The following is a 57,671-nucleotide window of genomic DNA, read 5'->3' on the forward strand; positions in this document are numbered from 1 at the left end:
AGAGGGGGTTGCTAGCTTGTTCTAGTGACTGACTAACTAACGATTTGGATCCCCTGGCCATAGCCAGGGGATTTTTTCTGGGGAAATCCTCATCTCTCACCGTCCATGTCACCGCCCTCGAAAAACTGGATCCCCTCCTGCGCCTCTACGTTCGCGCCAGCAGCCCCTTAGGGCAAAGCTATGCCATCCGAACTCCGAACCATTGGCAGACCTGAAGGAGCCACTCTAGTCAAGTTCCACAGCCGCCAACCCAAACTGGCTTATCTCGTTGTCCCCACTCCTGTGGGGGTGAACCGTGGATCCTGCGCAGGCAGACGCTAGGATTAGGGTCATATCGATGCCAGGAACCAGACTTGAACTGGTGACACGAGGATTTTCAGTCCTCTGCTCTACCAACTGAGCTATCCCGGCTGAGAACTCTCTCCCGCCCACGCGATGGAACCTCGTTCCACCCATGTAATCGGGCTTTCTATCTTACGATCTCAAGAAGACCTTCTGCAACTGGTCGCAACCCTGCTTTAACCAATCAATTTCTCTAGCACATCCATCTGGGGGATACAGAGGATATCCCGATTGCGATCCCGTTGGATCAGATCCTCCTGTTCCAGCTTGGAGAGGACACGGGTTACAGTTTCCCGGGCCAACCCACTCATGCTGCTCAACTCGCGGTGGGGCAAATTGGGAATCTCAACTCCGGCACGGCTAACTCGACCCCGAGACTCGGCCAAAAACAGCAACACATCCGCCACACGAGCAGTACTACTGGCCTCTCGTAATTGTAGGCGACGATTGATCTGCCGTAGACGACGCGACATCAACTGAGCCAACCGAATACCCACCTGGGGATCCGAAGCCAAAAAAGCCAGAAAATGTTGGGCCGACAAACAACTGACCTTGGTGGCCGTCAAGGCCATGACATCGGTAGAACGAGGCACTTCATCCAAAGCAGCCATTTCGCCAAAGATTTCCCCCGGGCCGAGAATAGTCAGGGTAATCTCGCGGCCTTCCAAATCGTGGGTGCGAATTTTAACCCAACCTTCTAGGATGAAATAGACCGCATTACCCCAGTCGTTTTGCAGCAAGATAGCCTGGTTCACAGGATGAGAGCGCAATGACATCTGCCGGGCTATTGGCTCTAGCACCTCGGGTGAAAATCCTTCAAACAGAAGCATTAACCGCAGATCGTCAGAAGTTACATCACTCACCGTTGGTTCTCCTGCCTTAGGCAGACTCTGATCTCATCACACCGGAGCCAAATAGTTCACCCAAAAGCCCCACCTTGAACCGGGATCTCTGTAGAGGAAGCCCCACTGCCACCATCTAACACGGAAACAGCGAAATCCGCCTCGATCATTCACAATTCTCTTGACTTTGCACTGTTTGAGTGGCGACTTAAAGGATTGTGAGTTGAGCTTGCCAATCCTGGCTGGTATCCACAGCAGTGACAAAAGGTTGTTCCGATTCCGCAAAATCTTGCCAGTGAACTTGCTGTTTGGACAGCATATCGGCGGTGGCATCGGCAATATCGGCAGAATACCGCTGATCCCCGACGATCCAGCTGGTTTGGGTCTGCAAGCCGGAGTCCTGACGGGTTTGGCTGCTGGCCCGGCGTTGCAGGCGTTCTCGCAGGGTGGCCTCAGGTGCAAAGCAGTGGAGAATGCGCACCGGGATCCCTTTGTTTTGGGCCTGTTCTAGGGCGATGGCGCGCAGATCCTGGCGGTCAAACTTGGCATCGAGAATAACTGTGTAGCCCTCCTGAACCAGATCAACCCCCAGCTGCACCAAGCGCTGATAGGTTTTGGCGGTCATCTCTGGGGTATAGACCTCCGGCCCCCCCCGTTCCCGTAAGGGGATCCCGGCCAAATGCTTGCGCACAGCATCGGAGCGAATGTGGATTGCCCCCTGTTGACGAGCCAGGTGACGGGCTACCGTACTTTTGCCGGATCCCGACGTCCCCGACATCAGGAACAACTGTCCCCGCTTGGGGCGGGTATAGTCCCAGGCGAGGCGGTAATACTGAGCTGCCGTTTTGAAGGCTTCTGTTTTCACCTCTTCTGAAGCAGTGGGATCATCCAGCAAAAAAGAAGTAACCTTGGCTCGCACATAGGCCTGACGGTTCAGGTAAATCGGCAAAACCTTTAAGCCTGCCCAATCGCCCGTTTCTTCCAGGTAGGTATTCAGATACGCATTCCCCAAATCGGGGCGGTGGCGGGCATCCAAATCCATAACCGCATAGGAGACATCGTACATAACATCGACAAAGCGGAAGGGCTCATTAAACTCGATGCAATCGAACAAAAAGATCTTCCCTTCCCAAAGGCAAATGTTGCGCAAGTGCAGATCGCCGTGGCACTCTCGTATGCGGTCTTGATCCAGCCGTTGTTGAAACAGATCCCGTCGTTCGGCAAAAAATCGATCTGTATAAGTCTGGGTCTCTTGATATTGCTGAGCGGTTTGTGGCCCGCCGATGTAAGGTTGGGTTTGTTGGTAGTTCTCATCAAAAGCTTCCCGCACCCGTTCCGGTTGGCCAAAGCTGCGAATGTAGTCGTTGGTGTCGGTTTGGGCATGAAAGGCGGCGACGACTCGGCCCAATTCTTCCATAAGGGCAGCAGTCAGTTCTCCCCGTTCAAATAGGTTACTGAATAGGCTTTCCTGAGGAAATTGCCGCATTTTTAGAGCGTATTCCACACATTCTCCAGATCCGTTGAACTGGAACTGACCGTTGGTTTGGGTGATGGGCAACACCTGCAGGTAAAGGCCGGGGGCACCCCGTTGATTCATGCGCAGCTCTTCCTGACAAAAGTGGTGCCGCTGCTCCAGGCTGGTGAAATTTAAAAAACCGAAATCGAGGGGCTTCTTCACTTTGTAGGCATAGTCGCCCGTCAGCAGAATGTAGGAAATATGGGTTTGGATCAGCTGGATTGGCGCCTGCACTGGATGGGGGTAAAAGGCGGGATCCAGCATCGCTTGGATCAACTGGGGCAAACGGGCATCGGTCATGAAGACACACAGAAATAGGGGGACATCGGGGGCAGCAGCCTTTAGTCCCCAAACGGCAGCGCGGCATCTTGGGGGGAAAGGCGGATAATGCTGATCCCTTGCTTGATTAGAGTATCCTGAGCGGCACCCGAGAGGGCATAGGGCCAAACCAGATACTTGGTGTTGATGTAGTCGCGCCCCCGCTTGGCCAGGTTGACCTGCTCCGAGAGCATGCGCACATCCGGCCCCCGACTGATGGTGGCTTCGGCCCGCCGAATTCGCTGCATCAGTTGGCTAAATAGCTCCTGGGGCTGCTGCACAAACACCACGAGGGCCAGATCGCAGGGATTGTAATAGTTGCCAATGCCGCAGAGGAGCAAGGCCTCGCTGGATAAAACAAGAGTTTCGTGCTCCCCCATGACCACCACCGGATAGAGGAAGGTGCGCACATCCTCCGGCTGCCAGTGGTTAAAGGAGTGGCTATCTACCTCCCCCCGCACCCAAGAGGAAACCGAAGGAAAAACCGCCTCGCTCAACAGGCGGTAGGCTTCTTGGGGTCGCCCCAACCAGCAAAGAGCATTTTCGTAGAAGCTCTCGTTCTCCAGAAGGTGAGGGGTGAGGGGAGCAGCGGGCATAGGGCCAGGGATCCTCAGGATGGTCAGGGAGCGGGCCGGGTTAGCGCACCAGAGTTTGTCAAATCTGGCAGTCCCCCATCCGCCTGATTCAAGGGTAAGCCTTGATCCGGGCAGTGGTAAGGAGCATAGGCCACGATGGCAGCCCCCGTAAACTGGGCGATCCCCTGCATTTGCACCAAGGAAAGGTTGGGAGCCGCAGCAAGAGCACTCAGGGTTTGGGCGATCCAGTCTTGATGGGAGGTGCCTTCCCGGCGGGCAGTACAGTAGCGTTCACCAATTTGTGCCCCCTGAGCGTAGAGGGTTTCGTTGAGGGTGGCCCCCTGTTGGCGGCCCCAGAAGTGGAGGGCGAGGCGGTAGTGCTGGTAGGCTTGTTCCTGGTTCGGGGGCTGTGACAGGGATCCCGTACTGGCCCAGGTGGAGGGGGCAACACGCAGTAGAGCCAGCAGAATAGAAATAACTCCCATTTTTGGGAACAGGCTGCACATTAATCTCGTCATATTTAAATACTCCTCTCAACGGCCCCACCCTAAACACAGCTATTCGCTGCCCAGGGATTCGTTAAACTTAGGTTCAAAGTTGTATGAAGAAGCTGTAACTTATGCCTGAACAGGGTTCTGGCTCCGAACATGCCAAGGACAGGGTTCTGAGCAGGGATTCCAAGCAGAAGTCTTACCTGCGATCCGCCGGATCCCTACGTACCGGACGCCGTAGGCTCAGCGGCGACTTCTTCCAAAGGGGCCGAGCGTTGGTGAGCCTGGTTTCATCCTGGCTGGGAAGATGGGTGTTGCGGGGGAATACAGCTTACTGGGAGGCGGCGGGGCTAATGCTGCTGGGGATCCTCCTGGTGGTTTACCGTTGGCGGGGCACCCTGCTGATGCTGATCAGTCCTAGCTATGTGAATGTGGCCTTATTGGCGGGGCTGTGTCTTTTGGGTTTGGGGATTGGCCGTTGGTGGGGAGCCACCCACACCCATGAGACTCATTCTTCTTTGTTGGGGCCTCGGTTGGGGGCAGGTTTGTTGCTGTTGACAGCGATTTTAGGATTTTGGATCGAGCCGCAGCCTCTTTCTAGCCAAACGGCTTTGAATCGGGGGGTATCGCCTTATCTGGGGGTGTCCCGCAGTCAGCCCCAAGCCTTTCGCCCCAAGATCGATCCCCGTCAGCGAACCCTGTTGGATTGGGTGCGCACCTTGGATGTGTATCCGGATCCCTATAACTATGTGGATCAGCCAGTGCGGGTACAGGGGTTTGTCATCCCTGAAGAGCGGCCCGACCATTTTGTCCTCGCCCGGTTTTTGGTCAGTTGTTGTGCCGCCGATGCCTATCCGGTTGGTTTGCCGGTGCGCTGGGCGAATGCTGACGAACTGGCAGCAGATAGTTGGCTGCGCATAGAAGGACAGATGGCGGTAGAACCAATCAATGGCACTTCACAGCTGGTGATCGTCGCACAACAGGTGGAGCCGATACCGGTGCCGATGAATCCCTACGCCGATGAATGACGGCTGTATGACGAGATCCCTCGACTTAAAATTGAGGCCAAATGCCAAATGTCACTTATTTTTTGTGAGCCCCCATGTACCGGATCCCCGCTTCAAGTTCATCCTGGTTAGAACGCTGGCTACCTCAACCGTTGGATCGGTGGGTGGCCGGGATCAGCCTCTGCAGCTTGGTGATCGGGGTAATCCTGTTTTTGCTGGGTAACCATACGGCTCCTTACGTGCGGGATTTTAATTGGCAACAACAACGGGTGGGATCCCGTGATTTGCAAATGGTACTCACCTTCAACCGCCCTATGGATGCCGAGAGCATCGAGGCTAACCTGGAGGTGCAACCCCCTTTGCCGGGGCGGATGCGCAAATTGGGGCGCCGCTTCTTTTGGACCTTAACGGAGCCTGCCCCTTACGGTCAAACCTATCGGGTACAACTGCAGGCGGCCCAAGATGAACAGGGCCAGGCGATGGCGCGTCCTTTTCAGGGAGAGTTTCGCACCCCGGATCGGCAGTTGCTGGGGATTGGGACTGAGCCAGCCCAGGCGGGGCAGCTGTTTTTGTTCAACCTAGAAACCGGATCCACAACCCTGCTCACGCCAGCGGCGATGAAGGTGACGCAAATGCAGCCCAGTGCCGATGGTCAGTATGTCTACTACTTTGCGACAGCAACCGGTATTCAATACCAAGATCTGTATCGCCTCAACCTGGAGGATCAATCGGCGGAGTTGCTACTGGGCCATCAGGGTTACCAAAATTTGCGCTTCCAAGTTTCGCCAACGGAAGAACTGGTGGTGGCAGAGCGGATGCCCCTAGAACGGGATCCCAGCGGGTGGGTGCAGACCGAGCTATGGATCCAAAAAGAACGCCGGGATCCCTTTCAGCGCTTGGAGCTAGATACAGCGGTGGGGGGGGATTTTCTCATTAGCCCAGATGAGAGCAGCCTTTTAATTGCTCAGGGGCGTGGAGTGGGGATCGTCCCTTTACATCCGCGGGCATCGGCAGAGAGTTTCCTAGCGCAATTTGGCCAAACCTTGGCGATTCGCTCAGATGGGGCCTTTGGGGCACTACTGCGCTTCAACCCCGACTACACCCGCAGCCTCTGGATTGTCAGCAACACCGGCAACAGCCAAGAGATTTTGGTTGCAGAAGGCTCGATTGGGGTAGGGACGTTTTCTTCCGTTGCGCCTGTGTTTTACAGTTTGGTGAACCAAATCGATCCCGAAACCTACACCGAGTCGCCCCGACTATTGGCGATTAACTGGGAGGAGGGCAGCCAAACGGAGGTGGTGCGAGCCGAGTACCCAATTGGATTGGATTTCAGCCTGGCCCCAGATGGGCGTACCTTAGCCTATACCCTGCTGGAGCCTTTCCAGGGGTTGCCGGATCCCGCTGCTCCCCTCAGCCGCAGTGGACAGGCCATTGCCAGCTCCCAGGTGTGGTTGGTGGAGTTGGAGCAAGGCCAGCCAATTCTCAGCAGCCGTCGTCGCTTGCCTCTAGGCACCAGCGCCCTGGCTTGGATCCCTTAAGTTGTCAGGGGATCTGCGTTGAGATGGGGGCAAACCTGCCTAGAATCGAAGCAGTGTGTTTGAGGGGAAGTCAGGATGCAGATTATCGACGGCCAGGGTCGGCTCTTTGGCAAAGTAAGCCTCTTGGATCTGGGAGCGCTGGTAATCGTGGTGGTGGCCATTGCCGCTGTGCTGTTTTTCCCCGGTCGCCAGGCAGGCAGCGTGGTGCAGGTGGGCGGTGGATCCCCTGTGCCGGTGGAGGTGGACATGATCGTGCGCGGGATCAGCAGCCGCTCGCTAGATCCCTTTCAGGCTGGGCATAAGGCCGATTTGATCATCCGTAACCAGCCCTATGGTCAGGTGGAAGTGGTGCGGGTGGAGAATGTCAGCCGTACCGTGCCGATGGTGTTCCCGGATGGGCGGGTACAAAATTTTCCGGATCCAGAGGCCTATCGCCTTGATTTGGTGCTTACCTTGCAGGGGCGGGGGCAACGCACCGACAGTGGCATTGTCCTGGGCAACAACCGCGTCAAGATTGGCGTTCCGCTGGAGTTAGAAACCTTCGACTACAACCTGCGCGGCACCGTCATGGATGTGCGGCTGCTGCAATCTTAGGGATCCCTTTCGGTGTGAAACACGATGCAGCTACAGGAGATCGCCCAGAAGCTGGGATGCGCCTATGAAGGTGATCCCCACTTAGAAATCCATGGGGTGGCCAGCTTGGCCGAGGCCCAAGTGGGGGAGCTGAGCTTCGTGAGCGAAGCCCGTTATCTGTCCCTACTGGAGCAAACTCAGGCTAGCGCTGTCATCCTGGACGAATCTACCCCCTTACCGCGCCCGCTCCCCTGTCTGCGGGGCCGGGATCCACGGCTGCTCTTTGCCCAAGCCATTGAGCTGTTCTACCAACCCTACCGCGCTCCTACCGGGATCCATCCCACAGCCGTGATCGATGCCAGTGCCCAACTGGGGGAAGGGGTGGCGATTGGGGCAAATGTGGTGGTGATGGAGGGGGTGTGCATCGGTGACTATACCCAAATTCATGCCAACGTCACGATCTATCCGCAGGTGCGCATTGGATCCCGCTGTCAGTTGTTCGCCAACTGCGTGATTCACGAACGTACCCAAATCGGCAATGACTGTCTGATTCATAGCGGGGCGGTTATCGGTGACGATGGCTTCGGCCATATTCCCCTTGCGGATGGCTCTTGGCGGCGCATGTGGCAGGCGGGGCGGGTGGTATTGGAAGACGGCGTGGATGTGGGCAGCAACACCACTATTGATCGGGCGGCAGTGGGGGAAACCCGCATTGGCCGAGGCAGCAAAATCGACAACCTTGTGCAAATTGGCCACGGCGTAAAGACAGGCCCCGACTGCGTGATCATCGCCCAAGTGGGCATCGCCGGAGGTACTCAGCTGGGTCACCATGTCATCTTGGCAGGACAATCCGGCTTGGCAGGCCACCTAGAGATTGGGGATGGCGTGCGCGTCGCAGCTCAGACTGGCATAACCAGTGATATCCCGGCGGGGCAAACGGTGGCCGGATACCCCCATCAGCCAGTATCCGAATGGCGAAAAAGCGTGGCCGCTCTGCGGCACTTACCGGATCTACAACGCACCCTACGCAAATTGCAAGCCCGCGTAGCGGAACTGGAAGGTCAGTTGAACCTTGACCGGGATCCCTGAGAATCAACGGCTCTATCGTGTGCATTATGCACAACTAACAGCTACTCAACCCCCTCGATCTTGTCCTCGATCTCTTGATAGAGCTCCTGTAACCGCTCGATATTTGCCTGTGAGGTCTCCCAATAGCCACGACCATTCACCTCCAACAGGGATCCCACAATTCTTCTAAAAGAGTGGGGGTTAAGGTTCATCAGCCGTTGCCGCATCGCCTCATCTTTGATGAAGGTCTCGTTGGTTTCCTCATAGACCCAGTTATCGACGGCCCCGGCGGTGGCCGACCAGCCGGAGGTGTTCACCAATCGCTTGGAGATCTCCCGCACCCCTTCGTAGCCGTGCTTGAGCATTCCCTCGTACCACTTGGGATTGAGGAGCTTGGTGCGGGCATCGAGGCGAATGGTTTCGCTCAGGGTGCGGATCTGGGCGTTGGGGGTGGTGGTATCGGCCATGTAGGCAGAAGGCGTTTTGCCATCCTTGCGCAAGCCCTGTACCAGCTTGGTCGGATCCGAATCAAAATAGTGGCTCACATCCGTGAGGCTGATCTCGGACGAATCCAGGTTTTGGAAGGTGACATCCACCGTCTTGAGGCTGGACTCGAACAGTTGCCGCATTTGCTGGTTGGGTAGATTGGATCCAAACGCGAAAGACTTGCGGCTGAGATACATTTCCCGCAGCTCGCTTTCTTGTTCCCAAGAGCTATTTTCCACCGCCAAGTTGACGTTAGATGAGTAGGATCCCGAGGCGTTAGAGAAGACGCGGGTGGCCGCTTGGCTGACGGTTAAACCCATTTCTTCCGCCTGTTGCAGGACATGTTTGCGCACGAAGTTCTGCGCTAGGGGCTCAACAGCCTCAGCAGCCAATTTCACGGCTCGGTCGATCAGATCCATTTGATTCACAAACAGATCCCGGAATACACCAGAGCAATTGACCACCACATCGATGCGGGGGCGGCCCAATTCTTCCAGCGGGATCAGCTCCACTTTGTTCACCCGACCAAGGGCATCAGGCTTGGGCCGTACCCCTAGCAAACACAACACCTGCGCTAACGATTCGCCGTAGGTTTTGATGTTATCTGTGCCCCATAGAACCACTGAAATGGTTTCGGGATACTTGCCGCCATTGACGCTCATCTCCCGGGCCAGCAGCCGTTCCACCACAATCTCGGCAGATTTGATCGCCGCTGAGGTGGGAATGGACTGGGGATCCAAGGCATGAATGTTTTTCCCGGTGGGCAACACATTGGGATTACGGATTGGATCGCCGCCCGGCCCCGGCAAGATGTATTCCCCTTCTAGGGCTTTGAGCAGGGATCCCAGTTCAAAATCTGCGGTGACTTGCTTGAGACATTCCTCCAGAAACTCAAACAAAGGCTTGAGTAAATCGGGATCCACATTGGGGTAGCCTGCTTCCTTGAGGGCAGTAATCCAGGGAGCTTGGCGACCCATATTAAAGAAATTGAGCTTGGCAACTTTGGAAACTCGTCCTTCGGCATCGGTTTGCTCTTTTACCAAGGCGGCGACTGCTTTCTGGCAGGCTTTGTTGATCTGATCTAGCCGCTCCGTATCGGCCAAATTGCCCCGATCCCGACTGCGATACATCTCATCCAAATCTCGTCCTAAACTTTGGGCGATGATGCGCGGCAGGCCGAGAATCTCTTCTTCGGGGCGGTCGATGCTGGCGATACTGACCAGGGTGGCGATTGCCTCTTCAGCGGTGGGGGGAGCACCGATCACGTGCAGGCCACAGGGCAATAACCGCGACTCAATTTCCATCAATTTGCCGTAAAGCAAACCCACAACGGTATCTCGTTCTTCCAAACTCAACTCAGCAGCATCCGCTTCCGGCAGCTCCACATCTTTGTCCAGATTCACCATCCGGGCTTTGTCGCAAATGGTGTTGACAATTTGGATCCCGCGTCCCCCTTCCCGCAAGCTTTGGTAGGAGCCGATCAACTCCCGCAATTCCTGCAAGCCTTTGTACAGTCCCGCATTTTCTGCCGGGGGAGTCAGGTAGCTAATGGTGCAGGCGTAGCCCCGCCGTTTGGCAATCGTCGCCTCGCTGGGATTATTGGCGGCGTAGTAGTAGAGGTTGGGAATCGATCCTATCAAATTGTCGGGATAGCACTCCCCAGACATGCCAATTTGCTTGCCGGGCATGAACTCTAGGGATCCGTGGGTGCCAAAGTGCAGCACCGCATCCGCCCCCCAGATTTTTTCTAGATAAGTGTAGTAGGCGGCAAAGCCGTGGTGGGGGCTGGCGGACTTGGAGAACAGCAGCCGCATGGGATCCCCTTCGTAGCCAAAGGTGGGCTGCACACCGATGAACAGGTTGCCGAAGTGCTTGCCGTAGATCAGCAAGTTTTGCCCGTCGGTGTTCAGTTGCCCCGGTGCTGGCCCCCAGTACTCTTCAATCGCTTTCACATTGGGGGTAAGGGCTTCGTACTCCCGCACCGACAGCTTGGCGGCAATGTTCAATTCGGGGCTGGCATACTGCGCTTGAGCATCGTGCAGGATGGCTTCCATCAACTCTTGCGAGGTTTCCGGCAGATCGGATCCCAGGTCATAGCCGTTGCTGGCCAAGGCCTGCATGACCTTATGGATGGAAGAGAACACATCTAGATAAGCGGCAGTGCCCACATTGCCCTTATCCGGCGGGAAGCTAAAAACAGTGATGGCAATTTTTTTGTCCAGCTTCGGTTTGCGGCGCAAATTAGCCCATTTAATCGCCCGGGCCGCAATCAATTCAATCCGATCCTGCATAGCATGAGCTTTGCCCGTTGCTGCATCCCGTCCCGAGAGAATAATCGGGTCAATGGCTCCATCCAGCTCAGGAATGGCGATCTGCAAAGCCACCTGTACCGGATGCAAGCCCAGATCGCTATCCGCCCATTCCTCGGTGGATTGAAACACCAGTGGCAATGCCACCATGTAGGGACGATTCAGCCGTTTCAACGCTTCCACCGCTTTGGGATGATCTTGACGGGCCGGGCCACCCACCAGCGCAAAGCCTGTCAAGGAGACCACCACATCCACAATCGGAGCCTGGGTCGCCTGATTCCAGAAAAACTCATTCACCGGCTTAGAAAAATCTAAGCCCCCGGCAAAAATCGGCAGCACCCGCGCCCCCCGTGACTCCAACTCCTGCACCATGGCCACGTAGTGGGCATCATCGCCGGTGACTAGGTGGGTCCGCTGCAGCACCAGCCCCACGCAAGGAGCCAAGGGATCCTTCACCTCATCGGGCAGATCCGCGCGGGCATTTAACCAGGCCAGATACTCCGGCACGGTGGCAAACATCTGCGGGGCCAGCGGATGCCAGATGCCCATATCCAGATAGGTGACCGGCTCGGCGAACTTAACCTGGTCTTTCATCCCCGGCAGATAGCGATCCGCCAGCATCAGCAAGAAGTTCTCCAGGTTCTCGGTGGATCCCCCTAGCCAATACTGAAAGCTGAGCATGAAGTTGCGGGCATCCTGCGCCTTATCAAAAGGCAGATATTTCAACACCTTGGGCAAAGTCTGCAACAGCTTCAGCATCCCCTCTTGAAAGCTGGATCCCTGTTTTTCCTTGCGCTTGCGCATGAACTGGGCAATGGCGCTCTTGGACTGCCCCAACTGCGCCATCGAGAAGGATCCCATCTTGTTGAGGCGCATCACTTCCGGCATCGACGGGAACACCACAGCAGCATCCAGCCGCTCCCGCACCGGCTCCACGGCTTTGACCACCTTCTGGGCAATATCTTCGATGAAGATCAGGGATCCAATGAACACATTGGCCGTCTCCAGATCCCGCTGAAAGGCTTCGTAACCCGAGGGATCCCGCAGTTCTTCCACCAGATAACCATTCATCTCGACGGCGAGGCAGGGGTTCTCTTGATTAATGCGCTGCACTGCTGCGGTCAGGGCACTCTGATACTGGGGCTCCAACACCACATACACAACCTTCATGAGGGTGCGATCCCGAAGGTCGCTGGGGGCTATGTGGCGGGTTGTCGGCTTGACCAGAGTAAACATGCGGTCGCTCTCCGTTGTGCAATGCAAAGAATGGGACAGGCAAGAGGATGGGCATTCTCCCCTATCGCCTGTCTCTCGTTCTACCAGAGAAACGGATCCCGGTTCGTCAACAACCTTAACAGCTGCAACAATTCGCAACGGTTGACAGCAACTTGTCACACCCTTTGCTCAATCATCGACTGTCCCCATCTGTAATGACAGTGATGCGCTCGGCAGTAATCGCCGCCGGGATCCGACCTTCGGCATCCGCAACGATTGCAAATCGGACATTCCCCGCCATCTCCACCGTCTCTCCAGGCCGGAGTTCCGCCCAGCGAATAGGCTCACCTCCACGGGTTACTACCGCATCTTCCGCAGGAACCACTGAGACCAAGCTGTCTGCATACCGTTCCAGGCTGGGGCTAACCTCCTCTAGATCCACCCCAATCCACTCCTCATTCCGATTCAGAAGACGCACTGTCCCGGTTAGGGTAAAGGGCTGGCCTTCCTCAGCCAACTGAACCGGATCCTCAAGCACCGTTTGATTGAGTGGACGCAAACGGGCTAGCTCCACCCGCCAACCCTCTGCCTGGCGATACAAAGTGATATCCATGGCGGAGCGGACTCGGCCATCTTCTAGGGGGTCATAGAAGGCCAACTGAGACCGCAAAGGGCGAAAACGGGGATCCTCCCGATCCGGTTCCGTCAAAAAAGTTTGTAACTCTTCTGCTGTGAATTGGAAGCCAAAGGTTGGCACAACGGCTTCCGGGGTTAAAACCGAGTCCACCCGATACACCGCCGTGTTCCCAACTTCCTGAATCCGAGTCAGGGTAGAGTGCTCTGCTGAAGCCCAGGAGCGATCCAAAGCCCCCGGCGGGATCCCTCGCAGTAGCCGCGGGGTGAGCAGTGCCTCGGCAGTGGCAAAGTCCCGCGCGTTGGCAGCCTCCACAAACTTCTGCAAAGTTTGTTCAGCCGTTTTGACCTGCCAGCAGCCGCTTAGGGGCAGTAGCACCAGAACCAGAAAAAACCACGGTCTCACATCCACACCATCCCGGAAATGACTACAGCGCTTCAAATCCCAGCCATCCCTATGGGTTTTCTGTTGGGTTCTCTGGAGATCCCTCAGCTTCAGTCGAAGAGGGATCCAGGTCGCCTGAGTGCTGCGGTTCGGATCCCTGGGGAGCTAGCTGAAGTTGCGGAGTCGCGTCCTGGGAAGAAGTCTCCCCCTCTGGAGCATCCGGCTGCCACACCTCGATCCGCCAGCCCGCCTCTTGCCGGTAAAGAGTCACCTTGACTCGGGAAGTAATGGTGTCTCCCTCAAGGCGCATCCCTACTAGCTGTGAGGCCAACTGCTGGTAGTTGGGATCCGAAAAATCAGGCTCGGTCAGGTAGGTACGCAAAGTGAGGGGATCCAAACCCAAACGTGGCCCGATATCTTCCAGTGAACCCGTCCCTTCCACCCAGACGTAAGCAGTATTGCCTGTGATCTCCTGGTTGCGTATCTGAGGGTTCTCCCCGACCAAGCCCCAGATCGAGGGCAGAGAACCAGGCCGCAAAGCATTGCTGAAGCGCTCAGTCAAATAGCTATCCGCAGTCCCCCAGTCCCCTTTATCGGTGGCAGCGATGAAGGTACTCACAACTTGATCGGGCGCTTGTACAGGTGCCTGGGTACAGGCGATCCCTCCACACAGGGCGACGACAGCAATCCAGACAGGGAAACGACGCAACATGAACACCCCTTAAAGCTCAAACCACTGCCTCCTAACCTATCAAACTTTTCTAACCCCTCAAGGCAAGTTTGGAACTCGCTAGAAAAAGGCACAGGCAATCCCACAGGTAAAGGGAGGAGAGGGAGCAAAGGAAGTGCTATCATAATCCAGCGATTTCAGCGAGCAGGTGTAACCCTATGGGGATGTGTGCTACTCCCGATGAATACAACGAACTGGGGTTGTCACATCACCTGCGAGCCTTACAAGCCAAGACCTCTCGGGAGCGTCGTGCAGCTTGGGCATTGGCACTTGTTTCCTGGCGTCAAGGACTGGATCTTGATCCAGATCATCTTCCTTGCCAACTGAATCGTCTTCATGCACTGCTTGCTCTGGGAAGCTTTCATACCGTTATTCAAGAGGGGAAAGAGCTTCTCTCTAAGTTGCTCACAGAACGCTACCTTGAGGATCCGACCCTGGGTTTATCTGGTTCTGAGCCTAAGCTTGTTTGGTATCCTTCCAAGCTTTCCGAGCATTTGGCCGACAACGGCTCTGCCCGAAAAAAAAGTGGGCGATCCAAAAAAACAAGCCCAGCTCCTACCCCCACACTCGACATTCGAGAAAAATATCTCCATACTCTGGCGCGTTGGCTAGCACATCACAGCGGAGTTTCCTACCGACCAGAAGCACTACCCTATTGGCGTCTGGCCGCAACCATTGATCCGGACGATATTGAAGCCCAGATGGTTATCGCTATGAATGCGGTAGCACAGGTACAACCAGAAGGGCCTTTTTTGCTCCAAAGAATTGCCAGTCGTTACCCTGGTCACAAAGAAAGGGCGATCCAATGTCTCCGATTGGCACTAGATCGCTATGTTCCAAAAGAAAAACCAGCTCCAGAGACCTCAGAATTTCCATCTGAGAACGCAGATGAGACTGCAGAGCCAGAGATCCCAAGTCAAGAGGAAAAGTTAGAGATCTGGATCCATTACGAAGGGTTTAAGTTCAATCTAGAATCCAACCTAACGAGTATAGTTACTTTCGTCCTGCTCACGCAAGATCGCTGGTTTGAAAGCGAAATTGAGCTGTGCAAGCAAATTTTAAGGCCAGGCATGAATGTTATCGATGTGGGAGCCAATGTTGGTGTCTATACATTTTTGTTTGCCAGATGTGTGGCTCAATCCGGCAAGGTATATGCTATTGAGCCAACCCCAGGATGCTTGGAGTGCCTCAAATCGACAACGAAACAAAACAAGCTGAATAAAGTAGTGCAGGTGATCGAGGCCGCGGTAGGAGAAGAATCGGGCGAGGTTTACCTTGTAGATGAAGGTGTAAGTGTCTTCAACCGTATCGTTACAGATCCGATGTCAGTTGTCGAGGAAACAAAGCCCGTAGAACAAATCACTTTAGATAACCTATGGGTGTCAGAGGGAGAGCCTACCATTGATCTGCTCAAGGTCGATGCAGAAGGGGCAGAGGTTCCAGTTTTGAAAGGTGCCAGAAAGATGCTGGAAACCTGTACCCCCATCGTTATGTTTGAGAACCAGCATGCTGGTCAAACCACGGGACTAGAATCCGCGAGGATTCTTTCCGAGTTTGGTTACCTCATCTATGTGTACAACCCCTTTATTAAGGATCTCAGTCCGATTCAGGCATCTGTACAGCCTCCTAGCGCATTAAACCTAGTTGCTGTGCATCCAAATCGATTCACACATCTGAGTGAAGCGGGTTTACTCTAAACTAACTGCACTAACTGCTGAAACAAAAATTGAAACAAAATCGGAGCAAGATTATGCCTTTCCCCATTAGCGACATTCTTGGCAAGGATATGCCCTTCATCAAGGTTGTGGATGTAGGTGCGATGTACTTGGGGGGGGACAACTTCGACAAGCTGGTTCAACAAGGCCATGCCCAAGTCATCGGATTTGAGCCCCAGAAAGAGGAATGTGAGAAGCTGAATGCCAGGGCACTCACCGAAGCCCCAAGTGCAGATAAAGTCAAGAGGAATTACTTGCCCTACTACATTGGTGACGGCTCTCGTCGAAATTTTTATCTAACCAATGTAGGCTATACCTCTTCTCTCTATAGGCCCGACGAGGAAATTCTCAGGCATTTCGAGCATCTTTCAGATGTCTGTCAGGTTGTACAAACTGAAGAGGTACAAACCACTCGGCTTGATGACATTGCTGAATTAGGAGAAGTAGATTTCCTAAAAGTTGATGTTCAAGGTGCAGGATTAGATGTCATTCGTGGTGCTGGCAAAACCCTAAAGAATGTAACGGTCATTCAAACGGAAGTTGAATACATTCCGATATATAAAAATCAGGCCCTATTTAGTGATATCGATCTGGCCCTGAGAGAGAATGGCTTCTGGCTACATGGCATGACTGCGAACTCTGGAGCCTGCTTGAAACCTTTTTCCGCTAGAACCTATCGTCCCTATACCCAAGTGCTTTGGTGCGACTATGTGTATATCAAGAACTTTATGCAGCTAGAGCAACTCTCTTCTCGGCAGAGGCTTGTCATGGCTGTTATCTTACATGAGATTTTCTTGTCTTATGATTTGACTGCTTTCATCCTCGGTGTTCATGATCAAATCATGGAAACTCGACTAAAAGATTTTTATCTTGCCAAGATGTTTGCTGCTCTATAAAATTTCAATCGCTTTTATCCTTAATGGTGAACAACTATGATTGTGATTGATGGCGTTATTTGGCAGTCAGAAGGTTTCTTTCGTTCTTATACTGTCGATCAATCTCAGATTTGGTTAAGTTTAATCGCTGAATGGCTGACCAGCAAGAAGTCTACCGAGCTGGTGATCTTAACTCGCGGACAAACCTGGTTGCCTCCTGGCACTTTTTTTACCGAGATACCTCGCTTTAGTTTTGAGGAAGTCGAAGAGGATAGGGTCGGACTACAAAGTATCTGCGACCAATTAAAAGCCAAGCTTTTTATCTCGACTGGCTATACGACCCCGCTGTCAACTCCGTCGGTAGCATTTGTCTACGATCTGGAGGTGGAACGAGGCAGCCAGTTTCAGTCTGAGTACCTAGAGAAGAAAAATAGCCTGCTTAATGCTGTTCACTATGTTTGCTTTTCAGATGTTATAAAAGTTGGTTTGCAAGAGTATTACCCAGGGATCCCTTCAGACCACATTTCGGTGGTTTACCCGGCCATTGGAAGCTGGGCAAGGCCAGCCTCTGCCAACCTGACGGCAGAATTTCGTCGGAAATATAAGCTCACTCGCCCTTTCTTTCTGGCCGTTATACCTGAACAAATCGTTGACTATCGCGGCATTCAAGCCTTGAGCCAAGCATGGGAGCTGATGCAAGGACAAAAGCTTTCCCGTACAGAGCTGGTTTTTGCCTTCCCTAGCTCTGTAAACGTCGATCCAGCCAAAGCACAAATGCCACAAGCAAATGGCCTTCATTACCTCAGCCTAACCAATGCCGAGTTGGCTTGTGCTTATTCTGCATCTTTAGCTTTGATTGCTCATGATACTTTCCGCGCCGAAAGTGCTCTTGAGGCGATGGCCTGCGGTTGTCCGGTGGTCAGTTACCGAGATGATCGTTCCGGCACGAAACAATCCCATCTCCGTTCCAGTGAGACTCTAGCTTCGACTCTGCTCTGTCAGGGATCCCTGCAAGAGCTGGCTGAGGCCTTGGTGCAAATTCAGACCTATCAAGTCAGAACCCCATTGATTAGCAAGGGATTAGAGCGAGCCAAAGGATTTAGTTGGCCGGTTATGGCTGAACAGCTCTGGGAAATCTTTGAGCAAGTCACTGCCGAGCAGCACCTAGCAGTCTAGCGGCTAATGGCCGCTAACGACCAAGTTCCTCCACATTTGCCGGTAGGCTCGCTCTAAGGCCCGAGCATGGGCTTGAGGATCCCTCAGGGGAGAAGCCTCCATCATCGAGCGAAGGTTATGCCGCAACTCCCGTAAACGCGGCAGATCCCGAGCAAGATCGACAGCAATCTGCACATAGTCATCTGGAGTCTCTCCGATTAACTCCGGCAGGCCCACATTCGACAAAATCGAGACACCTACCCGGCACACATGGGCATTGCCTACCAGTACTACCACAGGCACGCCTCCCCACAAGGTTTCACAAGTCGTGGTAGTGCCATTGTAGGGGAAAGGATCCAGACCAATATCAATCTCGTTGTAGATTTGAAAGTGCTCAGAAAATCCTTGCCGATCACCCACCAGTACCACTTGATCCCGGCTAATACCATAGCTCTCGAAGTGGTTCCAAAAGATCTCCCGTACACTGCTATCAGTGTAACGCTGGTTTTTCAGCAGCAGCCGCGATTGAGGTAACTGCCTCAGAATATTAGACCAAACCTCGATGACATTGGGGGTAATTTTGGTAGGGTTGTTGCAGCATCCAAAGGTAACCACACCACTACTGAGGGCCGGCAGCTCAGAAACCTGAGGAAAAACATCTATGGGATTATAGCACAAGAAACTCTTCGGCAAACGAATCAACTTTTCGGTATGAAAGCCATCCGTCAAAGCAGGTGGATCAGCATAGCTATCGGTAATGCGGTAGTCCACCAAACTCAGTCCGGTGGTATCAGGATATCCCAGATAGGTAGCCTGAATGGGAGCTGGCTTTAATGCCAACACCTGCAAGCGACTGTAGCCCGTATGACCCGCCAGATCCACTAAAATATCAATTTTATCTTCATGGATTAGGGTCGCTACGTCCAAATCCGAGGAGATCTTAGAAATATCATGCCAAACATCTGCTTTTTCCCTCATTCTTTCGGTAACAACATCGGGCTGGGGCACATTGGAATAACAATGAATCTGGAACTGCTCATGATCATGATGATTATAGACATGCTCAAAAAATAGGCTGACAGAGTGAAGCTTAAAATCTCCAGAAATATAGCCAATTCTTAGTGGACGCTTTAGATCCCGGTCACGATGATAAGGGCGACGATACTGAACTACCGAAGCTTGATAGGCATCTCCCCATTTCTTGTGTTCCCGATAGGTCTCTTCAGGGTCAAAATCAGGGGCATAATGTAAACCCATCAAAATATTGCCATGGAAGGCGATCACCCCTGGGGCAAGCTTGGCAGATTTACGATAGGACTGAATCGCTTCCCGATGACGGCACTGCTGTAAATAGGTACCCGCAAGGCCTGCATAGGTGGCTGGGTCTTCCGGGCTGATTTCCAAGGCCCTTTCAAAAGAAGCGACAGCTTCAGCCAACCGATTTAATCCTTTGTAGGTGGATCCCAACGCCCGATGAACATCCAGAAAGTCTGGCTTCAGTTGGGCTGCCTCCAGCAGGATTGGCAAAGCCTCATCATAGCGGTGCTGGTTATGTAACATTAAACCCAAATTGCAATAGGCTTCCGCCAGTTCTGGATCCTGGGTTAATGCCTGCCGATACTGAAGCTCTTCTTGCTCTGGCTTGTTCAGAAGTCGGTAGGCAATACCCATATTATTGTAAGCAAGAGCATAATCGGGTTTATGAGCCAAAGCCTCCTCAAAAAGACGGATAGCATTCTCACTCTGAACCAGATCAAGCAGCAGACACCCTGCCTGAAAATATCCTTCGGCAAAATCAGGCTTTCTTCCTACAGCCATCGACAAATGTTTTATGCTATCTCCTACTCTACCCTGCCCAAAAGGATTTTTTTTGCTCCTTTCTGTCAGTAGAGTGGCTAGGCTCCGATAGGCCTCGCTGTAGTCAGGATTTAGCCCAATAGCCACATGATAATAATCAAAAGCACGAAAAGATTCGCCCAACTTACGATAGGCTGTTGCGATATTTAGATAAATTCGGGGGTTCTCCGGTTGCAAGCGCAGCGCCTCTTGGTAGAGCTCTAAAGCTTCCTGTGGATGGTCTTGTTCTAGTAGAACTGTACCCAAATTGATATAGACCGAAGGCAGAGATGGATTCAGTTCAATGGCTCGCCGAAAAGAAAGAATAGCCTGCTCATGTTCTCCGTTTTGTTCGGATAAAAGGCCATAGGCATTGTGCAGTAGAGCATTGGTTGGCTCCCGTTCGAGCAGGCGCTTGAGAATATCCAACCCCTCTGTCAATCGACCCAGTTCCCCATACAGCTCAGACAACTGCATCAGCCCATCTGGGTTCTCGGGTTGGTGTTTTAGGGCCAGTTCTAGATGATCCGCAGCCGTAGCGATCCATCCTCGCTGCCGATAGATTTGTGCCAGATTTAACAATACCTGTGCATCATCAGGTTGCAGGGCCAATACCCTTTGGTAGTACCCTTCTGCTTGTTGAGATTGGCCCAATTGAAAATAGCAAAACCCTAAATTGTAGAGAGCTTGTACATATCCCTCCTGGAGAGATTCAGCCCGTAAATAGTGGTCTATTGCTTGCTCATAATGGCCAACTGACTGCAGAACTACCCCCAAATTACAGCAGAAGGCAGCTTGTTCGGGTCGCTGCTGGATCGCTTGTGAAATCAACTCGATCGACTCTTGAGCACGTCCAGTCTGAAAAAGCAGAACCCCGAGCAAATGCAAAACATCCGGCTGCTGCGGTTGTAATACCAAAGCTTGACGATAGGCGGCTTCGGCTTCTGCCCACTGACTGGCCTGATGAAACTGTGTGGCCGCCTGAAATAGGCTCTCAAACTCTGTTGTCATTTGCCTGGTTTCGTGGGGAGGTAGGTGATCATTATACTGCATGGCCAACCGCTCAAAAGTTCACCTTTTGGCCTTGAGAAATCTCTATAAGGGTTGGATCCTATATTCAGCCTAGGCGATCCTCGCTACAGCCTTTTCCGACTTTATGTACGACACAAGGTCAAGAAGAAATGATTGTCGGACAAAGGGTTGGCCTGGATCAGCTGTAGTATGTATCGCTGGAAAAGGCTGTAGTCGTGAGTGCACTACTTTTTGAGAAAAATTTTTTAGAAAAAAATAAAAAAATTGGGCGACTCTATCCCTAGAAATCGCCCAACCAAAGACTCAGTTTAACGAACTCGTGGCAGTCCGATGGAAATCAGACTAGCGAGGTATCGTGAAGGTCACATCCAAGCGAGGAGCAGAGGAGGTGGTGAGTGGCTCAGGAGTACCCTTGTCAAACTCAGCACGACAAACACCATCAGCCCCCTGACTGACTTCTAAGCCAGAGTTCACCACGGTGCTGGTTACTGTAGCGGGCACAGAAGTGGTACCAATTGCCGTGACTGTTCCAATACCAGGAACAGTTACAGAGATAGAAGCAGTACCCGTGCTAGTGACAAGCTGAGAAACAGAGCCGGAAGCCGAAGCGGTCACAGTGGCGTTGAAGCCAATGGTTCCAGCCTCTGTCTGAGCCTCAATGGTAGCAGTTCCTGGTGGAACAGAGCCAGTACCACTAGCCGTCAGGCCATTGATGGTAAAGGTACCACTAATGGACACACCACCAAAAGTGACCGTTTGAGTCTCTGAAGAAGAGCTGAAGGTAACAGGAATATTTCCACTGATGGTGCCTGTACCCGAAAGGGTTTGGACACCCGTAGCGGTATTAACAATCTGCTGAGAAGCAGTAGCAACTGCGGTCTGTGTGATGGTAGCGGTAACCGAGATGGTTCCACCAGCGGTAGCCGCACCCACCCAAACTGGGAAGGCTTGATTGTTCCAAACTTCTTTGGCACACTGCAAGCGCACCTGATAGAAGCGGCTGCCAGACACGGCACGCTGCACACCAGGAGCCACATCAGCAGTACGCGGCCCAGCGGAAACATCCCCGCCCAACACGTTGCCGTTGATGCTCAAGGCGATGAAGCTCGGCGTAGAAGCCGGAGCGAAGAAGTCGCTAGAGACCACGTTGTTAGTGGCACCCAAGGTGACTTCCTGGAACACCACGTTGTTAGCAGGAACGTTGCTGGGCGTGGGATCCAAGAAGAAGAAGCCACGACCAAAATCACCAACACCAATCAAAACACTGTCGTTAGAGGGCAACTGAACAAGCGTCAGTTGAGCACGAGAGACAACAGCATTGGAGGGAATCGAAGCAGGAATGGGGAAGGACAACACCGAACGGTAGTCAGTATAAACACCCACCGGAACGTTCTGAGCCGGGCTTGCGCGACGGATACCGTAGCCCACCGGGATGGCCACCGGACTGGAAAAGATCTGACCATTCGGGGTTACAGCAGCCAGCTGGGTGGCCAAGAAGGCGATCGGGCCAGGGCCAACTGCAGTGTTGCCAGTGGTGAAGGTGAAGGTTTGTGGGGTTGGGAACAGCGGGCGACCATCCGCAAACAGATCCGGCTGAGCAGTAACTGTAAGAGTGTAGGTCTGATCGTTAACCAGTGGAGAGTTGGGAGTACAAGTTATCTCCGTAAAGTCAGGAGCTGTCTCAACACAGGTAAATGCAACACTGGCTCCACTGCTAGCCACCAAGCGAATCGCTTGCAGGAAAGGAGCCACGTTGACAGGGGTACCAAACCGGAAGCGAATGGAGGTGTCAATGGCAACCCCAGTTACCGTTCCACCAGGAAGCAGGCCAGTAGACTCACCTAGGCCGGAGCCACCACTGGAAGTGCGGGTGACCGTCACGCTCAGAAGAAGGTTGGCAGGAGTCGGAGTTGGTGGCGGAGCTGGAGGAGCCGGAGGTGCTGGCGGCGGAGCAGGGGGCGGGGGCGGGGGCAGGGGCACCGTGCTGGAAGAGCTGTCATCACTACAACCGGCCAGGATGATCGGCAGCATCACCACTGCAGATGCCAGCGACAGAGACCCAAGTGACTTCATCAGCCACTTATACGATTTTCCGTTCATTCTTTCTCCTCTTTACCAAAAAGTAGGGTTCGGCTGAACACTTCCCTTAACTTACCCGATCAACCTCTCTAAGGCAACTGAAAGCCGTAGGAGGTAGCCACTCGAGTGGGAGACGCATACACGCCTGTGTCAGCGGTTGCTCTGGTTACTCCGTAGATCATACAGGCAGATCTGCCTGGTTTGACAAGTATTGCTGTTTTTTTCTGGCTTGGCGGGACAGAAAACCTGGGAAGAAGGGATCCTGACCTATTCAGGTCGTCGATACAGATGCCTCTTCAGCCTCAATCGGTAGCGTCTTGTAGCAATGGCTCCACTTGAGCCAGTTGAGATCTCTATAAGGACATCGGGGGCGGGCTCCCGTTCGGCCAGTTAAACTCGCTGCGCCCAGCTTATTTACAGAAACTTTTGTACGCATCGGTGGGGTATTCCCGAGGATTTTCAGCCGGCCGGCAAAGGCTAGAACTCTTACTCAGCAGGGGGTGTGGGGATGTTTCTGTAAAAAACAGGAAGATTTGCCTATTTCCTCACAGAATCATGCTTAATCCGGGGCAGAAGGGTGGCAGGATGAGGAGTGGATGTTTTTCACTGGAGACATAACCAGGATGGCTACCTACAAGGTCACTCTGATCAATGAAGAGCAAGGCTTGAACACCACCATTGAAGTACCGGATGACGAGTACATTTTGGATGTGGCCGAGGAGCAAGGCTTGGAGCTGCCTTATTCCTGCCGCGCTGGAGCCTGTTCGACCTGTGCGGGCAAGCTGACCAGCGGCACGGTGGATCAAAGCGATCAATCCTTCCTGGATGATGATCAGATCGAGGCGGGCTACGTGTTGACCTGCGTGGCTTACCCTACCTCCGACTGCACCATCATCACCCACCAAGAAGAAGAGCTTTATTGAATCGGGTTCTTGACTGGGCTCCGTCCTTGCCCCCTGACTTACCATTCCCCCTCGGCATTGTATGTTGAGGGGGTTGTTTTGGTGGGTGGGGCCGGCTGTTTCGGCCCGGTGGGTGCCTATTGGGGGCTAGAGGGGTTGAGGTGATGGACAATGAGCGCCTCTAGCTTGGCCGGCCACTCTGGATCTTGCTGAGGGTTAACGGGAGTACGGCTGGGATCCGATTTCATCCTGTCCACTAGCTCTTGAGCGGCTAAGGGATCGCCAGTTTCATCCCAATAGGTGGCCAGTTCGGAGGTGCTCATCGCTTGATAAGTTGGCCTCATATAATACTCCCGTTATTCAAAACAGTGACTATCAGGGGCTCTATAGAAGCTGCGGCGGGCTCTCGGGAAATCCAGATTATGACCACCTCACCTCCCGAAACCTGTTGTATTCTTCTCATTTTTCATTTGCCAGCCTAGCTCGACCAACCGATGGCACTTCCCACTGGGCGGCATGGCCAAATTGTGGCTCCGTTGGAAGAGAAGGTGAACCTGCTGCTGTTGTATGAGGGGTGGTACGACCCGCTGGAACTGAAGGGACCGATGCCGTAAAGTCTGAGCTGTTCCCAGGGGTGGAATTGCGGGCGGAGCAGATACTGGCTGCGGATTCGAGTTATTCTGGTAGAGCTATGGGGAGTTAGCTCAGTTGGTAGAGCGCTGCGATCGCACCGCAGAGGTCAGGGATTCGAATTCCCTACTCTCCATTTTTTGTAAGATCCATCTTGACCCAGCAGAGGTCAGGGATGCGTATAGATTTTGCTGGACTTGTAGGTGAACAACAAGCCAGGGATCCATTCTCAGAATAGTCTTGAGCAGTTTTCTATCAATTCATGCTGCTCGCCAGAATCAGTCAAAGAATCGGTGCTTTGTCAAAAAGTATTCGATAGAGAAGGGGAAAAAATAAGGTTAGCAACGGGTCAAATCTTCCGATCCTAATCTGTTTGTCCGCTCTCTTCTGATTATCTAAGTCAAGACAGATGTATACCTTGCCAAAATCCTACAAATGTGGGTCTACATCATTTTTCACAGCAGCACAGGCTGGGATTTATAGATCGGTATGAGATCGGTATGCCATGTGGGCAATGACGTAGGACTATCGGGGTGGAGAGGGGATCCCTGGCAAGCGATAAGTGCAGTCTATTGTGCAGATTCGTAAATGCATCGTCTGGCAAGATCAACGCAACTGTATTTCTCATCGTTTCGAATCATGAAATTGATTGTATTTCCCCGGATCTGATTTCTCGATGCCGATGGCAATGTGTTATTTGTTTGCGAAGTATCTACCTCAGCTCAAAAAACATAATCCTCACCTTTTACATCCGACAGGAGACTACTATGAGTGGCGAAAGCAAATGCCCCTTTATGAGCGGAGTGCAGAAGGTCACAGCCGGCCATGGCACCTCTAATCGAGACTGGTGGCCCAATCGGCTGAATCTGGCCATTCTCCGGCAGCACTCATCCAAGTCCAATCCCCTGGGTGAGTCTTTTAACTATGCTGAGGCGTTCAAAAGCCTTGACTATGCTGCCCTGAAGGCAGATCTGTTCGAGCTGATGACCCACTCCCAGGACTGGTGGCCCGCCGACTATGGCCACTATGGACCACTTTTTATCCGCATGGCCTGGCACAGTGCTGGCACCTACCGAATTGGGGATGGTCGCGGCGGCGGCGGTACGGGTAACCAGCGCTTTGCCCCGATTAACAGTTGGCCCGATAATGCCAACCTCGACAAAGCTCGTATGCTCCTTTGGCCGATCAAACAGAAATACGGCCAGAAAATCTCCTGGGCCGATCTGATGATCTTGGCGGGCAACTGCGCTTTGGAGTCGATGGGCTTCAAAACTTTGGGCTTCGCCGGTGGACGCCCAGACATTTGGGAGCCGGAAGAAGACATCTACTGGGGATCCGAAGGCGAATGGCTCGCGGACAAGCGCTACTCCGGTGACCGCCAGCTGGAAGATCCACTGGGTGCCGTGCAGATGGGCTTGATCTACGTGAACCCAGAAGGGCCGAACGGCAACCCTGACCCGGTGGCGGCGGGCCGGGATATTCGGGAAACCTTTGGACGAATGGCCATGAACGATGAAGAGACGGTTGCCCTCACTGTCGGTGGACATACCTTCGGCAAATGCCATGGCGCGGGGGATAAAGCCCTGGTGGGCCCAGAACCTGAGGGCGCCAGCATCGAAGAGCAAGGGCTGGGCTGGACGAGTAAGTTTGGTTCTGGCAAAGGCGCAGATACGATTACCAGTGGCATCGAAGGAGCCTGGACCACCAACCCCATTAAGTGGGACAACAACTACCTGGAGAACCTATTTGGCTACGAGTGGGAGCTGGTGAGAAGCCCTGCCGGAGCTTACCAGTGGATCCCCAAAAATGGTGCGGGCGCAGGTACTGTCCCCGATGCCCATGATCCCAACAAGCGCCATGCCCCAATCATGACCACGGCAGATATGGCCATGCGAATGGATCCCGTCTACGAGCCGATTGCGCGGCGCTTTCTGGAGCACCCCGAAGAGCTGGAACTAGCCTTTGCGCGGGCCTGGTTTAAGCTGACCCACCGCGATATGGGGCCGCGAGCCCGCTATCTTGGGCCAGAAGTACCTGCAGAGGAGTTTCTCTGGCAGGATCCGGTTCCCCCAGTCACCCATGAATTGATCAATGAGCAGGATATCGCCGCCCTCAAGGGCAAAATCCTTGCCTCGGGGCTGTCGGTATCTCAACTGGTCTCGACTGCCTGGGCCTCAGCCTCCACCTTCCGGGGATCCGATATGCGGGGTGGAGCCAACGGGGCACGCATTCGACTGGCACCCCAGAAGGATTGGGAGGTGAACCAACCGGCCCAACTGGCGACGGTGCTACAAACCCTGGAAGGGATCCAACGGGAGTTCAACAGCTCCCAGTCGGGTGGTAAGCAGGTGTCTCTGGCTGACCTGATTGTGCTGGGGGGATGTGCCGGTGTGGAGCAGGCAGCCAAGAATGCTGGCTACGACATCACGGTACCCTTCAAGCCGGGTCGGACGGATGCCTCTCAGGAGCAAACGGATGTGGACTCCTTTGCCGTACTAGAGCCCAAGGCGGATGGGTTCCGCAATTACCTGAAAGCCGGCCTAACCCTCTCGGCGGAGGAGTTGCTGGTGGATCGGGCTCAATTGCTAACCCTAACTGCGCCAGAGATGACGGTGCTAGTGGGTGGTATGCGCGTCCTTAATACCAACGTGGGGGGAACTCGGCATGGGGTTTTCACTCAGCGGCCAGAAGCCTTGACCCACGATTTCTTCGTGAACCTGCTGGATTTGGGTACAACCTGGCGGGCGACCTCTGATGCCCAAGAGGTGTTCGAGGGGCAGGATCGCAAAACCGGGGCACTCAAGTGGACAGGAACCCGGGTTGATCTCATTTTTGGCTCTAACTCAGAGTTGCGGGCCCTGGCAGAGGTTTATGCCTGTGCTGACTCACAGCCGAAATTTGTGCAGGACTTTGTGGCGGCCTGGGACAAGGTGATGAACCTGGATCTCTTTCACCTGGCGTGACGTTGGGGCAGCCTGGATAAATCCTGAGGTTGACATTCTCTCCACGCATACAGCCTTTTCCGACTTCATGTACAACATAAGGTCAAGAAGAAAGTCTTGTCGGACAAAGGGTTGGCTTACATCGGCGGTAGCATATATCGCTGGAAAAGGCTGTAATCTTTAGATTTATCTTGATTTATCTTTGATTTGCGTGGAGATTCCTTGGTTCATACCCAAGATTTCCTGTTGCTATGCACGTTCTGCGGCCTACACAGTCAGCTAGGCTGTTCGCGCCAGCGTGCCGTAGGCACTATGCGGCTATGGCTCAATCTCTATTCCGGCAGGTGCCGCAGGGTCGGGACATACTCACGGTACAGTTGATTTAAAATTTCCAGGCCAATGCGCGTACGACCATCAGGGGGACGCGCCTCAATCGCTGTTTTCACCCTCAGGATTGTTCCGACAGGATAGGGAGAGCGAAATTCTTCCCGCTTGCCTAAAAAGACATCGGTAAAGTAGTCGATCAGCCGCTTCACCTCCCCCACATCCTTACGGGAAATATCCATGTCCAAAACTGTCGTCAGCTTGGCCCGCATCGCCTGAAAGCTTTGTTGGCTGGTGTTAATCGCTACCCGCTTGGCTAAGCTATCCACCACAATCTGAGCAATTTGCAACACACTTTGATCAACAATCTCGCGGTGGCGAGCAGCAAAGCGCAATTGTACCTCCTCCAGGAAGCGCTCGCGGGCCAGAACATTGATGCCGTTGGGTTCTAGGTCTACCCCATATCCCTGCAACTGTTTGTATTGATTCAGCACCCACTGGTTGTAGAACGAGTCAGCCAAAGCTCGCCAGTAGCCAATGATCGTGGCTTCGCTGAACGGAATGTTGAGCAGGTAGGTTTCGCTGGTGATCAGGCGCAAATGCTCCATCAGCTTGTCTCGCTCCTTTTCATCCAGATGGGAGGTGCGCGGCACCCAAACGGCTCCATACTCGCTTTTGACTTCACCGGGCAGGGATCCGAAAACATTGTCGAAAAATTGATGGATGCTAAAGAGCAAAAATTTATCCGGATCTTGCAGGCGTTTGAGCAGTTCTTGTTTTTCTTCTTCTTGGTACTGGGCCACCAGTTTCTGCGCCTGGGTCATCTCGCCGCGGGCCACTTCCACATCCTGCCGCAGCCTGTGAATCTCTTCTGCGCTCACCATTTCCATACTGGAGGCTTCCCGAACCCCACTGAAGTAGCCGCCCGCCAACCCTGTCCCGCCAACGCCCACCAGCGGATCATCGCTGTCGTTGTCCATGGTGAGAAGGCGAGAGAGGGCCCGCACCCGGACACGATGGCTAGAAGAACGCAGGGATCCCACCTCGATCGGGGCCCAACTCTGCAGACGGGACAACCCACCAATGCGGTAGAGAGTATAAAAATACTTACTCAGCAACGTGGCCAACAGATACTTATTTCTGACCTCGTTGTATTCCAAATAGGCTCGCAAACACAGTTGGAAGGCAATATTGGGCAGGTTTCGGCAAGCCTGCATGACCTTTTCATACACCCTCTGTAGATGCGGGCGAAAGCTACGCGGGATCGCTTCCGGTCGCAAGCCGCGCAACAAAAATTCTTCTTGTCGCAGATCCTGGGCTGTGAAGAAAAAGGTTTCCTGCCACAGTAGCTCATCCAAATCGCGGGCAAAAATCGGTTTCAGATGGTCAATAATCTGCACCACAATCGACTCGGTGAAAGTCGGCACGATTTTCTCAATATGCAGTTGTTCGTAGACGGAGCGCAGCCGATCCCCGCGAAAATCTTCGATGGAGATCAACCCCTTCATGGTACCGATCCGGCCATTGCTCATTAGAAACTTATAGACAATTTCGGCAGTGGCCTCTTGAGAAAGCACAGGTGTGCCCGTCAGTTCGGGGCAAATTTGTAGTGGGCGCAGCAGGCGGCTAGTTTCGCTAAGGCTAAAGCAGCTCCAGGCAGATTGGTTCAAAACCACCAGAGACAAGCTGGCTAGTAGTTGCTTCTCGTCCAAATCTTCCAGCCGAATTTCCCCGTCCGGCAACTGGATCGAAACGGGAGGCAAAGTGGCACGGGGATCTGGTATCGGTGGAGAAGATTCCGAGAGAGGAGATGCACTCATGCGACAAAGCCCCATACAGGTACAACGAAACTCGGTAAGAGGGATCGCTGAACGCCATCAAAACTCATCTGTACATTCTTCAAGTGCAGGGCTGCGCTCCACCGCTTAAGCCATTGGCAAAGGGAATATTCCTCTGGTATCAGTATCCTGGGGCTTCCGTCCTCTGTGTATCGTGCAACCACGGTTCTTGTAGCTATATAAACTTCTATGCAACGCTAGAAATACGGGAAATTGCTGAGGCCTCCTCTATCATCGCTAACCAGCTTCGCTACCGCAAGCCTTCTGTCTCCCACCCTCGGGGGGAGTCTTCCGCGATTCTGACACCGATACAAGTCAAGGAGTGCGACAATAGCAACGGTTCTGGTGACAGGTATTAGACAGATATTGGATATCAATCTCTATCCCGCTTGCTAGACTGCCCTTCAACCGATGTTTGGATCCGGATACAGCGATCATGGCTGCCATTCTGATTGTTGATGACGATCCCACCATTCGGCTGGTACTGAAGCGGTCTCTGGAGCGACAAGGCTACACCGTCGAGATGGCTACCAATGGCCTTGAGGGAGTGGAACAGGCACACCTTATCTCCCCTGGGCTGATCATCTGTGATTGGATGATGCCGGATATTGATGGCCTTGAGGTGTGCCGACGCATCAAATCGGATCCCAAGTTTTCCACCACTTTTTTTATTTTGCTGACGGCTCGCACCGAGGTGGAGGACAGGGTGCAGGGGTTGGATGCCGGAGCCGATGAATTTTTAAGCAAACCGATCGACCCCAATGAGTTGCAAGCCCGCGTTCGGGCCGGGTTGCGGCTGCACCAACTGAGCCACGACCTGCAACAGCAAACCTCCAAATTGCAAGCAGAATTGGCGGAGGCTGCCCACTATGTCAAATCTTTACTGCCCAAGCCGGACTTTTTCCCTGACTACAATATCGCTACCGACTGGCGCTTTTTGCCCTCGCAAGAGTTGGGGGGAGATTCTTTTAACTACCACTGGCTGGACGAGGAGCATTTGGCCATTTATCTGCTGGATGTGTCCGGACATGGGGTGGGATCTGCCCTCCTATCGGTATCGGTGATGAACCAGTTGCGCACTCAGAACTTGCCGGATATAGATCCCCGTCAGCCGGAGGCTGTGTTGCGCGCCCTCAATCACTCGTTTCAAATGGGATCCCACAATGAAATGTACTTCACCCTTTGGTATGGGGTTTACCAGCCCACATCCCGCTTGCTTTCCTTCGCCAGTGCTGGGCATCCCCCGGCGTTGCTGATCGATCCGACCCATACAACCTCGGTAGAACTGAAAACCCCCAATTTGCCGATTGGGATTTTGCCCAACCCAAGCTTTCAAATGGATCAAGTGCGGATCCCGGCCGCCAGCCACCTCTACCTGTTCAGCGATGGAGTTTATGAGGTGGCCAATCGAGAAAAAGAGCTGTGGGGGTTGGACAATTTGATCGCTCTGCTCAATCATGATGGTGCCGGCAGCTTGGATCAAGTCGCTCAGCGAGCCCAAGCTTTCCGAGGCCAACCCAACTTCGAAGATGATTTCTCGCTGCTGCGGGTCAGCTTTGGTTAAATCTTGGTTAAATTCTCCGCCTGCCAGGGGCCTCTTGCGGAGAATGGTGGAGCTCTCTAGGGACACAGGTCTGGCAGCCCTAGCGTGAACATGAACAGGTTCTCAGAGAAAATCGCTACCCCTAGAGAATTTGCCGCCTTTCGACCCAACCTCCGGCTCCATCTCGACAGCCGGATATGTCAACTGCAACACAAAGTTGTATCTGTTGCTACGAAATGAGACCAGGTTCTATCATGGGATTGGGAAGGCAAGTCGAGATTTGTATCCCTAGCCCCTTGGTGTGCTGCCCTAGTCATACGTTCAGGTAAAGTTATGCCCACTTTACAAGCCACCCACTACGCGGTTGAGGCCATTCAAGAGGAAGCCCGTCGCCTCATTCGTCAGGGATCCCTGCGTCGCTCAGAAGCCATCTCCCACCTACAGCCCTTTTTCCCGCAGCGGGAGTGGCAGTCGATTGCTGAGGAGTTAGAGCTGCAGGACTACTGCCCTTCTGATCCAATCTGCGATTTGATCGGTGGTTGCGAAGAGTGGCGCGAAGATTGAGGGAGTGTTTTCTAGGCTTCATCCTCTTCGAGAGTCATTTTCAGAGGATGCAAAGAGGTTAACTTTGGGAGCTGAGCTGAACGGCAGGTTCCCTGAACTTACTTTTTGGATCTTTTTTGAGTTTTTCTCCGCTCCGTTGGGGGGGGGTGGAGTGTTTCCTCCCTGTTAGCGGTAGGCTGAATGAATTATAGTCAGTAATCAACCGTTCCTTTCCCCTCAGGTTCGCATGGGTCAGACTGCTGTCGTTGCCACCTCAGATAGAGGTCTCGACCTGAACAGCCTCGATTTTGAGGCACCGGGATGGTTGCGGGCTTTGCTCTCGGGAGCCGTGGATCCTGGCGATGGGCTACGGCCTTATACCCCGGAAGAGGCCGACCTACTGCGACGGGCCTTCGAGTTTTCCTATTGTCTGCATCAGGGCCAAAAACGCAAATCTGGGGATCCCTACATTGCCCATCCAGTGGCCGTTGCCAGTTTGTTGCGGGATTTGGGAGGGGACGCAGTCACGGTTGCTGCCGGCTTCCTACACGACATTGTTGAAGATACAGAAGTTACCTTGGAGGCTTTAGAAGCCGAATTTGGATCTGAAGTGCGCCTGCTGGTGGAGGGGGTAACCAAACTTTCTAAATTCAACTTTTCTAGCAAAACAGAGCAGCAAGCCGAAAATTTTCGCCGCATGTTTGTGGCTATGGCTAAAGATATTCGAGTGATCGTAGTCAAGCTGGCGGATCGCTTACACAATATGCGCACGCTGCAATATCTTGCCCCCAGCAAGCAACGACAAATTGCAGCAGAAACCATGGAGATTTTCGCTCCATTGGCCAATCGACTCGGGATCTGGCATTTTAAATGGGAACTAGAGGATCTGGCGTTTAAGTACCTGGACTACGATGCCTATCGACAAATCCAGGAATTGGTCAATGCCAAACGAACTGAACGAGAAGCTGAGATCCAAGTTTTTATCGAGAAGCTGCGACAACAGCTGATCAAAGCTGGACTTGAACATTTCGAGATTAGCGGACGACCCAAACATCTTTACGGCATCTATCGTAAGATGCAGCAGCAGCGCAAAGAATTTCACGAGATCTACGATCTGTCGGCAGTACGCGTGATCGTGCAAACTAACAGCGAATGTTACCGGGTGCTGGCGGTGGTGCATAATTGTTTCCGTCCCATTCCCGGTCGTTTTAAGGACTACATTGGCCTGCCCAAACCCAATCGCTATCAATCCCTACATACGGCGGTAATGGGACCCCAGGGCCGCCCAGTGGAAGTGCAGCTGCGCACCGAAGAAATGCACCGAGTCGCAGAATACGGGATTGCCGCCCACTGGAAATACAAAGAAGCTGGGAGTAGTGTCGTTAAGCCGGAGGAGGAACGCTTCACTTGGTTGCGGCAACTATTGGAGTGGCAAAACGACCTCAAAGACGATAAGGAGTACTTGGATACGATCCGGGAAAACTTGTTCGAAAGTGAGGTGTATGTTTTTACGCCCAAAGGGGATCTGTTGGCTCTACCCCAGGGATCCTGCCCTGTGGACTTTGCCTATCGCATTCACTCGGAAGTGGGGGATCACTGTGCAGGCGCACGGGTGAACAACAAGATCGTGCCCCTCGACACCCATCTGCGCAACGGCGATATTGTTCAGATCATCACTCAAAAGAATGCCCATCCCAGTCTGGACTGGATTAATTTTGTTGCCACCAGTTCCGCCCGCAATCGCATCCGCCAGTGGTTCAAGCGCTCCAACCGTGAACAAAATCTGCTGCGAGGCCGCCATTTATTGGAGCGGGAGTTAGGCAAAACCGGCTTTGATGCGCTCTTAAAATCGGAGCGGATGCAGAAGGTTGCCGAAAAGCTCAACTATGCCAGTGTCGATGATTTGTTGGCGGGCCTGGGCTATGGGGAAACCACCACTACCCTGGTGATCAACCGTTTACAGGAGGGTACCAAACCAGAACCGCCTCCCACTCCATTGGGGATTACCCACACCCTACTACCCCGTTCAGCCACTACGACCAGCCGCAGCAAAGCCCAATCGCCCATTTTGGGGGTGGAAGGCTTGAAACACCAATTGGCCAAGTGTTGCAACCCGCTGCCTGGGGATCCGATCTTGGGGGTGGTGACCCGATTCAACGGCATTACCATCCATCATCAAGACTGCCCCCGCGTCGCCCAAGTGCCGGGAGAACGACTGGTGTTGGTGAGCTGGAACCAAGAGCAACTGAAGCAAAATGCCCAGATTTACCCGGTGGAATTGCGCCTAGAGGTCATCGATCGTGTCGGGGTACTGCGGGATATTCTGTCCCGGTTGTCGGATCAAAGCATCAATGTGCGTAATGCTAAGGTACAGACCTTTGCCAATCGCACCGCCCTGATCGATCTGTGCATTGATGTACGGGATAAAAAGCAACTGACCCAGATTCAGAGCCAACTGCGCCAGCTATCGGATGTGATCGTGCTGCGCTCCCGCCATCAGAACGGCTCCCGTTAGCCCGGCCCAGGAAGCTGGGATGGGATCCCAGAAGAGAAATCATGGGTAGAGCTTTTCCCGACCTCATGGAGGATGTGAGTGAGGTGGCCTGGAATCCCTGTCAGACCAGGAATTCGCCCCCATGAGCTGTAGTCGATACCCCTGGGAAAAGCGGTCAGAACCGTTTGCTGATGGTTTGAGTCGATGCACCCATATTACGATGGTGAAGCTAGGCAACACATTTGAGCGGAGGATCCCAGCGATGACAGCAGCAAAAGGGCGGTTGGCCCAGTTCAGCCGATGGATCCCGAGAATGGTGTTGCTGCTCTGCGTGTGTCTGAGCTTGCTCACGAGCGCCTGTTCTAGGTCTTCTAGCCTGCGGGCCTATAGCGATCCCAGTGGGGCCTTTGCCTTTGCCTACCCCAACGGCATGGTGGCGGTAAACTTGGGGCCAGGGAAAGGGCCAGCCGTGTTGTTGCGAGACTTGGTCTACGAAAGCGAGAATGTCAGCCTGATGATCGCCCCTTTTGACAAGGGTGAGACCATTGCGGATCTGGGCAGCCCAGAAACAGTGGGGGAATTGGTGGCGGAGAAGATTTTGGCCCCTGAGGGATCCAGGCGTTCTGCCACCCTGTTGGCTTCTGAAGCTTTTGAGCGACAAGATCATCCCTATTACCTGCTGGAATACCAGACCGATATGGGATCCCAACTTCGCCATGAGCTGGTGACCGTAACCGTGCGCCATCATCGCCTCTATACCCTGACCGCCTCTACGCAAGAATCCCGCTGGCCGCAGGTGGAGACTACTTTCAAAAATGTCGGCCACTCTTTGAATGTTTCTTAAAGATCTGAAAGCTTAGTTGAGTTCAGGCGCCTCCCTGGACATTCCTTGATTGCCCAATTGAACGGCGCACAGATCCCAACTGGGCCGCCAGATGCTAAAACGGTAGTGCTTTGCACCTCTGGAAGCGGCGAGCTTAGCCCTCTTCAAATTTTTCTATGGCCGTGTACTTGGTTCAGATTAGCGATCTTCATCTGTTTGCCAAGCCGCATCACCAACTGTTGGGGGTGACCACGGAAATCTCTTTTTTGCAAGTGCAGAAGGCCATTTTGGCGTTGGATCCCTTGCCGGATCTGCTTCTGCTCACCGGAGATTTATCGCAGGATGGCAGTGCTGCTTCCTACGCCCGTTTGAAAACCCACCTACAAACCCTGCCCATCGATACCTACTGGCTGGCGGGCAACCACGATCGCCTGCACAACATGAACCTGGAGCTGCACGCCAAGCACCTATTTGCGGAGAAAAGTTTCAGCAGAGAAAACTGGAGTTTTATTTTGATGAACTCCCTTGTGCCGGGCAAGGACAGCGGTTATCTGACGGATCGCTCCCTGCTGTGGTTGAGACAAGAGTTGGAACGGAGCGAAGCCGCTCAACACCATGTGCTTTTGGCCCTGCATCACCCTCCTTTTTCTGTCGATTCCACCTGGCTAGATCAGAGCACCCTTCAGCAACCCGAACGCCTGTTTCAGGTTTTGGACGAGTTCAGCCACATTCGCTTGGTGCTGTTTGGCCACATTCACCAAGATCTGCGCCGCCAACGGGGAGGGGTGGAATATTTCGCTTGTCCCTCCACTTGTATTCAATTTCGCCCCAAGAGCACTGAGTTTAGTCTGGAGGTGATACCGCCAGCTTTGCGGCAGGTGTGGCTAGAACGGGATGGCAGCTTCCGCACACGAGTGCAACGGGTGGGATCCGCCCTGCAACGTCCCAACTTGGCCCTGACAGGGTACTAACTCCCCCCATCTTTGACCTCTGTGGGGGATAGCCCGACCGCTTGCCCCAAACAGACACTCACCCCCAGTAGCGCCAACCACCCCGGCAACACCGACAGGATGGCCACCGTCGCCACCCAAGTGTTGTTCCCCCCTTGCAAAAGGCTGTAGAGCAGCATCGGCAGGGTTAGGACTCGTCCTCCGCCAATCAAAAAGGTGAGCAAAAACTCATTCCAGGAGATCAAAAAGGCGAACACCGCCCCGATGGCCATCCCAGGCGCAACCAAGGGTAAGGTCACCTGCCACCACACTTGCCAGGGATCCGCCCCCAAACTGCGAGCCTGTGCCTCATAGCCGGAGTCGAAACGGGAAAACACACTGCCCATCACCAGCGCCATGTAGGGAATCACCGGAATCAGGTGCACCAGTAACACCCCCAGCAGCGTGCCTTCCAGCCGCAGACGGATCAACACCCCCTGCATTCCCATGACTACCGCCAAAGGCGAGGTGATAATCGGCAGCAGCAGAATCAACCGGATCCAAGCGGGCACGGCCTGTCTCCCCAAAACCCGCCCCGCCGGGATCCCCAGCAACAACGCCAATAGGGTAGTGATCAGGGCGATAGACAAGCTCTGGCCAAAGCCAGATCCCACTTGGGATCCCGAGCTCAGCAGCCGTTGCCAACCCCCGAGGCTCCACTGCTGTGGCCATCCATCAGGAAAATACCAAGACTGGGTCAAGAACCAAATTCCCAGTACCCAGAAAGGCAAACCCCAGATCAACGCCAGCCCACCAATCCCGATTCTGTGTAGAGCTTTCCATGTTGCTGCTCGGGTTAGCCGGACAGAATCCTTCCTCATGGTTGCTTATCCCCTCCCAGCCGGGATCCTGCTTGCCCCAGCACCCCTGCCGCCAAACTCACCGCTGCTGCTGCCACCCCCAGCAAGATGAGGCCCAAAGCAATCGCCTGCCGCCGCTGATCCAGGTTGATATGGGTAAACCGCTGGTAGATTAAGACTGGCAAAGTGCGCGGGTAAGTCGGCCCCAGCAGAAAAGGAATTTCAAAAGAGCTGAAGACAAACCCAAAAATCAGAATGCCGGTGGCCAGCAAACCCGGTCGCAGCAATGGCAAGGTCACGGCCCAAAAGCTCTGCCACGCGGAGGCCCCCAACAGGCGGGCTTGCTGTTCGAGATCCCGTCCCAGGCTGCGCAGCAACGTCAGCGTTACCAAAGCGGCGAAGGGGATCTCCTTCCACAGCCAATAGAGCAGCACCCCCACATAGCCGCGATCGTTGACCCACAGGGGGAAGTCTTGATCGGAGGCAATCCACCCCACCTGAAAAGCCAGCCGCGCCAGCCAACCGCTGGGAGCCAGCAACAGCAGCATTCCCGCCACCCCTACCAAATGGGGAATCGGCAAGGTTAACTGCCCAATCCAGATGGCCCACCCCCCCAGCCCCCGCAGCCCCAAGGCCAGCCCTAGCCCGAAAAGCACCGACAACCCCGTCGCCAACCCCGCTACTCCGAGGCTGAGCCCCAGGGATCCGATCACCTCCTCATCCCGGAGCAGCTCTCCGTACCCTCCTAGGGTAAAGCCAGAAGCGCCCAATCCGTACAGACCGACACTCTGGGCCAGAGCCAACAGCAAACCGCCCCCGTACAGTAGCCCTACCAAAGCGAGCGCAGGCAGCAGCGGCCCATACCGCTTGAGCAACGCCAGCCGAGCACCCCGTAAGCTATTCATAAGCCTCCGTCTCCACGACGGGCACGGCCCTGAGCCATTAAGACCTTTTGCCCTATGGAAAGAACCCTTAACCAGATTAACCAGCGGATTGCAGCCGGCAACGTGCGGGTTTGGACGGTCATGGAAGCGAAGGAGAAGATAGCCACACTAGGGATCCCGGCGGCCTTTGAACAGGTGGATGTGATCACCACCGGCACCTTCGAGTCGATGGAGTCTTCCGGGGCGATCTTGAACTTGGGTCATACAGATCCGCCGATCAAAATTCGTCAGGCTTGGCTAAATGGGGTTCCAGCCTATGCTGGATTTGGAGCTGTGGATCTTTACTTGGGGGCAGCCCAACCCAGCGAGCAAACCGATCAAGCCTATGGGGGCGGACACGTTATCGCTGACCTGATTGCGGGCAAGAGTGTACATTTGCGGGCAATTGGCCAAGTCACCGATTGCTACCCGCGCCCTGATTACGAAACCACCCTGACCCGAGATCAACTCAACCAGTTCTACTTGTTTAATCCGCGCAATGCTTACCAAAACTTCATTGTTGGGGTCAATGGCGGCGATCGACCCCTGTATACCTACTTGGGTCTACTGGAGCCTCATTTGGGCAATGCTGTCTACTCTAATCCGGGGGAGCTTTCCCCCTTGTTCAACGATCCACTTTTGCGCCGAGTAGGAATCGGTAGCCGCATCTTTCTGGGAGGAGGGATTGGCTATGTGGCTTGGGAGGGAACCCAGCATTTCCCATTGCAAAAACGCCTGCCCAACCACACCCCCATCGGCCCCGCCGCCACCGTAGCCCTGATCGGCGATGCCAAACAAATGCAACCAGAGTGGGTTAGGGGCTGCTACTTCCGTAACTACGGCCCTGGCTTGATGTTAGGCGTCGGGATCCCGATCCCGATGCTTTCGCCTGCCGATTTAGAACCTATCGCCATTCGGGATGAAGAGCTGGTGGCGCCTGTGATCGACTTTTCCATTCCCCGCCGAGTCCGGCCCACCTTCGGCTTGGTCAGCTATGCCCAGCTCAAATCTGGCCACATCACCCTAAACGGGCGCGACGTTCGCACAGCCCCACTGGCCAGTTTGCGCCGTTCGATGCAGGTGGCTGAGATCTTGAAAGAATGGATTCAATCGGGCCGATTTACCCTCACCCAGCCGGTTGCCCCCTTGCCGACCGACCGAGAGTTCCTTTCCCAAAACCCCTTGAGCTAAAGGGATCCCAGAGAAAATACACCCATCTACCGCTGAGTTCCTTTCCGGGCTGAGATTGGGGACTTTCGCCCCAAAATTGTTAACGAGCTGAGCCCACCTGCGAACTAGAATCCAGTCCGTGAAGTTGCTCCCACTGGGCTGGGGTAAAGGTGCGCAGGGCTAGCGCGTGCAGACGGCCATCCTGGAGGTGAGCTTTTAGAGCATCATTGACCAAACGATGTTGCTTAATCATGGTCAGTCCCTGAAACTGCTCTGCCACCACAATCGCCTGAAAATGGTTGCCATCGCCAACGGTATCTTCCACTCGCACCTTGGCACCCGGGAGAGCCGCCTCGATCAACTCCTCAATCTCGCGTGGATCCATGCGCTGTTGCCCTGTGATGGGGTGAGGATCCATTGGGGATCCTTAATATTTAGGCTAAACGCTTTTTGGCGAAACCGGGATCCCGGCTAACCCCTGCCTTGTGTATGCCGAGGGTAACCTGTTGCTCTCTGGCGGGGTGGGTGGGAACCCTACGACACGAAGCCTCTTTATCTGCCCAGCACCAGCACCTCTGGAATGCGTCCGCGTTTGTGCCCCTGGGAGTTGATGGCACGACTGGCGGAGATGGTGTAAACAGGGAAGCCTCGGTACAGCTCCCGCACAAAGGGACAATCGGAATTGGAGAGCATCACCTGTACCTGTTGTTGAACCAAAGCCCCAAACACCTCTCGCAGCTGCCTTTGCTCCGCCTCACCAAAAGAAAAATGGCTGTAAGCTGTGAAACTGCTGCTGCTGGAAAGGGGGTGATAGGGCGGATCCAGATAGACCAAATCCCCAGGCTTGACCCGTTCCAAAATCTGCCAAAAGGGTTGCACCGCAAGCTCAATCCCCTGCAACACCTGAGAAGCTGCACGTAAATTATCGGCATCACAAATGCGAGGGTTGCGGTATCGCCCCAGTGGTACATTGAAGTGCCCACGGGAGTTTTCCCGGTAAAGTCCGTTGAAGCAGGTTTTGTTCAAATACAACAGTCGCGCCGCCCGCCATAGAGAGTCCTGAGCCTTTGCAGCACGGAGCGCGTAGTAGTAATCAGAACTATGTTGGGCTTGATGGAGAGTGAGCTGGGCAATCAAGTCCTCCACCTGATCCCGCACGCAGCGATAAACATTCACCAGTTCAGGGTTAATATCCGACAAAGTGGCTTGAAAAGGTGGGTTGGGCTGTGGGTCAATAGGAAATTTTGTTGGCCCATCCAAAGGCCTTTGCCGCTGGGCTAGATGAAAAAACACTGCTCCACCCCCCAAAAATGGCTCGTGGTAAGTGCCCCATTCTTGAGGGAAAAAGGGTTCGTACTGGCTCAGCAACTGCCCTTTACCCCCAGCCCATTTCAGAAACGGACGCGCCTTCTTCTGGGCTGCTAGCCGGCTCCCCTGCTTCATCCTGCTTCGTGCTGTCCCCACATTCAACGACCGTGCTCCGCACGGCGCGGAGTGCCATAGGCTGGCCCATCTTCCAGCAGCTCTTCCAAAGTTTCAATCCAGCTTTCCATCTCCTCAAGAGCCTGCAAAAATACATCGGGATCCGCGATATCCACCTGCAGCATCAGGGCTGTTTCTTCCAATGTCAGGGATCCCGGTGGACTGGCCAACCAATTGAGGTAACGCGGCAGAAACTCGCGGGAAGAAGCCTGATAGCGTCGATACCAAGCCAAGGCCATCAAGCTGGAGAGGCTGGCTTGATAGGCGCTGAAGGGACGTTGAAACAACTCCGGGATCCCGGCCCAGTCGAACTGATGTTCTGGCAACAATTCCACCGCATCGCCACACAGCTCCTGATACAGTTTGAGCCACTCTTCACTCACCCAGTCTGAATAGGTTTCGCCATTCTCCAAGACCGGGATTCCCTGTCGATAGAGAATCAACTCCAACCGAGTGATCAGGCTCTGACAAAACACTGCCTGTAACTGAGCCTCCAAACTATGAATTAGCAGCGCATGAGCCAGAGCGGATTTTACCCCGTTGCTCCGATGCAGCTCCTCACGGGATCCCGCCCGCCCACCCCGGCCCGAGTGCAGCAGATAATCCAGCACCAGCAACTGCAAAAACTCGCTGTGAACTTGACCGAGAACGGCTGGTGTAGGGCTAGCCTGAACATCCTCCAGTTCCGGCCAAATCAGGGGATCCGCAGCCCGTAACTCTTGGCTTACCCTGGCAATACTTTCCAGCAACGGCTGAATAGGGGCCCGGGGCGCTACAGACTCTGTTTCTTCTGGTATCGCAGGCTGAGCCGTGGCGGCTTCTCCAGATAGCCAGGGCTTGGATTGAGTGGCGCACTCGGGGCAAAACTCCTGCAAAGCAGCCAACACCAGAGCCGAGGTTTCCGTGGAGGTTAGGTCGGCTATACCCCCATTGACTTCCCAAGGGGCTTGCAAATCGCAAATGCGGATGGAACGGCCCATCTCCCGACTTTTCAGGCGATAGTAGCGTTGGAACAGGTCAACCCGCTCGCGAATACCTTCTACTAAGTTGTCAAAGGTAGTCTGGGCAAGGCAGTGGCGAGCTAGGTATAGCTCAACGGGAGCATCATAACTCCGCCATCGGGCTTCCCAGAGGTGATCTCTAACCAGGGTGCTGAGAATAAAGCCACAGAGATCGGCATGGGCTTCCAGATGCTGGTGCAAGCGTTGGTATGCCGCCAATCGGATCTCGGCGCTGGGGTGGGTTTGCAGGCGCTGCAATTCCGCAAGGGTATAGGCATTCTCCGCATCGGCCTTGAGGTTATGGCGCTCCGGCCCATGGAGGGTGGTTTGCCACAACTGCCGCCAGGCGAAACGCCCCGTCAGGTGTTGCTGGTGCAGTAGACGCTCCAAAGGCTCGGGCTGTTGGTGGCCCCGTTCACAGAGCAGACGGGATAAAAACACGCGAAACGGCAACCCTGCCGGCTCGGATTGATACTCGGCCAACCGGTCTGTGGGCAAAGCCTGCAATTCTAAAGGGAAAAACAGCAGTGAGTTTTGCAACGTGATCCGCTGCTCCATCCACTCCAAGACACCTTCTGCATCCAGCCGCACCCTAAGGTCGCTAGGGATCCCTGGCAAGGCTGCTAACAGAGACGAAAGTTCTTCTAGGGCCACCACCACCTCTGCTCCACTCAGCTGAGCCACTTGTCCCCAGTAGCGTTGGCGAAACGCTTGAATTTGATCTTCTAGCGGAGTCAGTTCGGGATCCGGATCCACCAGTCCCCCAGAAAGGGTAGAAGTCGGTTCAGAAGCAGGAGGTACCACCGGGATCAGCCTCCACCGCTGGGGGGGTACCCCATTGGGTGTGTAGAACGTCGTGCCGTCTCCCCGCCTACCAATGCCCGGATGGTATTAAGGAACTCTTGATTGGAAGTACGGGCTTTCACCAGCGTGGCCTGGATCCCGTCTTCAAGAATGTCTGAGCCAATATCTTGGGCAGAAAATACCACCACAGGAGTCGTGCTGACCGAGCGCAACAGCGGCAACAGTTCTAACCCTGATCCATCCGGCAAGTACAAATCCAAAATCACCAGTTGAAATTGTCGGGTCTGCAAAAGCTGGCGAGCTTCTTCCAGGGAATGGGCATGAGCCAATTCAGCAGTATTCTGCAAAATTTGCGCGACCACTTGCAAGATATCGGGATCATCCTCCACATGCAAAATCTGGGGACGCGATCGTTCTTCCAAGGCTGCCGCCTGTTGGACTGCCGCCACCAACTGCCCTTGGTTGATGGGTTTGTTTAGCCATGCGATCAACTTGGCGGGGTGTTCTGCTATCACCGATGACAATGCCTCGGCCTTTCCTGGCCGCAACCCTGCCAGCGGTGGGGCGGGTGGAACGGAACCTTCATGCAACTCGGAGGAATATTTGAGCCACTCCGCCTGCCGCCGTTGCTCTGCTGTTGCTGAGACCACCACAATCGGCAGGTTGCCCAATCCTTGCATTTGCTGCAGATCCTTCACCAAAGACAGGCCATCTTGATCCGGCAGCGACAGATCGAGGGTCATAGCAGCATAGGGCCGCTGCTGTAACAGGTACTTGGCATCGGCTGCTGTGGAGGCAATATCGACCTGAAATCCCCCTTGCTTAAGGATGAGCTGCAACAACATGGCAATGTCAGGATCGTCTTCACACACCAGTATGGGGACTCCATCGGCAGGTTCTGGATCAGCAGGTTCTGGAGATGTTGAGGCGAGGCGAGGCTGCCACCCGGGCAAAGTGAAATAAAAAGTAGTGCCCTGCTGAGTGGGTTCTCGTGCCTCTTGAGCGGGGTTGGACTCAAAACCAATCGTACCGCCGAACCGCTCCACAATTGCTTTGCTGATGCTCAAGCCCAAGCCTGTACCCCCTTTTTGTCGCGTATCGGAAGAGTCGGCCTGGGCAAACTTTTGGAAGATGCGAGAGCGAAACGCTTCCGGGATCCCTGGCCCGCGATCCTGCACACAAACGCGGATCCCCTCCTGAACTTGTTCGACCCAAACCCGCACCGTTTGCCCCGCCGGAGAAAATTTAGCGGCATTGGAGAGCAAGTTGTTCATCACCTGCATCAGCCGATTCGGATCCACATTCACCTGTACCGCCGTCAGAGGGATCCCTGTTGTCGAGCGCAGGGTGGGCTCGAGCACCAAGTCCACCTCAAACTGAGCAGCATAGGCTCGGTTGGCCTCGATCGCCTGTTGCAACAAAGCCATCAGCTCGACAGGATGGATATCAAAGTGCATCTTACCCGACTCGATTTTTTCAATATCGAGGATGTCGTTGATCAACATCACCAGCCGTTCACTGTTTTTGAAGGCAATCTCCACCAAAGACTGCACCTGAGGCGGCAATTCCCCACTCGCCCCGCCCTTGATCAACCCCAGAGCCCCGCGAATTGAGGTGAGGGGGGTGCGCAACTCGTGGCTGACGGTAGAGACAAACTCGTTTTTTAACCGCTCGACTTTCTTGCGCTCGGTGATGTCGCGGTGGCTCCACACACATCCGGAAATTTGGGTAGGGTTGACGGCAGTTTCCCCCAACTGGCGGGGCTTGCTATAGCACTCAAACACCCGCCCATCTTTGAGCTCCACCAGGTCATATCCCTCCTGTTGAAGGCGGAGATGGTGGCGGATACGGCGCAAAAAGCGCAGCGGATGGCGGGTACGGCGGGCCATGCGGCGCAGGCGTTGGCTGGGGGAGAGGCTCATCAATTCAGCGTAGGTCAAGCCCCACAAATCTAGGAAGCGCTGGTTGTAGCTGAGCACCTGTCCTTTCAAATCGAAGGCGAGAATGCCATCGGCAGTGGAATCAAGGGTGGCTTGCAGCAGCGAGAGGGAGCGTTGCAATTCCTGTTCGGCCTTTTTGCGCTCGGTGATGTCTTCGAAAGTGCCCTCGTAGTAAAGCACTTGTCCTGATTCATCTCGAACCACCCGGGCATTTTCCCGCACGGTAATGCGGCTGCCATCGCGGCGAAAATATTCGATTTCCAAACCGCGAATTTCTCCCGCACTTTCCAATTGGCGCTTGAAATCGGCTCGAGAAAAATCTGGCGGATAGTGGCTCTCTTCCTCTAGGTTCCAGGCCATCATCTCTTCGTAAGAGGTGCAGTTCATCATGCGAATGATGGCGGGATTGGCCAGAATGGTCTTCCCCTCAGGCGTGGTGCGGTAGACACCAATGGGGGTATTCTCAAACAACGACCGATAGCGAATTTCGCTTTCTTGTAGGGCTTGCTCGACTTTCTTGCGCTCGGTGATGTCTTCAACAAAGCCTTCATAATAAAGGATCTGCCCCTGGGGATCCCGGACGGCGCGGGCATTCTCGGAGATCCAGATGATGCTGCCATCTTTGCGGTAAACCTGGGACTCAAAGCGGCTGATGCTGCCGACCGTTTCCAGCTCCTGCACAAAGACGTGCCGACGACGGGGATCCACATAAAGGCGATGTTCAATGTCCGTGAGCTCCCGGATCAACTCTTCCGGGCTGTCGTAGCCATAGATGCGGGCCAGAGCGGGGTTGGCACTCAGGTAGTTGCCAGCGGGGGTGGTTTGAAAGATCCCTTCTAGCGAATTTTCATAGATGCTGCGGTACTTTTCTTCCGCTTGGCGCAGGGCTTCTTCTGCCTGTTTGCGCTGCATGATGGATCCCAGCTGAGTGGCAGCCGCCTTGACCAAATTCACCAGACGCTGCTCCTGGGGCCTGGCCCGCACCAGATAAAACACCAGCACTGCCACCACTTCCTCGTCTGCCAGAATCGGCACGCCAAAACAGGCCCTCAGCCCCGCTTGCTGGGCCAGTTCCCCTCGACGGAACTCCGTGCTAGAGAGCTGCGTCACATCCTCATGCCAAACGGAGCGCCGTTCTAACCACATTTGGCCGGGTAGCCCCTCCCCCAACCCGAAACGATAGGCGGCACTGCCCCGATGAAACAACAGCAAGGTTTCGATGCGCTTGTACCAAGTTGCCCCCCGCACCAAATGCTCCCCTTGCGGGATCCAAGCCTCTCCCAGATCCCAGCCAGTGACTACACACACCTGCCGCAACATCACCTGCAGGGCGGACTGAAAATCGGCAGCTTCGCTGATTGCCTGGGTCAAACTTTGCAACAGTTGCAATTCTTGTTCAACCCGCTTGCGCTCGTGAATATCTTGCACCATTGAGAAGGTAAACTGCGGCTGGCCTGCTGCATCCCGCACCAAAGACACGGTGATATCCACCCAAAGGGGATCCCCTCCTTTGCGCACATAGCGTTTTTCGATGCGAAAGGAATCTCGCTTGCCCTCCAGTAACTCCCGATTTAGGGTGACATCCTTTTCAAGATCTTCGGGATGAGTAAAGTCCATGAAGGTGAGCTGATTGAGCTCCTCTGAGGTATAGCCCAACATGGAAATATAGGCTTCGTTGTGGGCGAGCAAACGGCCCTGAGGGTCTGCCACGCCTATACCGATGGCCGCCTGCCGAAACATGGCCCGAAATAGGTTCTGGCTTTCTTGCAGGGCGGTGGTAGTTTCCTGCCGCTCTGCCTCCCATTGCCTCTGATTGTGGGAAAGTCGAGACTCGGCTTGTTGCCGCTCCAGGGTGAGAGCTAAGGAGGTGGCTGCTGCCCGTAACAGATGGATCTCCGCTTCTGACCAAAGGTAGGGCTGCTGGCAGTGATCAAAGCCGATTAACCCGAAAAATTGCTCTTCTACAAACAACGGCAGGAGCAAGATGGAGAGGATCCCCTGCGGTTCTAGAAAGTAGCGTTCGGCTTCTCCCAATTCACGAACCAACCCACAGATCGGTTCGCCAGCGGCCAGCTTGGGTAGCCAATGGGGAGCAAAAGCATCGTAGGGCAAGTTTTGCAGGAGAGGATTGTCGATTTGAGGCGGGATCCCAGCTTGGCACCATTCGGCTTTTTGGCTCAGCAGAAGGCGTTCTGGTTCCTGCGGATCCCTGTGGTTTTCAAAGATATAGACGCGGCTGGCTCCACAGGCTCTGGCCAGGGGCTCCAGCATTACACTATAGATTTGCTGCTGGTTGGTGCTTTTGAGATTGAGCAATCGTTGTTGGATCTCCACAAGGGTGGCCAGATACCGCTGCTGAGTGGAGGGTATTGTTTCTGATGGGATCCCGATATTGAGAGGATAGGAAGAGGTTGAAATGGGGCGGGCGGAGCCGATCCAGGCTTCGGACTGTGAATCCCAAGCTCCCTTCCAGTTGAGCGGTTGGTAGGATCCCTGTCGCTGCCGGAAACGAAGGGTTAGGGGGGGCAGTGGTTCCTGCCGGCGGCCCGTCTCTAACCAAGATTGAAAGATTGTTTGGTCGTCGGGATGCAGAAAATTGAGGCAGGATTGGCCCCTCAGTTCAGACAGCTCATATCCCAAGCAAGACTTCCAATCAGCGCTCAGTTGCGCTAGACATCCATCGGATCCCAGTACATAAAACAGCTCTGGTTCAGGTAGGGAGCCCGTTGCAGGGGGAGACAAATCCATGAAGGTCGGCAACCACAAGACTTTTCATGATTGTGACACTCTCTTTTCAAGAATGCAGCTTTGACGCCTTCGCCGGGATTTTTTTAGGAGCTTCTGCCAGGATGAGTTGAGATCCTCTCCTCTGGAGACAAGCTCTTTGTTTGCCCAAGTCACTGCCGCTGCCCTCCTAGGACTCAAAGCCGTGCAGGTCACGGTGGAGGTAGATGTTGGCGGAGGGTTGCCCCAGATCACGCTGGTCGGTCTGCCGGATGCGGCGGTGACGGAAGCCAAAGAAAGGGTACGGGCGGCGATTAAAAACTCTGGCTTTGCCCTGCCCCAGCGGCGGATCATCATCAACTTGGCCCCTGCCGATCTGCGTAAAGAAGGCCCCAGCTTTGACCTGCCGATTGCCCTCGGGATCCTGGCCGCCTCTGGAGTGATCGATCCGGGATCCCTAAAAGAAACTCTAGTGATCGGAGAATTGGCCCTGGATGGAACTTTACGGCCTGTGGCAGGAGTCTTGCCGATTGCCGCCAGTGCGGCCGCCGAGATGGGGATCCGGCAGTTGGTGGTACCCCAAGAGAACGGCCTGGAAGGAGCAGTGGTGTCAGGGATCCAGGTGTATGGGTTGCCTTCTTTGCCGGCGGTGGTGAATTGGCTCCAACATCCCCAGTCGGTCAAGCCAGTAGAGATCCAACCGGAACAGGTGCAGCGGGCAACTTTGGGATCCCCGCTGGATTTGGCGGATGTGAAAGGGCAGGAGCACGCCCGACGGGCCCTAGAAGTGGCGGCAGCCGGTGGGCACAATATGTTGCTGGTGGGCAGCCCCGGAGCCGGCAAAACCATGTTGGCACGGCGCTTGCCCGGGATCCTACCAGCCTTACAGTGGGAGGAAGTTTTAGAAATTACCCGTATTTACTCCGCAGCCGGCCTACTGCGGCAAAATCTACACCTGGGCGGACAAACCACCCTGATCACCCAGCGCCCCTTTCGTGCTCCTCATCACTCGGCTTCTTCTGTGGCCCTGGTGGGCGGGGGATCCTATCCTAGGCCAGGGGAGATCTCACTGGCTCATCGCGGCATTTTGTACCTGGATGAACTGACGGAGTTTCGCCGGGAGGTGCTAGAGGTGTTGCGCCAACCGCTCGAAGATGGCAAAGTCACCATTTCCCGGGCCCGCGTTTCGCTGGAGTTTCCCGCTCAAACCACGCTGGTGGCCTCGACCAATCCCTGTCCCTGCGGCTTCTATGGAGATCCGGTCAAACCTTGTAGCTGTACCCCGCAACAACGGGAACGCTACTGGTCAAAGCTCTCTGGCCCACTACTGGATCGCATCGATCTGCAGGTACGGGTGAACCGCCTCAAGCCGGAAGAGATCCTACAGGCGCAAACGGGGGAACCTTCACAGTCGGTGCGGGAACGAGTGGAACAAGCACGGCAGCGGCAACGGCAGCGCTTTCAAACAGAGCCAGGGCTGCATTGCAATGCCCAGATGCAATCTCGCCATTTGCGGCAGTGGTGTCAGCTGTCGGATCCCTGTCAGAGCTTGCTGGAGGGAGCAATTCGCAAGTTGGGGTTGTCTGCCCGGGGCAGTGACCGCATTCTGAAAGTGGCCCGCACCATTGCCGATCTGGCTGCAGCCGAAGCGATTGCCCCTGCCCACATTGCGGAAGCGATTCAATACCGCAACCTGGATCGCGCTCAGCCCTGAACCCATCGGGGATCCCAGGCAATCGTAATCATTCTCAATCCCCGCAGCGCCTGAGATATACTGCCGACAGCCGAGTGCGTCAGCGAATTCCATAATCACACCCACTGATTCAGGTGTAGAGATGAACGTCCTGCTCTTCTCGCCGATTTTTCCGAAAACCTTCTGGTCGTTTGAGCGAGTGCTGAAGTTGGTGGGTCGGCAGGTGCTCTTACCCCCTTTGGGTTTGATCACGGTGGCTGCCCTGTTACCGCAGGAGTGGCAGTTCCGCTTGGTAGATCGCAACGTGTCGCCGGGTACGGAGGCGGATTGGCAGTGGGCCGATCTGGTGATCATCTCCGCCATGATGGTGCAAAAGGAAGATTTTCTGCACCTGATTCGGGAAAGCCAGCGCCGCGGCAAAAAGGTGGCGGTGGGGGGGCCCTATCCCACGTCCATTCCTCAGGATGCTCTGGATGCCGGGGCCGATTATCTGGTTCTCGATGAAGGGGAGCTGACGATCCCGATGTTTCTGGAGGCTCTGGCCCAAGGGGATCCCTGTGGCATTTACCGCAGCCCGGAAAAACCGGATGTCACCCAAACGCCGATCCCCCGCTACGACCTGTTGCAGCTGAGTGCCTACGATTCCATGTCGGTGCAGTTTTCCCGGGGCTGCCCGTTTCAGTGTGAATTCTGCGACATTATCGTGCTGTATGGCCGTAAACCGCGCACCAAAACCCCGGCGCAACTGTTGGCAGAGCTGCAAACCCTCTACGACTTGGGCTGGAACCGCTCGGTGTTTGTGGTGGATGACAACTTCATCGGCAACCAACGGCAGGTGAAGCGGCTGTTGCGGGAGTTGATCCCTTGGATGCAGGCGCGGGGCTACCCCTTTTCCTTTATCACGGAAGCTTCGGTTAACCTGGCGGAGGATGAGGAATTGATGGAGCTGATGGTGGAAGCCGGATTCAATTCGGTGTTTTTGGGCATCGAAACCCCCGATGAAGAGAGCCTAACCCTGACGCAAAAGTTTCAAAACAACCGCAAACCGCTGGTGGAGTCCTGTCGGTGCATCACGCGGATGGGGCTACGGGTTTTGGCGGGGTTCATTATCGGCTTCGATGGAGAAAAGCCCGGTGCCGGTGAACGGATTGTCCGTTTTGTAGAAGAAACCGGGATCCCCGATGCCATGTTTAGTATGTTGCAAGCTTTGCCCGGTACGGCCCTCTGGTCTCGGCTAGAAAAAGAAGGGCGGCTGCGCAGCGAAGGCACTGGCATGAACCAGAGCACTCTGATGAATTTTGAGCCGACCCGACCGCTGGAACAGATCGCCGAAGAATACATGCAAGCCTTTTGGGATTTGTATGAGCCGGCTCTATTTCTGAAACGCTGCTACCGCTATGCTCTCGAGCTGGGATCCCCGAAAGGAAAACGTCCTTTCAAATTGCCCAAATGGCCAGAAGTGCAGGGGTTGGTGCGAGTCGCCTGGCTACAAGGGATCCAGCGGGCAGAAACACGGGCGCTGTTTTGGCGGCAGCTGTGGGATCTGTGGCGAAAAAATCCGGCGGGATTGGTGCCCTACCTAACGGTGTGTGCCCATGGGGAGCATTTCTTCGAGTTTCGCCAGGAGGTACGCCAGCAAATTGAGAGCCAGTTGGCCCAAATTTCCTCTGTACCTCAACCCCTACCGGTTGCTTAATGGGTGGTCTTTTTGGCCAAAGCAATGCCCCCCTGCCTGGAGAGGTCATGCACCGGGTAGCTGCCCAACAGTTTCAAGGTTTCTGCAATAGACTCAAGCGCGGCGATCACCTCTGGGTTGAGATAGGGTTGCCCAGCAGTATTTTCCAAATCCACGAAAAACACATAAGTCCCCGCCGATTTTTTGGTTGGTCGAGATTCAATGCGCGACATATTCAACCCCCGCTCCGCAAACACCTGTAACGGTTTCAGCAGCGCTCCGGGCACATTTTGCGGCAGACTGAAGGCCAAGGAGGTATGGGAGCCCCCGGGAGAAGCGGTGCAGGAACCCGAAACGGAATGGGTTCGGCCAATCACCCAGAAACGGGTGCAATTATCCGGGTAGTCGTTGATCGGGCAGGCCAGGATCGGCAGTTGGTAGAGGCTGGCGGCCCGTTCTGAGGCAATTACCGCAGCCGTCGATTGCGTTTGCACCCGATCCAATTCCTCGGTGGTAGAGCGGGTCGGGATCCAAGTGGCCTGGGGCAGATGGGATCCCAGCCAAACCTGACATTGGGCTAGGGCTTGCGGATGGGAATACACCTGCTCAATCTGCTCCAGCCGGGAGGCACGCCCGATCAGGGCATGGCGAATCGGCAGAATCAGCGCCTGCTGGATCCCCAACCCCTCCAATTGCCACAAGGCATCCACAGTCATGGAGACCCCCCCTTCCACAGAGTTTTCCACCGGCACCACCGCCCATTCCTGCTGACCGGCAGCCACGGCTTCCAAGCAAGCGCTAATTGTTGGGTAGGCCACCAAGGGATGGGATCCCTGGCTGTGCAGATGGGGTTGTTCCGGACAAGCTAAAAGGGCCGCCAACTCCGTATAGGTTCCGGCAGGGCCTAGGAAGGCTATCGGGGCAGGCGAAGATATCAAGGCCATTCGATCAATCGCTGCTGGAGGCCAGCTCTAACTCTACCGCCTCCAGGTGTCGCAGCAGCAAAGGGCACTCAGGTTCTGGGCAACGGGGAGCCGCCGCCACGGCTTCCATGGCTTTCACCACCTCCAACCGAATCAGCGTTTGTAGGTCTTGATCCGCTTGGATGGCTTCTAGGGTGTAAAGGGAACCGTGAAGACTGGTGGCATAGCGGGGCTTGAGATTGTTCAAGGCCAAAGCAGCAGCATCGGTACAAAATTTTTCGCAGATGCAGTAGCGTTGCTGACTTTCCATCAACGAGATTTCATTCACCATCTCCAGAACAGCCCGCTCCATCTGATTTTCTAGGCCATTTAGAGATTTATGAGCCTCCATCGCTGCCTCCCAACATGAACTGAACCGTCAATTCCACCCAACCTTAGACCACTGTTGTAGACAGATTAGCCTTGATGCTGTGCCATTACCACTGAGCAGGTCAAGTTATTGCGGGAAACATCCTCCCCGGCCTCTAGGAGAACAAAGACTCCAATTGAGCCAAAGCCTTTTTGACTTTGACCTGGGCCGCTTCCACCTCGGGTTGATCGTAGCCTTTAGCGGCAAAATCCAATTTTTCCAGGCTTTGGCCCAGTTCCTTGGTCAGGCGAATGACCTCTTGCTTTTGTTCTTTCGGCAAGGTGACCGCCAGTCCTGTCAAGTTTTTACGGGTCAATCCCATCGGCCCACGAATGTAGGAGCGGATCTCCAGCCAATCTTCCGAATCCACCAGGCCTTGAAGTTGGGTGACTTGTTGTTCCAGCTCCTGAACTTGAGGGGGCAAATTGGCCGCCTGCACCGGGGATCCCAGCCAAAGCCCCAAAGTCAACAGCCCCACCAGCAGCCAACTGCGCCAACACTTGATCATCATGCACCTCCAATCACTTCATTTTTCTTAGCAATAGTTTACCTGCCTGGGGAAATGTTGCGGCAGCTCAGATGGGCCAATTCAGACTGTTGCCCGATTTGCTCCTAGAGCTAGCCGCCGGGAGAAAATAGGGTTAACCGCAAAAACAGAATGGGCCGGAGCAGTGAAGCCCGCTGGGTGAGGGAATGGGCTAGGCTAGAGAATGTAAAAGAATGTAACTGGCACTTTCATGCAACGCATCATCCTCATGACCGGTAAGGGTGGAGTCGGCAAAACCTCGATGGCGGCGGCGACCGGCTGGCGTTGTGCCGAGATTGGCCTGAAAACTTTGGTGCTGAGTACGGATCCAGCCCACTCGTTGGCGGATAGCTTTGATCAACCCTTGGGTCATGATCCCATCGAGGTGAAACCCAACCTGTGGGGCGCGGAGTTGGATGCCCTCAACGAATTGGAGCTGAATTGGGGATCCGTCAAAACCTATATCACCCAAGTGTTGCAGGCGCGGGGACTGGATGGGGTACAGGCGCAGGAGTTGGCAATTTTGCCGGGGATGGATGAGATTTTTTCCCTGGTGCGGGTGAACCGCCACTACGACGAGGATGATTTTGATGTGTTGATCATCGACTCAGCTCCCACCGGAACCGCTCTGCGGTTGCTCAGCCTGCCGGATGTATCCGGTTGGTATATGCGCAAGTTCTACAAACCCCTACAGGGTCTGGCCCAGATGCTGCGCCCGATTGCCGAGCCGATTGTCAAGGGTTTGACCGGGATCCCTCTGCCCAATAACCAGGTGCTGGATGCCCCCTATGAGTTTTACGAGAAAATTGAGCGGCTGGAGCGGATCCTCACCGACAATCGCATCACGTCGGTACGGCTGGTCACCAACCCGGAAAAGATGGTGATCAAGGAATCTTTGCGGGCCCATGCCTACTTGAGCCTGTACGGGGTGGCCACCGATCTGGTGGTGGCCAATCGCATTTTGCCGGATACGGTGGTGGATCCCTACTTTGAGACTTGGAAGGCTTCTCAGCAAAAATATCGCCAGGAAATTCACGAGAACTTCGCCCCTCTACCTGTGTTTGAGATCCCGCTGTACTCAGAGGAGTTGGTGGGCTGGGAAGCCTTGGCCCGCTTGAAAAAAGACCTCTGGGGGGATCGCAACCCGGCAGAAGTGCTCTATGCCGAGCAGACCATGAATGTGGTCACGGACAACGGCCAATATCGCCTGGATTTGTACTTGCCCGGGATCCCGAAAGAGCAGGTGGAACTGAGCAAAACCGGGGATGAGCTGAATATCCGCATCGGCAATCACCGCCGCAACCTAGTGCTGCCCCAGACCCTGGCGGCCATGAACCCAGCCCGCGCCAAAATGGAAGAAGACTACCTGCGCATTCACTTTGCCGCTTGAAGATTGCTCTTCTCAACCGACTCAGAAGGAGCCGAACAGGCTCATTTTGGACAAGAATTGGTCAAGAATTTGGTCAAGGCTGTGTTGATCCAGGGTGTTGATCCAGAGAGAACCCAAAAGGGCTTGGCTGCGGGAAGTCTTAGCAAGAAGCTCCTGGATGGGTGGGTTTCAGGGCAGAACTGTAGGACAGAATTGAATGATCCACCGGGCTGGTACATCTGAAATGTCAACAGAACTGTTAACCATTGCGCCTATCCACGTTATTGGCGGAGGGCTAGCGGGGACGGAAGCGGCTTGGCAAATTGCTGAGCTGGGATTGGAGGTGATCCTTTCGGAGATGCGCCCTTTGCGCCAAAGCCCCGCCCACCACACAGATCATCTGGCCGAACTGGTGTGTAGCAACTCCTTTGGAGCCTTGGCCAGCGATCGGGCCGCCGGATTGCTCAAAGAAGAACTGCGACAACTGGGATCCCTGGTGATCTGGGTGGCGGATCGCCATGCCGTACCTGCCGGAGGAGCCCTAGCGGTGGATCGGGCGGCCTTCAGCCAAGCCCTGACCGAAGCCATTCAAAACCATCCACGCATCACCTTACGACGGCAAGAAGTCACCGACATTCCTGAGGGGATCACCGTCCTCTGTACCGGGCCTTTGACCAGTGATCCTTTGGCAGAAGCGCTCCAGACTTTCACGGGATTGGGCTACCTAAGCTTTTTCGATGCCTCCAGCCCGATTGTTACGGGAGATTCTCTCAATCGAGAGGTGGTGTTTCCGGCCTCTCGCTACGACAAGGGGGAAGCCGCCTATTTAAATTGCCCGATGACCGAAGCCGAGTACGAGCGGTTTTGGCAAGCTTTGGTACAGGCGGAACAAGCTCCTCTCAAAGCCTTCGAGCAAGAAGAACGCTCTTTTTTTGAGGGTTGCCTACCGATCGAAGAAATGGCCCGTCGGGGTAAAGATACCCTCTGTTTTGGCCCTCTTAAACCGGTGGGATTGGTGGATCCCCGCACGGGATCCCGTCCCCATGCGGTGGTGCAGCTGCGGCAAGAAGATAAGGCTGGTCAACTGTGGAACTTGGTCGGTTTTCAAACCAATCTGAAATGGGGGGAACAGCAGCGGGTGTTTCGCCTGATTCCCGGTCTGGAACAGGCCGAGTTTGTGCGCATGGGGGTGATGCACCGCAATACTTTTTTGAACGCACCGCAGTTGTTGAATGCGACGTTGCAATTTCGGAAGCGTCCGAGCCTGTTTGCCGCCGGCCAGTTGGTGGGCACGGAAGGCTACGCCTGTGCGGTGGCGGGGGGGTGGCTGGCGGGATCCAATGCGGCCCGTTTTGCCTTGGGGTTGCCCCTGATTCGGCTGCCTGCCGAGACGATGATCGGATCCCTGTTTCAATTCATTAGCAGCGCAGATCCCAAACATTTTCAACCGATGCCCGCAAACTTTGGCATTCTGCCCAATCTAGAGGGGCGCAAGATCCGCAGCAAACCGGAGCGTTATGGCCGTTATCGGGATCGAGCTTTGGCCGCGCTGGCGGCCACGGGGCTGATTCGGCAGGTACAAACTGCCTGAGGGAGCCGCGAATCGTTTGAGCTTCCTTCTGTTCCCAACTGTTTCAGGTTACGGTCAAAACTGAGATTGGCGGTTAGGTTGAAATCGATAAGCCCTGTGGAGGCCGATGCGGAAGACACTCTGTGAATATTCTTGTCATCAATGCCGGTTCCAGTAGCCTGAAGTCCTCACTTTTTCAAACAGTTGAGGGCAAAGTCGATGCTACTCCCCTCTGGCAAGCTCAAGCAGATTTCACCTACAAGCCGGGGGAAACCCTGATCCAGACTCGTCGGCGAGGCTGTAGCTGGACATCTTTCCCCTCCCCTCAGGCAGGTATTCAAGCATTGGCCCCACTGTTTCAAAGCCTTTGGCAAGGAGAAGAGGCTCTACTTCCAGAGGCCAAGGCCATCGATGGCATCGGTCATCGGGTAGTGCATGGGGGATCCCTGTATCAGCGGCCCACCCAGATTAACTCAACGGTAGAACAGACCATTGAGCAACTGATCCCATTGGCTCCGGCCCATAACCCCGCCGCGTTGGACGGGATCCGCCTGTTGGGTCAACTGGCACCTGGGATCCCGCAGGTCGCTGTCTTCGATACCGCTTTTCACCAGCAGATGCCCCCGGCGGCAGCCCTCTACCCCCTTCCCTATGCCTGGGCCGAACAAGGGATCCGCCGCTACGGGTTTCATGGCATCAACCACGAGCACTGTGCCCGCCAAGCGGCTGAACTGTTAAACCGCCCTTTGTCGGAGTTGCGCCTGATCACCTGTCATCTGGGCAATGGCTGTTCACTGGCGGCGATCCGGGGAGGAAAAAGTGTCGATACCACCATGGGCTACACCCCTCTAGAGGGCTTGATGATGGGATCCCGGTCAGGATCGGTAGATCCGGGCATTTTGATTCATCAGCTCCGCCGGGGCATGAGCGTTGAGGAGTTGGATCGGATTTTGAACCAGGAATCGGGCCTAAAGGGGGTCTCGGGCCTGAGCAGCGACATGCGCACAGTGTTGGAGGCGATGCAAAGCGGGCATGAACGGGCGGAGTTGGCTTTCGATCTGTTTGTGCACCGGCTGCGCGGCCAGATTGGGGCAATGCTGATGAACTTGGATCGGCTGGATGCCCTGGTGTTTTCGGGTGGCATCGGGGAAAACTCAGCCCCTGTGCGGGCGGCCACCTGTGCGAATCTGGGCTTCTTGGGGATCCAAATCGACCCTGTACTCAATGCGGGATCCCCTCGCAACTGCGATATCAGCACCTTTGATGCTTCGGTGCGCGTTTTGGTGATCTCAGCTCAAGAAGACTGGGCCATTGCCACAGCTTGCCAAGCGGTTTTGCAAGGGGAGTAAGCGAACTCTCCAAGACCGATTCCGGTCAGGTTCTCTCCTTTCTATCCACTGGCTGGGTGAGGATAAACCTCTAACAATAAACTCAAACAGAAGCTCATTTTGGGGTGGAGAGGAGATGATGCAACGGATCAATGAACGGCTCCCATTGTTTTTGCTGTTGGGCAGTGTTGTTGCGGGTTGTGGGGGCACGACAGGCGGCAGCGATTTTTTGCCTCTGCCGAACCCGATACCTGCCCCAACCCTCACCATTACCGATCTCTCCCCGCGCACGGTTTCGGTGGGGCAAACCCCGACTTTTGTCGTCTCTTTTCGGGTGGAGGCCCCCGCTGGGATCCGCGGATCCAATGCGTTCTTGGCTTCCGTCACCACTCCACTGGGCAATTTCGTTACTTTAGGAGCTTTCGATGCTTCCCAATTGCCCGGCTGCTCCGTTGGGGCCACCACCTGCACTGTGACCGGCCTCGCCCTGACGCAAAATAGTTTTACCCCTACTCAAACGGGATCCCATCAATTAACCATTAGCGTTTTCGATCGACAGGATCGGCTTGGCAGTGGCAGTTTTGCCTTTAGCGGAGTACTTTGAGAAACCAATCTATAAAACCAATTTATAAGTGGGATCCCTGTTCAAAAAGAGTCGAGAGCAATTCACCGACCCGGAGCTGCGAGAGCCACTGGTTGATTTTTTAGAGCTGCAAACCCAAATTCGCGCATTGCCAGTAGAGCCAGTAGAGCCAGTAGAGTCATTAGAAGCCTTGAGAGAAACCCTTCTCGATTTTGGATCCCTGCCAGATTTGATAGAGTAGCTGAAGAGATTGAGCTAAAAAGGATCTCGAATTGGCAAAAGAATTATCCCGGAAGAGATAGTTAGTTTGGTCACTGAAGGATCCCATGAAGATCCCATGTTTCTCATCCCCTCAACGAGTTAAATACTGTTCTAAGCGCCCCTGAAAAAAGGACAAAATCAAGGTCAGTAGCCAGTACCATAGAGCTGCCACCACCAAAGCTTCGAAAAAATGTTGCCTCGGCAAACCGGCTTGGCGGGCACGCCCCATCAGCTCCTGCAAAGCAATGGCACTAGCCAGAGCCGTATCCTTCTGCATAGCGATAAATTGATTGCCAATATCCGGTAAAACAATCCGGAAAGCTTGCGGCAGAACAATGCGCCACAGGGTTTGCCAAGGTTTTAGCCCCAGAGCATAGGCGGCTTCCGTTTGCCCGCGATGGATAGCTTGGATCCCGGCCCGAAAGATTTCGCTCATGTAAGCGCCATAGTTGAGGGTGAGCGCCAACACTGCGGATGAAAAAGAACCCAAGACAAGTCCCAGTTGTGGCAAGGCCTGATAGATAAACAAAAATTGGAGAAACAGGGGGGTGCCCCGCATCAGGGACACATACAAAGCTGACAGGCTATTCAGAGAAGCTACTTGTGAAAGGCCCGCCAATGCCGACAAAAAGGCCAAAGTGGTGGCACAGAGAATTGAAACCAGCGACAGCTGAAAGGTAATGCCTACCCCTTGCGAAATAAACCACCACCATTCCCGCACAAAGTTGCCGTTCAGGCGCAG

The 57,671-nt window shown here is 54.5% G+C and carries 42 protein-coding genes and 2 tRNA genes (1 of these 44 running past the window's edge); 22 read left to right on the plus strand and 22 right to left on the minus strand.

The features are described from left to right. Window positions 1-338 precede the first annotated feature (338 nt). From L1047_RS10565 to L1047_RS10585, 5 genes are all read right to left on the minus strand, one after another. Window positions 339-411, minus strand: a tRNA-Phe gene (locus tag L1047_RS10565). Window positions 412-518: 107 nt separating this feature from the next. After that, on the minus strand, window positions 519-1,172 hold the full coding sequence (locus L1047_RS10570; RefSeq protein ID WP_235279644.1) for a Crp/Fnr family transcriptional regulator: 654 nt from the start codon (window positions 1,170-1,172) through the stop codon (window positions 519-521). Between the two features lie 220 nt (window positions 1,173-1,392). After that, window positions 1,393-3,000: a bifunctional aminoglycoside phosphotransferase/ATP-binding protein gene (locus L1047_RS10575; protein WP_235278949.1), complete on the minus strand. Its 1,608-nt coding sequence runs from the start codon at window positions 2,998-3,000 to the stop codon at window positions 1,393-1,395. A 41-nt stretch (window positions 3,001-3,041) separates the two neighbouring features. Then, window positions 3,042-3,614 carry a hypothetical protein gene (locus L1047_RS10580; protein WP_235278950.1) on the minus strand — a complete coding sequence of 191 codons (573 nt, stop codon included), beginning with the start codon at window positions 3,612-3,614 and terminating at the stop codon, window positions 3,042-3,044. A 23-nt stretch (window positions 3,615-3,637) separates the two neighbouring features. Next, on the minus strand, window positions 3,638-4,078 hold the full coding sequence (locus L1047_RS10585) for a hypothetical protein (RefSeq protein ID WP_235278951.1): 441 nt from the start codon (window positions 4,076-4,078) through the stop codon (window positions 3,638-3,640). A gap of 317 nt (window positions 4,079-4,395) precedes the next feature. On the opposite strand from L1047_RS10585, the gene L1047_RS10590 reads away from it, so the two are divergent. From L1047_RS10590 to lpxD, 4 genes are all read left to right on the plus strand, one after another. Beyond that, window positions 4,396-5,112 (plus strand): TIGR03943 family putative permease subunit, encoded by a 717-nt coding sequence (locus L1047_RS10590; protein WP_235278952.1) that lies wholly within the window; start codon window positions 4,396-4,398, stop codon window positions 5,110-5,112. A gap of 74 nt (window positions 5,113-5,186) precedes the next feature. Continuing rightward, complete coding sequence (locus L1047_RS10595; protein WP_235278953.1) at window positions 5,187-6,629, plus strand: hypothetical protein; 1,443 nt, start codon at window positions 5,187-5,189, stop codon at window positions 6,627-6,629. Window positions 6,630-6,704: 75 nt separating this feature from the next. Beyond that, a complete protein-coding gene (locus L1047_RS10600) occupies window positions 6,705-7,223 on the plus strand; it encodes a DUF4330 domain-containing protein (protein ID WP_235278954.1) in 519 nt (172 codons plus the stop codon). A gap of 24 nt (window positions 7,224-7,247) precedes the next feature. Then, window positions 7,248-8,291 (plus strand): UDP-3-O-(3-hydroxymyristoyl)glucosamine N-acyltransferase, encoded by a 1,044-nt coding sequence (gene lpxD, locus L1047_RS10605; RefSeq protein ID WP_235278955.1) that lies wholly within the window; start codon window positions 7,248-7,250, stop codon window positions 8,289-8,291. A gap of 41 nt (window positions 8,292-8,332) precedes the next feature. Here the strand turns inward: lpxD and L1047_RS10610 are convergent, their stop codons facing one another. The 3 genes from L1047_RS10610 to L1047_RS10620 all read right to left on the minus strand — a co-directional run bounded on the left by L1047_RS10610 (window position 8,333) and on the right by L1047_RS10620 (window position 14,010). Then, window positions 8,333-12,301: a magnesium chelatase subunit H gene (locus L1047_RS10610; RefSeq protein ID WP_235278956.1), complete on the minus strand. Its 3,969-nt coding sequence runs from the start codon at window positions 12,299-12,301 to the stop codon at window positions 8,333-8,335. A gap of 172 nt (window positions 12,302-12,473) precedes the next feature. After that, window positions 12,474-13,325, minus strand: a complete 852-nt coding sequence (locus tag L1047_RS10615) for a hypothetical protein (RefSeq protein ID WP_235278957.1) — start codon at window positions 13,323-13,325, stop codon at window positions 12,474-12,476. A gap of 43 nt (window positions 13,326-13,368) precedes the next feature. Then, a complete protein-coding gene (locus L1047_RS10620; RefSeq protein WP_235278958.1) occupies window positions 13,369-14,010 on the minus strand; it encodes a hypothetical protein in 642 nt (213 codons plus the stop codon). 176 nt (window positions 14,011-14,186) lie between these two features. Between L1047_RS10620 and L1047_RS10625 the strand changes: the two genes are divergently transcribed. From L1047_RS10625 to L1047_RS10635, 3 genes are read left to right on the plus strand one after another with little or no spacing between them, the layout of a single operon-like run. Then, window positions 14,187-15,725: an FkbM family methyltransferase gene (locus L1047_RS10625; RefSeq protein ID WP_235278959.1), complete on the plus strand. Its 1,539-nt coding sequence runs from the start codon at window positions 14,187-14,189 to the stop codon at window positions 15,723-15,725. Window positions 15,726-15,778: 53 nt separating this feature from the next. Further along, window positions 15,779-16,639 carry an FkbM family methyltransferase gene (locus L1047_RS10630; protein ID WP_235278960.1) on the plus strand — a complete coding sequence of 287 codons (861 nt, stop codon included), beginning with the start codon at window positions 15,779-15,781 and terminating at the stop codon, window positions 16,637-16,639. A 36-nt stretch (window positions 16,640-16,675) separates the two neighbouring features. Continuing rightward, window positions 16,676-17,794 carry a hypothetical protein gene (locus L1047_RS10635; RefSeq protein ID WP_235278961.1) on the plus strand — a complete coding sequence of 373 codons (1,119 nt, stop codon included), beginning with the start codon at window positions 16,676-16,678 and terminating at the stop codon, window positions 17,792-17,794. A gap of 3 nt (window positions 17,795-17,797) precedes the next feature. Here the strand turns inward: L1047_RS10635 and L1047_RS10640 are convergent, their stop codons facing one another. Together L1047_RS10640 and L1047_RS10645 are read right to left on the minus strand one after the other, a co-directional pair. Continuing rightward, the gene (locus L1047_RS10640) at window positions 17,798-20,662 is read right to left on the minus strand and encodes a tetratricopeptide repeat protein (protein ID WP_235278962.1); all 2,865 of its coding nucleotides are present in this window, start codon (window positions 20,660-20,662) and stop codon (window positions 17,798-17,800) included. Between the two features lie 321 nt (window positions 20,663-20,983). Further along, a complete protein-coding gene (locus L1047_RS10645) occupies window positions 20,984-22,741 on the minus strand; it encodes an Ig-like domain-containing protein (RefSeq protein ID WP_235278963.1) in 1,758 nt (585 codons plus the stop codon). A 602-nt stretch (window positions 22,742-23,343) separates the two neighbouring features. On the opposite strand from L1047_RS10645, the gene L1047_RS10650 reads away from it, so the two are divergent. Then, the gene (locus L1047_RS10650) at window positions 23,344-23,643 is read left to right on the plus strand and encodes a ferredoxin (RefSeq protein WP_235278964.1); all 300 of its coding nucleotides are present in this window, start codon (window positions 23,344-23,346) and stop codon (window positions 23,641-23,643) included. A gap of 116 nt (window positions 23,644-23,759) precedes the next feature. Here L1047_RS10650 and L1047_RS10655 read toward each other — a convergent pair whose 3' ends face one another. Continuing rightward, on the minus strand, window positions 23,760-23,966 hold the full coding sequence (locus L1047_RS10655) for a hypothetical protein (RefSeq protein WP_235278965.1): 207 nt from the start codon (window positions 23,964-23,966) through the stop codon (window positions 23,760-23,762). Between the two features lie 349 nt (window positions 23,967-24,315). Here L1047_RS10655 and L1047_RS10660 point away from each other — a divergent pair. Together L1047_RS10660 and katG are read left to right on the plus strand one after the other, a co-directional pair. After that, window positions 24,316-24,388: transfer RNA gene (locus L1047_RS10660), tRNA-Ala, on the plus strand. 631 nt (window positions 24,389-25,019) lie between these two features. After that, window positions 25,020-27,215 (plus strand): catalase/peroxidase HPI, encoded by a 2,196-nt coding sequence (gene katG, locus L1047_RS10665; RefSeq protein ID WP_268836551.1) that lies wholly within the window; start codon window positions 25,020-25,022, stop codon window positions 27,213-27,215. Between the two features lie 311 nt (window positions 27,216-27,526). Here katG and L1047_RS10670 read toward each other — a convergent pair whose 3' ends face one another. Continuing rightward, window positions 27,527-29,338, minus strand: a complete 1,812-nt coding sequence (locus tag L1047_RS10670; protein ID WP_235278966.1) for a hypothetical protein — start codon at window positions 29,336-29,338, stop codon at window positions 27,527-27,529. A 454-nt stretch (window positions 29,339-29,792) separates the two neighbouring features. On the opposite strand from L1047_RS10670, the gene L1047_RS10675 reads away from it, so the two are divergent. From L1047_RS10675 to cpdA, 5 genes are all read left to right on the plus strand, one after another. Then, window positions 29,793-30,920, plus strand: a complete 1,128-nt coding sequence (locus L1047_RS10675) for a PP2C family protein-serine/threonine phosphatase (protein ID WP_235278967.1) — start codon at window positions 29,793-29,795, stop codon at window positions 30,918-30,920. 312 nt (window positions 30,921-31,232) lie between these two features. Next, complete coding sequence (locus L1047_RS10680; RefSeq protein ID WP_235278968.1) at window positions 31,233-31,463, plus strand: DUF4327 family protein; 231 nt, start codon at window positions 31,233-31,235, stop codon at window positions 31,461-31,463. A 226-nt stretch (window positions 31,464-31,689) separates the two neighbouring features. Beyond that, window positions 31,690-33,957: a RelA/SpoT family protein gene (locus tag L1047_RS10685; RefSeq protein WP_235278969.1), complete on the plus strand. Its 2,268-nt coding sequence runs from the start codon at window positions 31,690-31,692 to the stop codon at window positions 33,955-33,957. A gap of 241 nt (window positions 33,958-34,198) precedes the next feature. Next, window positions 34,199-34,780, plus strand: a complete 582-nt coding sequence (psbP, locus tag L1047_RS10690; RefSeq protein ID WP_235278970.1) for a photosystem II reaction center PsbP — start codon at window positions 34,199-34,201, stop codon at window positions 34,778-34,780. 155 nt (window positions 34,781-34,935) lie between these two features. After that, entirely contained in the window at window positions 34,936-35,730 is a 795-nt protein-coding gene (gene cpdA, locus L1047_RS10695; protein WP_235278971.1) for a 3',5'-cyclic-AMP phosphodiesterase, read from the plus strand. Here cpdA and L1047_RS10700 read toward each other — a convergent pair. Both L1047_RS10700 and L1047_RS10705 read right to left on the minus strand, forming a co-directional pair. Continuing rightward, window positions 35,727-36,449 (minus strand): ABC transporter permease, encoded by a 723-nt coding sequence (locus tag L1047_RS10700; RefSeq protein ID WP_235278972.1) that lies wholly within the window; start codon window positions 36,447-36,449, stop codon window positions 35,727-35,729. The genes cpdA and L1047_RS10700 overlap by 4 nt on opposite strands. A 116-nt stretch (window positions 36,450-36,565) precedes the next feature. Continuing rightward, window positions 36,566-37,453, minus strand: a complete 888-nt coding sequence (locus tag L1047_RS10705) for an ABC transporter permease (RefSeq protein ID WP_235278973.1) — start codon at window positions 37,451-37,453, stop codon at window positions 36,566-36,568. A 54-nt stretch (window positions 37,454-37,507) separates the two neighbouring features. Between L1047_RS10705 and L1047_RS10710 the strand changes: the two genes are divergently transcribed. Next, window positions 37,508-38,662, plus strand: a complete 1,155-nt coding sequence (locus L1047_RS10710) for a homocysteine biosynthesis protein (protein ID WP_235278974.1) — start codon at window positions 37,508-37,510, stop codon at window positions 38,660-38,662. 79 nt (window positions 38,663-38,741) lie between these two features. On the opposite strand, the gene L1047_RS10715 is transcribed toward L1047_RS10710, so the two are convergent. The 4 genes from L1047_RS10715 to L1047_RS10730 all read right to left on the minus strand — a co-directional run bounded on the left by L1047_RS10715 (window position 38,742) and on the right by L1047_RS10730 (window position 46,616). Beyond that, entirely contained in the window at window positions 38,742-39,059 is a 318-nt protein-coding gene (locus tag L1047_RS10715) for a BolA family protein (protein ID WP_235278975.1), read from the minus strand. Between the two features lie 134 nt (window positions 39,060-39,193). Beyond that, window positions 39,194-40,084, minus strand: a complete 891-nt coding sequence (locus L1047_RS10720) for a DNA adenine methylase (RefSeq protein WP_235278976.1) — start codon at window positions 40,082-40,084, stop codon at window positions 39,194-39,196. Window positions 40,085-40,107: 23 nt separating this feature from the next. Beyond that, window positions 40,108-41,928, minus strand: coding sequence for a peptidase M3 (locus L1047_RS10725; RefSeq protein ID WP_235278977.1), 1,821 nt, complete (start codon window positions 41,926-41,928; stop codon window positions 40,108-40,110). A gap of 5 nt (window positions 41,929-41,933) precedes the next feature. After that, complete coding sequence (locus L1047_RS10730; protein WP_235278978.1) at window positions 41,934-46,616, minus strand: PAS domain S-box protein; 4,683 nt, start codon at window positions 46,614-46,616, stop codon at window positions 41,934-41,936. A gap of 136 nt (window positions 46,617-46,752) precedes the next feature. Here L1047_RS10730 and L1047_RS10735 point away from each other — a divergent pair, with 136 nt between their 5' ends. Both L1047_RS10735 and L1047_RS10740 read left to right on the plus strand, forming a co-directional pair. Beyond that, a complete protein-coding gene (locus L1047_RS10735) occupies window positions 46,753-48,306 on the plus strand; it encodes a YifB family Mg chelatase-like AAA ATPase (RefSeq protein WP_235279646.1) in 1,554 nt (517 codons plus the stop codon). A gap of 121 nt (window positions 48,307-48,427) precedes the next feature. After that, on the plus strand, window positions 48,428-49,981 hold the full coding sequence (locus tag L1047_RS10740) for a B12-binding domain-containing radical SAM protein (protein WP_235278979.1): 1,554 nt from the start codon (window positions 48,428-48,430) through the stop codon (window positions 49,979-49,981). On the opposite strand, the gene pheA is transcribed toward L1047_RS10740, so the two are convergent. The 3 genes from pheA to psbQ form a co-directional block, all read right to left on the minus strand. Continuing rightward, on the minus strand, window positions 49,978-50,904 hold the full coding sequence (pheA, locus tag L1047_RS10745; RefSeq protein WP_235278980.1) for a prephenate dehydratase: 927 nt from the start codon (window positions 50,902-50,904) through the stop codon (window positions 49,978-49,980). The two genes, L1047_RS10740 and pheA, sit on opposite strands and share 4 nt — an antisense overlap. A gap of 4 nt (window positions 50,905-50,908) precedes the next feature. Further along, window positions 50,909-51,274 (minus strand): late competence development ComFB family protein, encoded by a 366-nt coding sequence (locus tag L1047_RS10750; protein ID WP_235278981.1) that lies wholly within the window; start codon window positions 51,272-51,274, stop codon window positions 50,909-50,911. Between the two features lie 133 nt (window positions 51,275-51,407). After that, window positions 51,408-51,803 carry a photosystem II protein PsbQ gene (gene psbQ / locus L1047_RS10755; protein ID WP_235278982.1) on the minus strand — a complete coding sequence of 132 codons (396 nt, stop codon included), beginning with the start codon at window positions 51,801-51,803 and terminating at the stop codon, window positions 51,408-51,410. A 226-nt stretch (window positions 51,804-52,029) separates the two neighbouring features. Here psbQ and L1047_RS10760 point away from each other — a divergent pair, with 226 nt between their 5' ends. The 4 genes from L1047_RS10760 (at window position 52,030) to L1047_RS10775 (ending at window position 56,689) form a co-directional block, all read left to right on the plus strand. Further along, window positions 52,030-53,208, plus strand: coding sequence for a TRC40/GET3/ArsA family transport-energizing ATPase (locus L1047_RS10760; protein ID WP_235278983.1), 1,179 nt, complete (start codon window positions 52,030-52,032; stop codon window positions 53,206-53,208). 223 nt (window positions 53,209-53,431) lie between these two features. After that, entirely contained in the window at window positions 53,432-54,778 is a 1,347-nt protein-coding gene (trmFO, locus tag L1047_RS10765; protein ID WP_443081713.1) for an FADH(2)-oxidizing methylenetetrahydrofolate--tRNA-(uracil(54)-C(5))-methyltransferase TrmFO, read from the plus strand. Between the two features lie 122 nt (window positions 54,779-54,900). Further along, complete coding sequence (locus tag L1047_RS10770) at window positions 54,901-56,106, plus strand: acetate kinase (protein WP_235278984.1); 1,206 nt, start codon at window positions 54,901-54,903, stop codon at window positions 56,104-56,106. A 115-nt stretch (window positions 56,107-56,221) separates the two neighbouring features. Beyond that, window positions 56,222-56,689, plus strand: coding sequence for a hypothetical protein (locus tag L1047_RS10775; protein WP_235278985.1), 468 nt, complete (start codon window positions 56,222-56,224; stop codon window positions 56,687-56,689). Between the two features lie 331 nt (window positions 56,690-57,020). On the opposite strand, the gene L1047_RS10780 is transcribed toward L1047_RS10775, so the two are convergent. Further along, window positions 57,021-57,671, minus strand: the 3' portion of a protein-coding gene (locus tag L1047_RS10780) for an amino acid ABC transporter permease (RefSeq protein ID WP_235278986.1). 171 nt of this gene lie beyond the right edge of the window; only the last 651 of its 822 coding nucleotides appear in the window; the start codon falls outside the window, past its right edge; its stop codon occupies window positions 57,021-57,023.

Origin of the sequence: Synechococcus sp. Nb3U1 (assembly GCF_021533835.1) — a bacterium.
GTDB lineage: Bacteria > Cyanobacteriota > Cyanobacteriia > Thermostichales > Thermostichaceae > Thermostichus.

Coding starts and splice junctions, on each gene's coding strand:
- psbQ (WP_235278982.1), bottom strand. CDS start 51,803: ATGATGATCAAGTGTTGGCGCAGTTGGCTGCTGGTGGGGCTGTTGACT.
- L1047_RS10575 (WP_235278949.1), bottom strand. CDS start 3,000: ATGACCGATGCCCGTTTGCCCCAGTTGATCCAAGCGATGCTGGATCCC.
- L1047_RS10775 (WP_235278985.1), top strand. CDS start 56,222: ATGATGCAACGGATCAATGAACGGCTCCCATTGTTTTTGCTGTTGGGC.
- L1047_RS10585 (WP_235278951.1), bottom strand. CDS start 4,078: ATGGGAGTTATTTCTATTCTGCTGGCTCTACTGCGTGTTGCCCCCTCC.
- L1047_RS10740 (WP_235278979.1), top strand. CDS start 48,428: ATGAACGTCCTGCTCTTCTCGCCGATTTTTCCGAAAACCTTCTGGTCG.
- katG (WP_268836551.1), top strand. CDS start 25,020: ATGAGTGGCGAAAGCAAATGCCCCTTTATGAGCGGAGTGCAGAAGGTC.
- L1047_RS10670 (WP_235278966.1), bottom strand. CDS start 29,338: ATGAGTGCATCTCCTCTCTCGGAATCTTCTCCACCGATACCAGATCCC.
- L1047_RS10620 (WP_235278958.1), bottom strand. CDS start 14,010: ATGTTGCGTCGTTTCCCTGTCTGGATTGCTGTCGTCGCCCTGTGTGGA.
- L1047_RS10705 (WP_235278973.1), bottom strand. CDS start 37,453: ATGAATAGCTTACGGGGTGCTCGGCTGGCGTTGCTCAAGCGGTATGGG.
- L1047_RS10675 (WP_235278967.1), top strand. CDS start 29,793: ATGGCTGCCATTCTGATTGTTGATGACGATCCCACCATTCGGCTGGTA.
- L1047_RS10630 (WP_235278960.1), top strand. CDS start 15,779: ATGCCTTTCCCCATTAGCGACATTCTTGGCAAGGATATGCCCTTCATC.
- L1047_RS10640 (WP_235278962.1), bottom strand. CDS start 20,662: ATGCAGTATAATGATCACCTACCTCCCCACGAAACCAGGCAAATGACA.
- L1047_RS10680 (WP_235278968.1), top strand. CDS start 31,233: ATGCCCACTTTACAAGCCACCCACTACGCGGTTGAGGCCATTCAAGAG.
- lpxD (WP_235278955.1), top strand. CDS start 7,248: ATGCAGCTACAGGAGATCGCCCAGAAGCTGGGATGCGCCTATGAAGGT.
- L1047_RS10750 (WP_235278981.1), bottom strand. CDS start 51,274: ATGGAGGCTCATAAATCTCTAAATGGCCTAGAAAATCAGATGGAGCGG.
- L1047_RS10600 (WP_235278954.1), top strand. CDS start 6,705: ATGCAGATTATCGACGGCCAGGGTCGGCTCTTTGGCAAAGTAAGCCTC.
- L1047_RS10730 (WP_235278978.1), bottom strand. CDS start 46,616: ATGGATTTGTCTCCCCCTGCAACGGGCTCCCTACCTGAACCAGAGCTG.
- L1047_RS10610 (WP_235278956.1), bottom strand. CDS start 12,301: ATGTTTACTCTGGTCAAGCCGACAACCCGCCACATAGCCCCCAGCGAC.
- L1047_RS10645 (WP_235278963.1), bottom strand. CDS start 22,741: ATGAACGGAAAATCGTATAAGTGGCTGATGAAGTCACTTGGGTCTCTG.
- L1047_RS10570 (WP_235279644.1), bottom strand. CDS start 1,172: ATGCTTCTGTTTGAAGGATTTTCACCCGAGGTGCTAGAGCCAATAGCC.
- psbP (WP_235278970.1), top strand. CDS start 34,199: ATGACAGCAGCAAAAGGGCGGTTGGCCCAGTTCAGCCGATGGATCCCG.
- L1047_RS10580 (WP_235278950.1), bottom strand. CDS start 3,614: ATGCCCGCTGCTCCCCTCACCCCTCACCTTCTGGAGAACGAGAGCTTC.
- L1047_RS10760 (WP_235278983.1), top strand. CDS start 52,030: ATGCAACGCATCATCCTCATGACCGGTAAGGGTGGAGTCGGCAAAACC.
- L1047_RS10715 (WP_235278975.1), bottom strand. CDS start 39,059: ATGGATCCTCACCCCATCACAGGGCAACAGCGCATGGATCCACGCGAG.
- L1047_RS10655 (WP_235278965.1), bottom strand. CDS start 23,966: ATGAGGCCAACTTATCAAGCGATGAGCACCTCCGAACTGGCCACCTAT.
- L1047_RS10720 (WP_235278976.1), bottom strand. CDS start 40,084: ATGAAGCAGGGGAGCCGGCTAGCAGCCCAGAAGAAGGCGCGTCCGTTT.
- trmFO (WP_443081713.1), top strand. CDS start 53,432: ATGTCAACAGAACTGTTAACCATTGCGCCTATCCACGTTATTGGCGGA.
- L1047_RS10625 (WP_235278959.1), top strand. CDS start 14,187: ATGGGGATGTGTGCTACTCCCGATGAATACAACGAACTGGGGTTGTCA.
- pheA (WP_235278980.1), bottom strand. CDS start 50,904: ATGGCCTTGATATCTTCGCCTGCCCCGATAGCCTTCCTAGGCCCTGCC.
- cpdA (WP_235278971.1), top strand. CDS start 34,936: ATGGCCGTGTACTTGGTTCAGATTAGCGATCTTCATCTGTTTGCCAAG.
- L1047_RS10595 (WP_235278953.1), top strand. CDS start 5,187: ATGTACCGGATCCCCGCTTCAAGTTCATCCTGGTTAGAACGCTGGCTA.
- L1047_RS10635 (WP_235278961.1), top strand. CDS start 16,676: ATGATTGTGATTGATGGCGTTATTTGGCAGTCAGAAGGTTTCTTTCGT.
- L1047_RS10685 (WP_235278969.1), top strand. CDS start 31,690: ATGGGTCAGACTGCTGTCGTTGCCACCTCAGATAGAGGTCTCGACCTG.
- L1047_RS10650 (WP_235278964.1), top strand. CDS start 23,344: ATGGCTACCTACAAGGTCACTCTGATCAATGAAGAGCAAGGCTTGAAC.
- L1047_RS10710 (WP_235278974.1), top strand. CDS start 37,508: ATGGAAAGAACCCTTAACCAGATTAACCAGCGGATTGCAGCCGGCAAC.